Genomic DNA, 57671 nt, shown 5'->3' with positions numbered 1-57671 from the left:
TCGGCAGGATGCTGGACGGCCGGGTCCACTGCGACCGCGAGGCCGTTGACCCGGTGCTGCCGGCCCTGGCCACCATCGACCCCGATGCGTATCGCAGCTATGGCGCCGTGGAGACTGACAACGCCAAATTCCGGGCCGTGCGTGAACATACCGTCGGGCGGGGCTGGTGGAAGCTCCTGTGGATGCCGCCGTCACTCCCGTATGTGCAGCCCTCCGGGGCTTTCGCGGAGGTGGGCCCGAATGTCACCAAGCAACTGATTTTCTCGGCGTGGAACGCTGCCCCAACAGCGATCACCACGATGCTCTCTTACGAGGCCGAGCGGCAGATCCTGGAAGGGTCGCCGCTGCACGGGGAAAATTCTGCCGAGGCCCGCAAGCGCTTCCGTGGCCGACTCAGATTCCGAGTCCGCGACGGCGAGCCCCAGGCCATGTCGACGCTGGCGCTGTTCATCCCCCACGCTGCTTTGGCACTGGCAGGTGACCCGCTGGAGAGTGCCTCCCTCAGTGGTTCCGTGGTGCCCGGAGACGCCGTGCGGGATGTGGCGGCAGCTGCCGGCGCCGCTATGGTTGGCGGCGCCGTCGTCGACTCAACCAGTCGCCTTGGCGCCTGGGCGTCCTACTTCTCGGTGCCCGACGCTCTGCCGGCAGAGTGGAAGAACGATGCGAAGCTGGCCACGCGCGAGCTGCGGGACCTGGACGATTTCACCCAACGGCAGGGCAAAGCCTCGGACGGCGGGGACGCCGAGCAGGATGGTGGCTCCGAGGCAGGGCTCTATCTGGCCCACGTGGACCGGATGCTGGAGGCCTCCGCCGGCGAGCCGGCCGGCTGGGAGGAAGGCCTTGAAGACCTGGCCGTCAACTCCCCCGCCAACTGTCTCTACCGGGCCCTGAAGCGGGTTGTTCCCGACGACTTCGACGGCGCCGAAACGTGGAAGGCTGCCGTGTTCGCGGCAACGGGAATGCGCACACTGTTCAATCGCCTCGATGTCACCGAGCTGCTGGACAAGCTCTACCCCGAAGGCGGCTACTGGCAGAAGGTCCTGCGCTACTGCGAAGAAGGGAATCTCCAGGCTGTTCTAGACGAGTACGTCTTCCAGCTCCGCAGCCAGCAGGGACCGGAACCTATCGATGGTACGAACCTCTGGGACCTAGCCAACGACATCCGGCTTTCTCTGTCCCTCAAGCCAGCGCAGATGCTCGCCAAGTATCCCGACAAATCACACGACGACCTCAGGATGGGCGTCCGCTTCGCCGTCCGATACAGCAACGCGAAGACCGACGACGGCGACAGCAACCGCATGCCGGACGTCCGTCGCGCCTTCAATAGCCCCTTCTGGCCGTTCGTGCTGGCCTCAACGTCTGTGGGTCAGGAAGGCATCGACTTCCATTGGTGGGCGCACTCGGTCATTCACTGGAACGTGCCCGGAAACCCGGTTGATTTCGAACAGCGAGAGGGCCGGGTTCACAGGTATCTGGGGCATGCAGTGCGGAAGAACGTTGCTGAAGCCCATGGTGCTGCGGTGCTGAAACCTGGGGTGACGGATCCGTGGGGGACGTTGTTCTCGGTGGCCGCCTCTGAGATCGCTGCACGGCCAGAGGATTCCAGTACGGAGTTCGCCCCGCACTGGATTCACCCGGGAGTGCACAAGATCGAGCGGCGGCTACTGGACCATCCGCTGAGCCGTGATGTGCCGCGAACCAAGCACATGTTGGCCGGGCTGGCGAAGTACCGGCTGACGCTGGGCCAGGCTCGGCAGGATGACTTGCTGGGGCTGATCAAGGATGGGACGGAAAGTAAGCCACTGAATCTGCGGCCGTGAATTGAGCTCGGATGCTAACGCCGAAGGAACACATCAGCAGTTCCGTGACTCGATCCCCAGGGCAGCCGATCGAAAAAGCCCGGCCCACGACCGAATGGCGATTTGACGGCTGTGTGTTTGATATGTCGGCGTGCCGTCATACCATGCAGTGTCATGAAAGAAGTCAGAATCTGTGCCCTGCCAAAGTGTAACAAGCCCATCCCCGTCGGTCGTCGAAGCGATGCCAAGTACTGCTCAAAACAGTGCAATGCCAACTCTCACTATTTCCGGCATGGTGACCGGATCAGGGCTCAGTATGCCGAGGAACACCCGCCAGTCGCGGAGGTCCGCCAATGCGATTGGGAGCCATGCGGCAAGGACTTCGTGAGGGGCCGCTCCGATCAAGTCTATTGCTCCCCCAGCTGCGTCAAAAAAGCCTCAGCGGCCCGGCACGCCGATGAGATCGCTGCCAAGAACGCCGCAAAGAAAGAGGAACGCCGGCGGCTACGATTGGCTCGTATGGCACGCCCCCGGCCCGTCAAACCTTGCACCTTTGAGGGCTGTGGCATTACCAGTGAAACTGACCCCACGGGCCAGTTCCGAGGCGACATGTGCTTCCGGCACTACCAGCAGGAGTACCGCGCCTCTAAGCGCGCTGCAGAGTTCCCTCGCATCTGTTTAGGCCCGTTCTGCGCAGTGGACATCTCCCGCACACGGATCAACAGGTACTTCTGTAGCCCCTCGTGCCGGACGGCCGCTCATGTACTGCGGACCGACCGGGAGACCTACTTGACTCGGAAGTCCCTTGTGCAGGGCAAGCGCCGGGCGCTGAAGTACGACAACCCGGGCTACGAGGCATTCACCTACGAGCAGTGGCTGGATGTCCTGGTCGCCTGCGACTTTCGCTGCACTTACTGCAACTCGCAGCCACACCGCCTGCAGATGGACCATGTCTTTCCGCTCGCCAAGGGTGGTCCCCACTGCCTTTCCAATGTGACCCCCGCCTGCGCCCGCTGCAATCAGTCGAAGCATGACAGCACGCTCGAAGAGTGGGAAGCGCGCAAAGTGCGCAGGGCCTTGAAGAAAAGGAGGAGCTATCTCTTCGCAGATTAGAGCGGGCGAACGTGAAGCAATACGGCCGCAGAACTTGGCGCACGACGCCAGCGGGCCACGGCTCTTCGTCTTAGATCAGCCGAACGGGGCGCGTCGTGGCATCAACTTTGACTGGCCTGGTGTTTGCTCGTGCCTTCAGTCGGAGCACCGTGGACCACCCGGAATAGACGCGGGTCCCGGGCCCGCGAACGTCCTTGAACTGGAGCGGCGATGTGTTTAGAGGCATTCTCAGCGAACTACTGTGCCACCGCAGCGGCCGTGGCATACACATCAGCCGGCATCGGCCGGTGCAGCTTCCAGGTAATCGCAATCGGTTTCTCGCCAGCGTGCTGCACGTAGTCCACCTGGCCCAGGCACGTGTAGGGAACGGTCAGTCCGGTCTCGTCGTCCGCAGTATCCCGCGTAAAGATTAGGATCTTCGAGCCGTGCGAGGCCCGATCCAGATACCGCCTCCCTGTCGGGCTTCCGGGCGAGGTCGCGTTCTGCGACTCCCAATGGAACAGTTCCGGGCTGATGGCGTAGTCCTTGTACATAGTCGTCGCTGAGTGCTTCTTGTCATCCTTGTTGAGGGTCACAAAGAAGGCGTCGGTAGACGTAGCCGGGCACCAGGCCACACCCTCACGGTGCTGCACGTTCTTGCCGAGCTCCAGCGAGCCGTATTGCAGGGCCGCCAGGACCTCTTCACGGCGGTACGTCGCATGCGAAAGTAGCGGAACATGTTGCAGGCCGGCACCGAGACCCTTGGCAGCATGCTTGGAGGCAGCAACTCCCAGCTTCACAATCTGGCGGATCTCGCTGCACACAAACTGGTAGCCGCGCAGGTAGTCCAGGCCGGCGTCGTACGTCTGAAAACCGCCGCCGTCATCCCACAGCGTGTAGAACAGCATCCGGGCGAAAGTCTGCTCGCGCATTCCGAGCTCCGCGTAGCGGGGCGCACCGGGGCCGACCAGCATCGAGTACGCCTCGGCGCGTTCCAGGTCGTCCACATGGATAAGCGCAGCCATGCGACCCAGGAGCCTCTTCTCATCGGCATCCGAGAGCTCCTCGATCCTCCCGCTGAGGGCCGCCTCCAACGGCGAGAACCCTTCGATCAGCCCCGCCTGTCGAAGATAACCGGTCCAGGAATCCCTGGTCGAACGGTAGATCGACTTCACGTCGTTCCCGGACTGCTCCAGATAAGCCTCCAGTTCGGTCTCGGCATACGAGGCGATGTCCCGGACCAGCTGTGCCCTGTTGAACCGCAGCTGGGCCTTGATGTTGTCCAGCACCACCTTCTGCGCCACCCGGTCCAGCACAATTTGGGAGCCCGAGGGCAGGTATGGGAACTCGTCCTCGACGGCCTTCTCCAGCTCCTTGCGCCCGTAGCCGGTGAGCGCCCGGTAGCGCAGATCGAAGCGGAACTCACGCCGTTGCTGGCCGATGAAGTCCATAACGGTCAGCACGGCCTTGCCCTCGGCACGGCGCAGCCCACGCCCCAGCTGCTGGAGGAAGATCGTGGCGCTCTGCGTGGGCCGGAGCAGCAGGATGGTGTCCACCTGCGGCAGGTCCAGGCCTTCGTTGAAGAGGTCGACGGCGAAGATGCAGGTGATCTCCCGCCGCCGGAGGCGCTCCAGCGCCGCTGCGCGGTCGGCCTCGTCGGTGCTGCCGTCGACCGCAACGGAAGCGATACCTGCCCGGTTGAACACTTCGGCCATGTAATGGGCGTGCTGGACCGAGACGCAGAAGCCGATGGCCCGCATCTGGTCCGTGCTGGTGACTTTGTCGCGGAGTTCGCGGATCACCTTGGCGGCGCGGGCATCGTTGCCCGTGTAGAGGTTGTTCAGCTGAGTGGTGTCGTAGTTGCCGCGCTTCCATTCCAATTGGCTGAGGTCGACGTCGTCCGACACACCGAAGTAGTGGAACGGCACCAGCAGGTCAGCGTCCAGGGCGTCCCACAGCCTAAGCTCACTGGCGGTGCGGCCGTCGAAGAACTGCTTAGCGACGTCGACGCCGTCGCCGCGTTCCGGCGTCGCGGTGAGCCCGAGGAGCTGCTGCGGCTGCAGGTGGTCCAGCAGACGCCGGTACGTGGGTGCCATGGCGTGGTGGAATTCGTCAATCACGACTACATCGAAGAAGTCTGGCTCCAGCTGTTCGATGCCGAGCGAGGACAGCGACTGGACGGAGGCGAAGATGTGCTTCCACTGTCCGGGTTTGTGCTCCCCCACGTAGAGCTCGCCGAAGGCGCCGTCCTGCATGACGTCACGATAGGTGCGCATGGCCTGTTTCAGGATTTCCTGCCGGTGGGCGACGAAGAGCATCTTCAGATCGCGGCCGGCCGATTCGCACAGGCGCTTATAGTCCAGGGCAGCAATGACGGTTTTGCCGGTACCAGTGGCAGCGACCACGAGGTTGTGGTTGAAGCCCTTGAGACGCTCGGCTTCCAGATCCTCGAGCATTTCCTCCTGGTGGAGGAACGGCTGGACTTCGAGCCCGGTGGCCGCGCCTGGGACTGCCGTGCGCCGGCCGCCGTTGCGTTCCAGGGCGGCGTCCAGCTTTTCGCCGTCGCGTTCCGGATCGTAGCTTTGGAAGGCGCGCTGCTCCCAGTAGCTGTCAAAGGTGACCTCGAACTTCTGCAGCAGTGTTGGTGTGCCGACTGAGCTGAGCCTGACGTTCCACTCGAGGCCGTCAAGGAGGGCAGCCTGGCTGAGATTGGAGCTGCCGACGTAGGCAGTGTCGAAGCCGGAGTCCCGGCGGAACAACCAGGCCTTGGCGTGCAGGCGGGTGGCCTGGGTTTCGTAGTTGATCTTCACTTCGGCGCCGTACCGCGTGACGAGCTCGTCGATGGCGCGGCGTTCTGTGGCGCCCATGTAGGTGGTGGTAATGACTCGGAGTTTGGCGCCGCGCTCCTTGAGCTCTTCGAGCGCCGGCTGGAGGAGGCGGAGGCCTGTCCATCGGACGAAGGCGCAGAGAAGATCGACGGTGTTGGCGGATTCAATTTCCGTACGGAGCTCGGCTGCAAGGTTCGGATCGTCCTTGCTGTTGGTCAGTAGCGCGGATTCGCTCAGCTTGGTGGTGGGGCGGCGGAGTTGTCTGCGTTTTAGGGTGTCCCGGCGGTGGAGGGAGTGGAGCTGGGTGGGCCCGGCGGCGATTCGGTCCGTGGTGTTCAGCTCTTGGAGGAGGCGGTTTGCCAGTGCGACTCGGTCCCCTGGCTTGGCCGCTGTGAGGGCCCGGCGGACGGCTTCGGCAACGTTGCGTGCGAGGATCTCTGGAGCGTCATCGTCTTCCACCTGCGCGAACGTGGGCTGTAGCTCCGGTTCGTTGTTTAGTACGCTACCCAGCGCGTCCGTACTGAGAAGTTCATACAATCCCTCGGGCAGCCGCTTCGTCGCCCGTCCCCCAATGAAGTTAGTCACCTCGCCAGGGTATTGTCCGGCGTCCGGACTACCAAACGTCCAGTGTCCGTGTCTATCGCGACATGGTCTTTGGCTGGGACCGGCTAACCCAATTATATGGAGTGGCGCGGCGACTCGAAAACACAAGGCTTCTTGCGCCATACGATCCTGGACTTCAAATCATTGCAGCAACGACTACGTCGTCTGCGGGGCGGGATGGCAAAAGTTCCCGGTAGCCGTCCAAATGCTTCCCATTGCGGAAGTAAAATAGACTGTACCCAGACTGGAGGAATAAACGTGGGGGAAAACCCTGATTATTGGACGACAATAGCTACAGTCATACCGGTTCTGGCTTTGACATTAGCGACAGTCTATAAGAACAACAAGTGGCACAGTCTCAGCACGTTTGATCGTCGCTGGTCGGCAGCTTACGGAATTGTCCTTGTCATCCTGCTTGCCTATGTGGAGTATCTTTCCCTCGCACATCTGCAAGAGCGCTCATCGAATGCGCTTGCAGAACGTCTCGCCTTGATTGTCGTTTCAGTCATCGCATTCCAAGTAATCGCGTTGCCGCTGTTGCCGCTTGGATTGATCGCCCTCCATGATCTCCATCCCCAGGTACGCAGGGCTAAGCGCTCACTGCGTGTGTCTGAAAAGGAATTCAAGGTGCTTCAAAAGCGATACCGTCGCGAAATGAAGGCTTTGAGCAGGATGGAACTGGAGATGCAAATTGAAGCCAGCGAACAGATCATAGGCGAGCACGATCTAGTGTTCTCTGCAGATGGGACAGTGCGCCCGGACGTTCTCACGAGAGTCCCAAGACTTCATGAGGCTCGCGAATCCCGAAAGTTAATCAACCAAAGTCGGTTGAAGTTCGACAGGAAGATAGACAAACACGCAAAGAAGCTGCGACGGGCGCGCCGAAGGCAAGAGGAAGCCCTGGCCCGAAGAACCAAGAGTGCGGCTCGCGTCGGTCACTCGAGGCTGCTATAGCGTGTGCCGGCATGCGTTGAGTCTGCTCACGCATGTCCACCAGCTTCTCCGCGTTGCTGTTCAACTGGCAGAGCAGGTAGGCGCAGATGACGGCTCCAACTACAGAGACCACCGCATAAGACATCCGGTTCAGCTGGTGCCCGGAACGGCGATGGCGCACTCAATGAAGCACTGCCGACGCGTTCACCAAAGTGGAAGCGGTGAAGGCGCCGAAGACTGCCTTGGGCAGGACGGAGTCCGGCCCGGCGCGTACGGCAGGCGGGACGCATTGGCCTGCTCCACGAGGCCGGAACTGCGCCACCACCAGGCTGGCCGGCACACGTCTCCGAACAGCTGCCCCCCTGTGAAAGACGGTTGCGGGCTGGCCGGCCCGCCGGCACCAGAGGTGCGCATCACAGTGCCGCTGGTCAACGCCAAAAGATGCGGTGACCCAGCAGCTTGATATCAGCACATAGCCGGCCTTGTCTTAACTGCAGGTCTCAAGAGCCGTGGAAGGGGTATCCGGCACCGGGCATGCATTTTTGACCGCTGCCCATAATGGCGCACAATGTCACCCGCACCGGTCTTGCAAGAGATACTTAGGGAATGATCACCGTCGTCATTGACACAAATATTCTAAAAATGTCCCCCTACCTTACCCGCCCAGAGTGGTTTTCACTGTCGGCGCATAACGCTAACGGGAAGGTCAGGCTATTGGTTCCCGAAGTGGTGGTCATGGAAGCCGTCAATGTCGTTCCTAGGGATAGGGTTACCCAAAGAGACGATTTCTCCAAGGCGAAAGTCGGTGAGTTTGGCCTACAGGATAATGTCAACGAGATAGTCCAAACCATCCAGGATCGCATTGATAGTTATGAAAGTGCATTGAGTAAAAAACTCACAGAACTGGGAGTTGAGGTGGTGCCCGTACCGGAAGTACCCCATCTGGAGGTAGCAAGGCGCGCCTCCCGGACAATAGCTCCCTACAAGGCCAAAGCCACCAAGGACAACTACAGGGATACTCTCATTTGGCTCACGTTAATCGACGTGGCGACAAGACACTCGACCGATGAAGTGTGGTTCGTCAGCGACAACACTAGTGATTTTGGGGATCCGGCAGTATCAAGGCAGAAGATTGCTGAGGGCGATGGAGCGGCAGAGGAAATATCAACGCCTTGGAATCAGCAGCTGCAGGAGGAACTGTCCAGCCATGGCTTGCAGGATCGGGTTAAGTACGTCAGAAGCCTCGCCTCTCTAGCCCAACACGTATCCGCCTTGTACGGTCCCGTTGCAGCTGAAGAACTTGATCTACTTACCAAGGCAATCAACCTCGACTTACTGGCCAACATGCTCAACAAAGAGATCATGACGTTGACGGTCCCCGCTAGAGACGTCGCGCTGGAGCCAACTGTGTCTGTTGCCGAAGTTAACGAGGTTCTGTCCACCGACTTGGAGTGGAAGTTTTCGGATGCAGCCAACAGCGGCGAAAAGGACTGGACGGCAAACTACGTTGTGGATCTAGAAGCAGTGGTGCTCGGATTCTCCAGTGATCTTTCGGAAATGCTGTCAATCGACACCAAAGTACTCCGCGTCTCAGGAACGGTGAAGTTCAGCAACGTAGGGCGTCTGCAGGAGTTTGAAATCGCCAGAATTGAAGCACTTCCCGACGATCCGAACCGCGGGTTGTGGGATTTGTTCGACCAAGCTGGTTTTGGTGAGTCCAGCGGCGTTGGCACATATCTGGCCACCCAGTTCCGCAGCGGTGTAACCCTGCCACCTCACATTATCGACAGCATCACGAAACTCGGCGGACTCTCCAACATCACCATGCCACCCCACATCATCGACAGCATGACCAAACTCGGCGGACTCTCCAACATCACCATGCCACCCCACATCATCGACAGCATGACCAAACTCGGCGGACTCTCCAACATCACCATGCCACCCCACATCATCGACAGCATGACCAAACTCGGGGAGCAAGCGCTTGTTGACGAGGATGATCCAGACGTACAGGGGCATAGGGAAGATACGAACCCATAGCGCACGGCGGTTTTTCGCGGGCGTCTGCCACCCCCTCGGCCGGTGGCCACGTATTTCGCCTTGGCCACGACAGCGTCGTTGGCCATCGCGCACAGCGACGAGACCGGAGGAGAACTGCACCACCAGGCCGCCGAGGAACGCAGCGCAAAACAGCTGCTCGCCAATCTGCAGGGCGACGGAGAAGGTCAGCGCGGAAAAGGGCGCGCCCGGCCACAGCCGGGCGCCCCTAGTGTGCCCGAATCAGCGAAGTGGTTCACGGCGTTGATTCAGTCGACGAGCACCGGCTCCTTGTCACGCTCCGAAGTCTCGACAACCGGCGCAACCTTCCCGTTCCGGTGGTGCAGCCAGTTCGCCACCGCCAGAAGCGCCACGAGTGCGAAAGTGCTCAGGAGCTGGGGACGGGAATCCTCGCCGATGAAGCCCACCGTGAAGATCGCGGCGAGGATGACCAGGCCAAATACCGTGAGCCACGGGAAGCCGGGCATCCGCAGGGGAAGCTCCGTCCCGTCGCGGTCGGCGCGGAGGCGCAGGGCGAGCTGGGCCAGGAGCGCGGAGGTCCACACCAGCAGGCAGGTCGAGCCCACGATGTTGAGCAGGACCGGAAGGACCTTCTCGGGGAATGCCAACTCCAGCACAACCGTGACAACACCGAAGGCGACGCTGGCCAGGACCGCGACAACCGGGACCCGGGCCTTGGACACCGAGGCAAGCAGGCGTGGTGCTTCACCCCGCTCCGCCAGGGAGTACGCCATCCGTGAAGCACCGTAAAGGTTGGCGTTGAGTGCGGAGAGCAGAGCCGCCACAGCCACCAGGGTGATGGCGGTGGCCGCGCCGGGCATGCCGGCCGCATCCAGCACCGCGGCGAACGGGCTCTTCAGCCCCGCCGAACCCACGGGAACAACAGCGGCGATAACGAAGATCGCACCGATGTAGAACACCAGGATGCGCCACAGCACCGTCCGGACTGCCTTCTTCACGCTGCGGGCAGGCTCGGCGGTTTCAGCTGCCGCCACGGAGACGATCTCTGTGCCGCCGAACGCGAATGCCACCACGAACAGGGCTGTGGCAATCCCGGCGAAACCGCTGGGTGCGAAGCCTGCTCCGGTGAAGTTGGACAGGCCCGGCGACTGCACGCCCGGCAGCCAGCCGAAGAGCAGGGCTGCGCCCACCAGGAGGAACCCGACGATTGCCGCCACCTTGAGCAGCGCAAACCAGAACTCGAACTCGCCGAAGTTCTTCACACTGGTGAGGTTCACAGCAGTGAGCACCACGATGAACACGAAAGCCATCAGCCATACCGGCAGGGCCGGGAAGATGGTGGCCAGCAGGCCTGCCGCACCGAGCGCTTCCGCGGCGATGACCACCACCAGCTGCAGCCACCAGAGCCAGCCCACCGTTGCGCCGGCCACCGGCCCGTAGGCCTTGGCGGTGTAGACGGAGAACGCGCCGCTGTCCGGGTTGGCGGCGGCCATCTCGCCGAGCGCCCACATCACCAGGATGATGAGCGTGCCGGCCACGAGGTAGGAGATCAGCACCGCCGGGCCGGCAGCCTGGATGCCCGCGCCGGAGCCGATGAACAGGCCGGCACCGATGGCGCTTCCCAGGCCCATCATTGTGAGCTGGCGGGGTTTAAGGGCCGCGCCGAGGGCGCGGGCAGACGTCTTTGTCTGTTGTTCCATGGGAATTCCTCTGGTTGTAGGTGGAACGGGTTGGTAAAGGGTCAGTCGATTGTCGAGGCTGCGTGGGCTTCCAAAATCCGGAGCACGCGGTCGTTGGAGGCGGGATCGGCAACGGTGATCCGCACGCCGTCGCCCTGGTACGCCCGGACCATGACGCCGGCGGCGTCAAACGCGTCCACCAGTCTGGCCCGGAGGCTCTCATCCGCACGGATCCACAGGAAATTGCCCTGGCTCGGCTGCAGTTTCCAGCCCTGGGCTTCGAGCTGCGCGCCCATCCGGGCGCGCTCCTGCTTGACGGCGGCCACGCGTGCTTCCATCTCCTCCCCCGCGTCCAGCGAAACGATGGCTGCCTTCTGGGCCAGCGCGCTCACGGAGAAGGGAAGGGCGGTCCGGCGCAGCCCTTCAGCAATTGCCGGCGCCGCGACGGCGTATCCCACGCGCAGGCCGGCGAGCCCGTAGGCCTTCGAGAAGGTGCGCAGGATGCAGACGTTCGGGTACCGGCGGTAGAGCGCCAGTGAATCGGGGCCGCTGCCCGCTTCGGCGTATTCCACATAGGCCTCGTCGATCACCACGAGGATGTCCGAGCGGACCGCCTGCAGGAAGGCCTCGATGCGTTCATGGCTGATCGGCACGCCGGTGGGATTGTTGGGGGTGCAGAGCAGGATCACCTTCGTGCGGGCGGTGACGGCCGCGGCCATGGCCTCGAGGTCGTGGCCCTCGGCGTCGTCCAGCGGGATGCGGACCGGCCGGGCGCCTGCCAGCTCAACCAGGATGGGGTATGCCTCGAACGAGCGCCACGCGAAGATCACTTCATCCCCGGCGTCGCACAGTCCGGTGATGATCTGCTGAAGGACGCCCACGCTGCCGGGTCCCACCGCCACCTCTTCGGCGGTGACGCCCAGGTGCCCGGCGAGCCGTTCGCGGAGTTCGACGGCGGCACTGTCAGGGTAGCGGTTCATCGTGCCGGCCGCCGCGGCCACCGCAGCGGCGGCAGCGGGCAGTGGCTCATAGTGGCTTTCGTTGCTGGCGAGGGCGGCAATGTCCACGCCGGCGCTGCGCCGGCCCGGGACGTAGGGCGGAAGTCCGGCCACCGCGCCACGCAGGGTGGGAAGCGCGGTTTCGGGTTCGGCCAGGAGCTGATCAGGGGTCATGAGGATCGATCATGTTGTGACCCGGCCCACAATGCAAGATACCCTCAACCCATTGGGACTTCTGCTCAACTTCTACTGTGTGTGGTGAAAATATGACCATCGCGAACTCTCGCACCCTCGATTCCCTCGACGGCCGGATCATCCTGGCCCTGGACAAGGATCCCGAAGCCAGCGCCCTGGCACTCTCGCGGACGCTCGGCGTCGCACGCAACACCGTCCACGCCCGGCTGGCCCGGCTCGAGCACAGCGGCGCGCTCCGCTCCTTCAGCCGGAGGCTGGACCCAGCCGCGCTTGGCTACGAACTCATGGCGTTCCTCTCACTGTCCATCAGCCAGACCCGGACCGGCGCGGTGGAAGACGGACTCGCCGCGATCCCGGAGGTCATCGAGGTGCACGCCACCACCGGCGACGCGGACCTCATGGCCAAGGTGGTGGCACGCGGTACGGCCGACCTCTACCGCATCACCAACGAGATCCTGGAAATCGAGGGGATCCAGCGGACCAGCACCGCCATTTCCGTACTGGAACTCATGCCGCCGCGCTACGACGGCCTCCTGGCCCGGCTCTCAGAGCAGGAATCCCGCGCAGCGGACTAAGCACATCCGGCGGCGTACTTCTTCGTGAGTTCCCGACCTGCGGGTGAGCCATGTCTCTCGCCTCCGCGTGCCGGTGAGCGCATACTGAACACATGCCAATGCACCGGCTGTCCACGTTTGTCGCAGCGCTTCCTGAGCGGGTTTTCGCAACTTGGACTGATCCCGACCGGTTCCATGAATGGATCGGCGGAGTCAGCGGCGTGACCGACCGCGTCGGCCCTATCGATGAGGCCGGCAGCCGCTACACGGTGCAGTTCGGGCGGATGGCGAGCCCCACCGAGGTCCTCGCGGTCGAGCGGCCTCGTCACATCCGCACCCGCTTCGGCAACGCCATCCTGAAGGGCGAGTCCGATGTGACGTTCACCGCCGATGGCACGGGCACCCGCATTGACCAGGTGATCGTGACCCGCGGGTTCGTGTCCGCGATTTTCGGCCGGATCTTCGCGACGGGCTCTTATCGGGGCAGCTTTCAGGGCGAGCTGGAGACGTTCCGGGAACTCGTTGAGCGAGAGACACGGGCGCCCGGGGAACACTAGCTGCTTGCAGCGTGCGGGTGCAGTGACACGGCAAGCCGGCCGGTCGGCGCTGCAGAGCCTGGGACGTTAATGGAGTGATGCGTGCCACAAGTGCGCATATTTTCAGTTGCATCGGCTATTGGCTGCCAAATATCCCAACCAAAACACACTCTCTTGCCGATCCGTGACTTAGCCCACAAGATTCCTGCATGACTACTCTTACCGTCTCCGGCCGCGTGGCGCAGGTCCTCAGCAGCTACCTCACCGATCTCTTCGGCGTCATGGGCAACGGAAACGTCTACTTCCTGGACGCCGCGGAGAAGCTGGGTCTCCGCTTCTCCCCCGTCCGGCACGAGGGCGCCGCCATCGCCGCGGCCGACGCCTACTATCGGGCGTCGGGACGCCTCGCAGCGGGCACCACCACCTACGGCCCCGGCTACACCAATGCACTCACCGCCCTGGCCGAGGCGGTCCAGGCGCAGATCCCCGTGGTGCTGGTCACCGGTGACGCACCGAGCAGCGGCGCCCGGCCCCAGGACGTGGACCAGGCGGCCATCGCGGCGGGCCTCGGCGCGGCCACCTTCACCGTCACCCGCGACGCCGCGGGCTCCATCACCCGGCAGGCGGTGGAATACGCGCTCACCAAGCGCACCGCCGTCGTGATTGCCATTCCCTACGACCTCGCGGCCCTCGAGGCTGCGGACGAGGAGCTTCCCGCGCCGCTGGCACCCCAGGTAACGGACGACGACGGTGCCAGCCTGTCGCAGGTAGCCCGCCTGCTCGCCGGGGCCAAGCGGCCGCTGATCCTCGCCGGCCGCGGTGCGCACCTCACCGGCGCCGGCCCGGAACTCCGCGAACTCGCCGACCGGATCGGCGCACTGACCGCCGGAACCGCCCTGGCGCTCAACCTCCTCAATGGCGAGGGGTACCTGGGCGTGGCCGGCGGTTTCGGCACCGACACCGCGGCCGGGCTCATGGGCGAGGCCGATGTGGTCCTCGTGGCCGGGGCCAGCCTGAGCCCCTTCACCATGCGGTTCGGGCACTTGCTCGGCCCGGACTGCACCGTCATCCAGATCGACACCGCCCTGCAGCCGACGAACCCCCGGGTGGATACGTTCGTCAGTGCGGACGTGAAGTCCGCTGCGGGACGCATCCTCGGCATGCTGAATGACGGAGCTCCGGGCAGCGCATGGCGCGCGGAAGCCCGCAAACGCCTGGCCGAAGGACCGGCCCACCACCCGGGCTCCGACGAGACCGCGGATGGCCGGCTGGACCCGCGCGCCCTGGCCATCGCGTTGGACGCCGTGCTGCCCGAGCGACGCACCGTGGTCCAGGACGGCGGGCACTTCCTCGGCTGGGCCCCCATGTACTGGAACATCCCGCGGCCGCAGGACCTGGTCATGGTGGGCACCGCCTTCCAGACCATCGGGCTGGGCCTTGCCAGCGCCGTCGGGGCAGCCCGTGCAGTGGAGGACGGCCGCACCCTGGTGCTGGCCTCCGGCGACGGCGGTTTCCTGATGGGCCTGTCCGACCTCGAATCGTTGGTCGGCGCGGCCAGCAGCGCCGTCGTCGTGATCTACAACGACGCTGCTTACGGAGCCGAAATCCACCAGTACGGCTCCCAGGGACTGACCGAAAAGCCCATGCTGATCCCCGAGGTGGACTTCAGCGGCGTCGCCCGCGCTTTGGGGGCTCAGTCCGCGATCATCCGTTCACTGGCGGACCTTTCAGCCGTTCAGGACTGGATTGTCGCCGGCGCCAAGGGAACCTTCGTGGCGGACTGCCGGATCACGTCGAGCGTGCGTGCCCCGTGGATGAGCGAGTGGATGAATGCCAAGCAGGCCGCGAAGGCGGCGGTGGCGGGCTAGCTAAACCCGGTGGCCGCGGGACCTTGCAGGCCACGCCGTACCCCCTGACCGGCCGCTGACCAGAACGGGGCGGGGAAGGATTAGGGCAATATTGCCTCAAGCACGTGTCGTCCAATCCCGTGAACACGTAGCCCGTTAGCCGCACTAACGTAAGCATTCGGTAGTGCTCCCCGGATATTGCACGTAACTGAATACCGTCCACTTGGGTGTGACTGCGGCGGAACCTGATTGGTGTTTAGCGGCAAAAGTGGGAGTCTCGTGCCAGAGGGTGACCGGAAGAATGCAGGGCCTCCGCATCCCAGGCATGTCAAGCCATTACGTTTGATCTGAATTCAAGCGGCGTCCAGTCTGTCCAGCTCTGAAGCGTTCAGTCGAAGCCGTCCACTGGGCTCTTTGCCCATTTCGGAGCTCGCCTACCCTGATTTCGGACCAGAAAGGGGAAGATGGTGCGTAGGTTGTCCAATGTAGGAGAAATGATATGGTCGCTGTGCAGTGCACCCGCTCGTGCTGTCCCCGCCGCCTCCGGCTGGCGTACCCGGTTCTCGGGCACCCCGTAAGGAACGATCGTGACTAGTTCTTTCGCTGAAAACTGGATGCACACGGCTATCGTCATAGCGCTGCCCCCCATGGGTATGACACGACACATTCTCAGCTCCATTGAGGACGCTGCGAATGAGGTGCTGGCCTCACCTGAGTTCGATGAGGTCAGCGTCCACGTCGTTCTCTCCACACCGGGAAACAATTTGCACACATCGCCCTCACTAGATGCTGTGCTGCTCAAAGTGCTCGCCAGCACCGAGGCATCGACGATTTCCCTCGTATGGTGCAAGGACGAGGGAGTTGAGGATGAACCTTTCTCTCGGGATCTTGATGCCCTGCATGCGATTCACGCCGATTGTCCGCTCCACAGCGCCCTTAAACACGAGTCGCCCCCGGACATCCCCGCCGCGATACGTGACACAGTGCTCGAAGCGCTTCTGGCGTCGGATGGTGCTGCAGGAGCTCCGCGCGCCCTCATCGAGGCGGCCATCGCCGGATTTCATCGGCCACTTCAGCACATCCAGGGGAACACCGCCGACGCAGTCAATGGCGACCACACGCAACCGACGCCTCCTTCCGTTCTCGGGGCCCCCACTGAGTCCTTTCCTGTGTTATCCGCGACAACGTACGCTGGGCCCACTCTCGAGCTCCCCTTCCACGAGACACCAGCTGATCCGCGTGCCCTCGATGCACGAATGGGGCAGCAGGCTACGTTCGCGGGAGGCAGGCCCGACTCGGATCTGGACGGCGACGATGCTCGCCAAAGCGGGCCGCTCACGTCGGAGGAACTCGACCTTTTCCACCCTCAGCCTCGTATTCCAGCTGATATCGCCAACTGGAGTACTGCGGACAGTTTCCGGCCGCTCTATCATGTTGGAGCACATGTTGCCGCTGAAGATGTGGAAGCTAGTACGCTTCCGTCGGTCTGGGATTCCTCGCTTGGCGATGGCTACGAGGCAGAAAACAACAAGGTGCTGCTGCGACCCGTCTCCGCACCTAATGAACAGCCCGATGCCGAGAGCTCCAGGTGGATCCCTCCCGTCGTTCACAATATCGTCAGCTCGGTCAGTTCCCAGATTGACCAGTGGCGTGCCCGCCGCACGAAGGTGGGGCGTGCCGAGGAGCAGATTGGGGTCTCTGCGCTGGAGCACCTGCCCGTTTATCGGGGAGCTCGCCGCCCTATGATCTACTTTGTGCTGGCTGCGTCGACCGAATGGGATAAACAAGCCGTCCGCACGCGCGACGCAGCGCTGACCCTTCTCTCCGACGCGCTGGATCAGCACTGGATTGCCGTCGCCATCAACCTTGGCAGCACTTTGACGCGCGTTGCCGGACCCGCTTCGCCCAAACGCGTCGCGCATGACTGGCGGCGTATTGAGCGCAACAATGACTTCGACCTTGGCGACGCAGCCGCGGAACTTTCGGTGCAACTTTCCCGCGACAACGCCTCATTGCGGCTTCGCGGGCACGAGGTCGACGCACCTCATATCGTGGTCTTTGCAACCGAACCGCCCTACTTGGACTCGGCAGCGCACAGCGCGTACCTCACGCTGTTACCCAGCGTGCAGTCCGTGACCTGGCTGCTGGTCGGGGATTCCGATTGGATGGAATTTCCCCCGGAACTGGACGAGCGCCCCTCTCGGGTCCTATATGCGGAGCAGGACGGCGTGGCGGTACTCCTCAACGAGGTGCTAGCCCCGCCCGCGGTCATTCCGCCCGAGCCGGCTGACGGATAGCCCGCCCGCCTAGCGTCAGGGCGCCAGATCGATCACCAGAGGTGCAGGGCTGACGGATCGCATATGCACGACTGCGCCTCGCTTCGTCATCGGCAGGTGCATGATCTCACCGGTGCCCAACATCGGCTGCATCTGGTGCGACACCGTAGGCTGCCACACGCCGTTGGGTCCGGCTGACTGCGAGAGGACCGGGGCCGACACCCTCCCGAGACGATCCCCCAGCATATTCGCTGTGGTTGGGGAGACGCCCTTGAGGGCTATCACCGTATCGCAGCTCGCCAGAGTTGCCGCGGCTTTGCCTGGGTCGCCAAGGTGCTGCACGTCCTGGATCGCGATGCAGATCGAGGAACCTGCCCCGCGCATAACGTCAAGCATCTCCTGGAGGTTGATTCGCTCTCCGTACCGGCCAGCCTCGTCGAGCGTCCAGAGAATAGGAACGGACAGCTGCCCGAAGCGTTCCATGACGCGGAGCTTCAGCAGCGACAGGAGCATCGAAGAGGAAGCCCATGCAAGTTCTCCGAGAGCCATGCGTGCGCCAATGACGAAGATTCCGCCGCTGGTGAGTATCTCGTCGACGGTGATCGCGTTCGGTCCAGTCCCCGCAAGCATCTTCTCGAAGGTCGGGTCCGCCAACCATGACAGGCGGTTCGTGAGCCCCGCCGTGACGGCACAGTAGTCGGCTGCGGGGAGCTGCGCCAGGTCGAGTACGTCATTCGTCTGGCCCCCTGCCGCCGCGACGTACTGCTTAAGATACTGCTGGCTCACCGCCATCCGGTAAAGCTCCCTGGGGTGCGGCGGAGTGCCAGGCTGAGCAGCAAGAATGCGCAGCAGGCCGCGCAGCCACCTGTGGTCCCGCTCCTCGAAGAAACGGTGGGTGCCGCCGGGGTCGACCGGCCCGAGAAGGGCCTGTGCGACCTGTGCGGCGTCCTGTACGGAGCGCACCTCGCGGATCGGGTTCCATGACCGGGATTTTTCGGGAGCGCCGATGTCCCAGCGTCTGACCCGGAGCGTCCCTTGCGCCCCGAGCGCTCTCTTCGCGTCTCGTATCGTCTCCGATAGATCACCCTTGATGTCCACATTGATTGTGGTCAGGCCGTGGATGGTCGCTTGCACAATCCATGGAGCGATGATGAATCGCGACTTTCCGGACCCTGGCGGGCCGATGATTGCCGTGTGCTTCTCGAAGTTGCCCCACTCCAAGTAGATCGGGAACTCAGTCCCGCGCCGCTGCGGGTGGACGACCGTCCCAAGCGGAAACGTCCCCTGGGCTAGTGCACGGACATGCTTGGGGAGGAGCACGTACCGGAAGTCCCAATAAGTGCTCCGAGCCCCTGAGGGTGGCGGGTCGTCGGGGCCGAGCACGCCGCTACGACGAGCGTGACGCCCAGGCCGGACTGCATTCGACGCGGCCGCGGCAGCGATTGCACCGCTCACACGATCCACGCCATGCCCGATCGCTTCGGCGGCGCGCCACGCCCCGGTTCCCCAGCCCCCCAAAGCTGCTAACGCCCTCGTTCGCGAGGGCGTTCCTCGCGGGAGTCGGGCTCGCGAAGCGCGAGCGAATCCTCGAAAGCCTTGCGACGCCGCTCATCTTGAAGCCGCTCGTCGTGGTCGGCGAAATTCTGCGCCTGCTGCTGAATGCTCGGGGGATTATCGATCTGCCACGAGATTGCAGCTTCTCGCGTCTGGTCAAGACTAGGCTGCTGCGGGACCGGCACCGGCGAGCCGAGGGTTGTCCACGCGAGTTCCGCAGCAACGGCGCCGTCGCGCACGGCGTGTCCGGCTCTCTTATATTGCTCTACGAGCTTCGCTCGGGCGTCATCGAAGTTCATCGTCACCTGTCCCCACCACCCCATTCTCCGATAATGATACTGTGCGGGCCGCCGATCACGGCTTCCCGGCCTCAAGCTGTACTACGCGCTCGGTGAGCCCTTGGATGAGGCGCGTGTATGCGAGCGTTTGGGCGTTGGGGAGCACATTTGCCCCAACGGAGGCAGCGAAGTGCTGCTCCAGGATCGTGATAAGGGCGGGACCAAGCGAGAGCATATCGGGCTGCGGGAGGGAGCCAACGAGGTCGGCCCCAATCGAGGAGATGCCGGACACACGCAGCGCGTCCACCACGGCTGTACTGAATACCTCCGATGACGGGGCCATGTCTCCGAGAGTCGGGAATCCGTCGGTAAGTTGTTGCATCGACACCGGCCATGCGGGGAGCGGCACTTCAATGTCGCGACGAAGAATACCCGGGACGTTGACGGCGGGGAGCTTCGGGATCTGCGGCACCGGGAGCATTCCGATCTGCACATTGAACGGGGGCAGCTCGTAGCAGTCTATTTCGCCGACCAAGTGGGTGACGCTCGCATACTTCGTCCGTACGTGCAGGCTTACCGGGCCGGCACTCGTCACCCTGATAGCGGCGGTAGCGGCGCCTGCCGGCACCTGTGTCCTCTGGCCGCCGGGACCTGATATCTCTACCACGTACGGGCCGCCCGCACGGATCGACCAGGATGCCATGACGTCGCGCCCGCGTAGCGTCACCAGCTTGTTCAGGCTCGCCCGTGTCACCACCGGCGGGGCCACCACCAAGCGAACGGCATCCTCCGCTGCCTGACGCAGTTCCCGCGCATTCGGTCTCGCGCTGGGTTTGGGGTCGAGCGCGCGCCCGATGAGGGCCGAAAGCTGCGGCGTGACAACCGACGGCGCAGCAGATGGGAGCGCCATGCGCTGGGTCGCTCCGGGGGCTCCCACGATGTACCTTACGAACGCGAGGCCGAGCTTGTATACGTCGGTCTCGAAGTCCTGAAGCTTTTTAGGAGCAGCATCCTTGTCATTCATTTCAGGCGGCTTCCATCGGGGGAAATGCCCCTGGCGCGACGCACGTGAACCGTCAGAGATGTGCGCAACTGCGTCGCAGTCCAGGAGCAACACGCCCGCCGGCGCGAATGTGAAGACCTCATTGTTCGGGTTTAGGTCTCCAAATACCAGCCCATGCCGGTGGAGTAGCTCGATCGCCCCGGCGAGCTTAGAGAGTAGGTGCAGCCGAAGGGCATCGTCGTGGAAGTCGGAGCTGTCGTAGCCGACCTCGTTCCGCGCCTTCACCGGTGCAGCCAGATACCCCATGACGCGTTGCTCCTGCTTTGCGGGGAAGTTCCCTTTTGCAGGAATGTCCATGAAGTACCCGGGCGGTATCAGCGGCAGCAGACACCCGACCTCTGTGCCGCGGTCGGTGACCATCGCGACCGGCCACACGGCGATCTCGTCGATCTCCTGCCGGTGGCGGGGGTCGAGCGCGTCACGGAACCGAACCGCCTGCCGCATCCCCTCCAGCACCGCCGGGATAGCCGCCGGGTCAAGCCCGGGCTTCGGGCGCTTGAGCACCATCGGCCGCGGATCGCCAGCCACAGGCGACCCGATAACCCGGTGCACAACACCGAACCCGCCCTGCCCGAGCTCCTTGTCCACAGTGAGACCGGATAGTTCTACGTTCATCGGGCATCGTTCGAAGCGGCGACTATATCCCCTTTCTCGGTCCGCTCGTCGGGCCCAACTACGGCGCTCATCATCTGGTCCGCTCGAAGTGCGGGTTCCTGGGCTGCCGCGGCCTTCGCAGCCGGCCAGACCCCGACGACAGTTCGGTCGTCGACGAAGCTCTTCCGTGCGAACTCGACCTGCGCGCCGAACGCATAGATCCCCGGAGGATCCGCCCACCATTCGGCCAATGCGGCCCGAGCCTCGGCAGAGTTGCGTATGGCGTTGCCCACACCATCCGTCATGACGAAAAGGGCTCCGCCGTTGGCAGGAGCGACTGCCCGCTGGACCTGCAGCCTTGTTGACGGAAGGGCAGAGATCGGCGCGGCAAAGCCGTCTCCTGCGTCGTCCTGGGGCGTCATCTCCGACCACAGGCCGTCAGAGAAGAGCCACACCGGAGTGTCCCCGACCCATGCGATCTCTGCCACGCCGAGCCCCTCGCCATGCACAGGTAGCTCAAGCAGCGTGAGCGTTGTCGCCCCGACGCGGAAGCCATCCTCGTTGCACGGAATGACCCTCAGCAGATACCTGTTCACGCCAGTCACGATGTCGGTGAGGTCGCTGGCCCCCGCCGACCACGCTTCTGCTGCGACTCTGACCGCTGCAGTGCTGGCCTCACGAGAGCGCGCTTTGGAACCTACGCCATCGGCCACCGCGATGAAAAGGCTACTCCGGTCCGCGTCCCAGGCACACAAGAACGCATCCTGTCGTTCCGTGCCCCTCTGCCGGTGCGAGAGCCCGCGCGCCGACGCGGCACGGACGGCCACTCCGCCGATGTCGTGCTCGGCGAGCTCGATGTCGGGCCCGCCAGACGGCCCGAGCGGGGCCCCAATGCGAACCTCAGCAGCGAGGCGTCCCGGGTCTCCGATGACGAACGGAACGTCTCTCAGTCGCCCCACGTCCGCTCCGCTCAGTCGTCCTCGATCAACTCATCAACCGACCCGTGGACGATATTCGCAGTCGCTGTCGGTTGAGCGGCCTGGAGGTCGCGCTGGCCCAGAGCGTTCGTGCTGGTCGCCTGGACAATGGTCTGGTTGATGAGGGTCTTGACCTGCTCAATGACAGCTTTCGCATCGTTGTCCTTCAGCAGGAACCACTGCCCAAGCTTCTCGCCGAAGTCAGGGTAGGCGATGTCCTTGAGCACGTCCGCCGGTGCCTCGCGGAAGCCGTAGGCGACCACGTACGGCCACCCCTTCGTGGCATTCTTGCCCTGCGTAGTCAGAAACACGTCGCGGAACTGGTGCCGATCGCCTGGCGCACCGTCGGTGAGGAAGAACACGCACGGACGATGGATTTGCCCATTCTTGGCACGGATCGCCTTCTTGTCAGCACGGAACACTTCGTCATACTTGTTCCACGCCGCGCTGAAGTTTGTGCCGCCAAGGCTCGTGAGCTGCGGGACCGTCCCGATGCTCGACAGTCGCGACAGGGGGATCGTCACCTGCGCCGAGCTCCCAAAGCTGATGACCCCAAGCAGCGCAGTGTCGTCCGTCTCAGGGTCCGAGCGCAACTCGGCAATGAGCAGCTCCACGGCTTGCCGCAGCGTTCCAAGGTCCTCGTTCATCGAATACGACTGGTCAAGGATCAAATAGAAGGGCATCACCTCCTGCCCCTCGGCTATCTCTATCCCGGCCCCGCCCTCGACGTTGTATTCGACTTCGGTGTAATCGCTCATGCACTCTCCCCCAACGGTGTCCAGATGGCGCTTTTGGGCCATGCTAATCGGACGGGACGGCGCGATGCAATGCGACGCGTTGATTCATCAAATATGACCGCGTGGCGGTATTCGAAGAATCATTTGAGAATGCTCGGAATTAATCAATCGGGAGCTGCTCCACGGGGTGCGAGCAACGGCATCTGAATTTCGCCCGATCACGGTCCGGGAACAAGAATAACGTGCCTATGTCGAACAGCAGAACTGGCACATCTTCCGCCAAACCGTCGGCTCTCACACTCTGCGAGGGTCAGCGACTGTCGCCTGTAGGAAGGTTAAACTTCTTGAGTATGTTAAGTGGCTTTTTATTAGCCCCGTTTGAAGCAGACGGAGCACCATTCGGAGCACCCGGAGGCAGAGTCGGGGCACCCGGAGGCAGAGTCGGGGCACCCGGAGCCTGGCTCGGGGCAGCCGGAGCACCATTCGGAGTACCCGGAGCCTGACTCGGGGCAGCCGGAGCACCATTCGGAGCACCCGGAGCCTGACTCGGGGCAGCCGGAGCACCATTCGGAGCACCCGGAGCCTGACTCGGGGCAGCCGGAGCACCATTCGGAGCACCCGGAGCCTGACTCGGGGCAGCCGGAGCACCATTCGGAGCACCCGGAGCCTGACTCGGGGCAGCCGGAGGCAGACTCGGGGCAGCCGGAGGCAGACTCGGGGCACCCGGAGCACCATTCGGAGCACCCGGAGCCTGACTCGGGGCAGCCGGAGCACCATTCGGAGCACCCGGAGCCTGACTCGGGGCAGCCGGAGCACCATTCGGAGCACCCGGAGCCTGACTCGGGGCAGCCGGAGCACCATTCGGAGCACCCGGAGCCTGACTCGGGGCAGCCGGAGCACCATTCGGAGCGGTACCAGTTGACGAAGCCGCGCGGTGCAACGTGGACGCAACATGACTGCTCCATTGTTGCAACGCAGCATCCAGATGTTTCTCCATCTCGCCTGCGACGTAAACGTTCGATTTGATACCTAGGCGCTTTTCTCGCGTTCGCATATCGTCTTCGATGTCGCGGCGCTTCTTCGACTCTTCCTCAATTCGCCGGCGGTCTGCGTTACGGCGAACCTTTGCCTCATCTACCAATGAGTCCCCGTCTAGTTTCTTTACTTGCTCGTACAGCGAAGGAGAACCGGAATTGAGCAATAGCTTCACGATCACGGGCAGCAGTTCGATCATGAAGAATAGGGCTCCAATTGCCCAGTGCGCTGCGCCCATAAGTGGGTTAGTCTCCCCCAGCGAAAACAGAGCGCGCAACTGAGCGAGGATACCTTGATCATTAAGTGTTCCCGCGCTCACCTGGTTCTGAATCTGAGCTAGCTGGTCTCTTGCGGAGGCTAACTGGGACTCCGCAACTGGCAGCTGCTGCGAGGCCGCTGCTTGAGCGGTCTTGAGGGACTCGGCCTGCTGGGCAGTTGCTGTTTTGGTATCTTCAACCAACTTGTCCCGCGCTTGCTGAAGCTGGCCTTCAAGGTCACGCAAGATTTGTTGCTGATTCTTGAAGTTGGCATCAATTTCAGGAAATGGGCCGTACTCCCCGGGCGTAGGACTACACTTGCTCGGATCTTTGAGAGACTCCCTCCCCTTTCCGTAAAGCTCGCAGATGTATAACTTCTGGGCTTCATCCGCGATCGGACGCTGTTGGTTTACCGAGTTGATGAGGTCCTCAATGCGTTTGTTATCCGCTTCTATGGTCGGATCTATCACCGCACCATTGTTGCCTGCCTGTACCTGCTGAAGACGCGCAACTTCGGCTTGTAAACTGTCCACATTTTTCTGGAAGGCCGAGGCCTCCAAAGGCGAGCGGTTATTTTGTGATTGCTGCAGATTGTAATATGCCATCTGCGCATTGATGTCGGATTCAAACACCTTCAGGACTAGCGGAGTCGAGACGACCACGCCAATCAATGCAGCCATAAGGACTCGGGGGATGGTCATCCATAGCGCCTGTTTAAAAGAAGACGTTGACTGCATGCTCGTAGTGAGGTAGCGGTCTAGATTTAGGATCAAAAGGCCCCAAAGAGCCGCAAACGGGACAGCTAGGAGCGGATTGACTTTTAAGCCCTGTACCATCGCAAACCACATTGAAACGGCTGCCATAAGCGCAGTACCCAAGAGCACTAAGGCAAACTGGACGAACTGACCAAGAGCAGTCGGTACTAGTCTCAGGAGTGCCAACTCGGCGCCACCAAGAACGGCTAACTTATCGATAAAGCGCAATGCTCCCCCAATTCACCATGTCCGTACGCTCATTGGGCTCTATGGCTTATAGCGTGCCGCTGTGCAGCGATTCTACGTCACGTGAATTGATTGGTTCGACACGTACTGGTTAGACGAGTAATGCTGGATAAAGCCCGCGTCTGCAAAGCAGGGAAAATCTCTCATGTCGGCCTCGTCAAGGGCTGTGAGTCTCTAGTTCTTCACCGGTCTCAGTCTGCGACAGGGTTGGCCGTTGCCACCAATGAATCTCGCCGGATGGGCAGTCACGGCAGCGCACCGCTGACGCTATGACCCAGGCAGATGAGGCGCTCATGGCTACTTCCCGGATCTGGGCGCCGAGCTCGCCGCCGCGCTCCGGGGCCAACATCGTTTCGCTGGCCCAATACTCCACAGATCCCGAAAGTGGCCATTTTTCCAAGGCACCGAGTTTCACATGCCGAGCCTCGGAGCAAGGAGCGACGGGCCGCGCCTGGCATTAGCTTCTCAGGCGCTCATCTTGTCCACGTCAACCGCTCTCCCGGATCTTCCTGGGTTTCTGGCTTAAGCTAGGGTCCGATTCTTCGATAGAGAACCCGTCCGCGCAAAGACAGATACCGAACACTCGTGCGAGGGTTGGTCTCCCTCAGTAGCCCTCTTTTCCCGCGCCACTGTGACCGTCGGTGAACGGTGGAAGCTACCTGACGACACGTGCCGTCGTTGACGATCCTGCTGCAGATGCTGTCGACCTCGCGGATCGGCCGGAAAATGCGGCAATTGCTTTCACCGGACTGGCTAAACCGGCTAAGACCGCGAGGAATCTCGCATTTCTGGCCGAACTGACGGAATCGGGCACGTAGATCCCGGTCATCGGAGCAACACATCCTATCCAGCAAGCCGCTGCAGCACCAGACTCGTTGAGACCGGGCATAAAACCGGCAGCGCCGTCATCACCATCAGTGCCCTACCAAGCCAGCCACCGCACTGACCAAGTATCCCGGCGCGGATTTCAACGCGAGGCAAGTGACGCCATCGCAGACCGTCATCGGGCAGGTCGGTCTCAGCACAATACTGCACGTACTGCCCTGCCGACGCAGCACCGCGCGCACATCGAGCCTGGAACGCGCTCGGTGAAAGATTCGCCGTATCAGCCCATCACGCCTCTGCAGCACCCGTTGGATCGTGCTCGAGTGCTGCAGTGACGGCAGCCGGGGACGGCAAAGCTGCCTGCTCGTCGGTCGGAAGTGCGTCGTACATGTAGGACGTCACGTCAAGGGCTGGGCGCAACCATCCAGCGGGTACCGCACAGTGCGCTCGTTCCTGGATCCGCGCACCCGGATCCCGAGTGGCTGGAGGCCTCGCAGGCGGCAAAGGCGGGGTAGCTAGTCCTGGCGAGCCGCGGGACCTGGCAGACTACGCCGTCCCAACCCTTTTCCGGCTGCTGACCCGGACGGGGTGGAGAAGGATTAGCGCAAAATTGCCTCAAGAACGGCTCTTTCAATCCCCTGAAGAACTAGCATCACGGCATTGGCTGCACAAAACAGTGGGGGAAAAGATGAGTGGAAATGGTCTTGCACTTGACGAAGTCCGGAGCCGGGAGCCGCACTCCCCCGAGATGCGGGTCTTCGATAGTACATTCGACTACAAAACCGACAGGCCTGCCAAGACCAGGCCCGACCCCGACAGGGACAGTCCCCGTCTCCGGGCGCTCCATCAGCGACTGTGGACCAAGGAGTTGTGCTCCGGCGTCCGTTTCGCCCCGACCGCTCCATCAGTTCGGGGGGAAGGCTACCTCATCTTCACTGATGCCTCCGGAGCGAGGCACTGGTACGGCAGCGACGCCATCACCCCCTCCTACTCCCGCTGGCTACGTCCGAGGCCTCTGGTCGCGGCCATCGCCGGCCTATCCGAAGAGCAGCGGGCCCGCTACCTCAACCCGCCGTACACCATCGGCAGTGCGATGATTTGGCCCGTCAGGAAGGCGGACCGACCCATCATCAACCAGGCACGGGGGTTCAGTCGGCTGGTCAGCGATCGCATGGATCTCACCCTTGAGTGCATCCGGCGTCATTACGCAGGAGAGCCCGAGAGCCCCCTTGCCGGTGTACTCAACGCCTACGCGGACTTCTTCGCGCTCTTCGGGCGGCAGGAGCAAGGGTTCAGGTGTTTCGTGGACTTCTTCCACTTCCAAGACCTCGTGACTCCCGACCACGACGACGTGCGGTTCTTCCTGCCGTTCAATAGCTTCAAACGTCCCGGGACACCTGCCACAACGGAGGAGTACGTGACGTACCGCGAGGCCACGCTGGACTTCATCGAAAAGCGGGGGCGGCGGATGGCCGAGTGGCTTAGGGAGCGGTACCCCGATATTGATGGTGGCGAATAGCGCCTCGGATGTATCTCCCGCGATAGGAAACCCACAGGTCCGCGGCCTACCATGTCCCACATGAAGGCTGCCCGGGACGCCCGCTCTGCCGCCGTCGTCATCAACGCCGGATCACGCCGGGGGGCGGCTGGCGAACTTGCGGTGGACGCGATGAAAAAGGCAGGCGTGCCCATCACCGCCGTGCACCACATCCTGTCCGGGGCAGACCTGGCCGCGACGCTTGACCGGGTGCTTGCGGACGGGCACGACCTGGTGGTTGTGGGCGGCGGCGACGGGACCGTGTCCTACGCCGCCGGCCGGGTTGCCGGCACCAACGTTACGCTCGGCGTTCTTCCGCTGGGCACCGCCAACGACTTCGCCCGCACGCTGGAGATACCGAACAACCTTGCCGAGGCGTGCGCCACCGTCGCCGACGGGAAGGTGGTGGACGTCGACCTCGGCCGGGCCAACGGTAAGCCATTCCTCAACGTCGCGTCCGTGGGCCTGTCGGTGGCTGTGACGGAGGCTCTGAGCCCCCGACTGAAGCGTTACCTCGGGCCATTGGCGTACAGCATCGCCACGCTGCGGGCTTACGCACGGCACAAGCCGTTCCGGGCCCGCCTCGAGTTCCCGGAAGGGGACCACGAGCCGATGGAGCTCGACAACCTGCTTCAGGTGGCGGTCGGCAATGGCCGCCACTACGGCGGCGGCAACACGGTCTCCCCCACCGCAGGGATCGATGACCACCTCCTTGACATCTACGCCATTCTGGCCGGCCCGCTCCGGGAGCACGTGAGTATCGCACGTTTGCTCAAAGACGGAAGCTTCATCGAACACGACAAGGTGCACCACCTGACCACCCGACGTGTCCGGCTGGTCACCGAGCAGCCGCTGCCGGTGAACCTCGACGGCGAGATCGACACCACCACGCCCGCCGACTTCACCGTCCAGCGCAACGCCGTCCACGTCGTCGTACCCCAGGGCAGCACCAGCGCGGTATTCGACGGACCGAGCGCCGCGAACTGGCCGCCGTCGTGATTCCCGACGGCGGAACGTTGTGATTATTGGGGAACAAGCCGCCACAGCGACGTGACCTCGGCCGCGCGCGCCTCGAACAGAGGATCGTCCCGGTCCGATGCCTTCGGATGCGTTGGCTTGGTGTCGAGCCGCTCCAGCACCTTCAGCCCGGCCGCCCCGATGGCGGCCAGCAGATCCTCACGCGACCGCAGGCCAAGGTGCTCGGCCAGGTCGGAGAGGACCAGCCAGCCCTCCCCGCCCGGCTCAAGATGGTCGGAGAGTTCGTTCAGGAAGCGGAACAGCATTCTGCTTCCGGGGTCGTAGACCGCGCTGTCCAGGCTGGAATGCGGAGTGGCCGGAATCCAGGGCGGGTTGCACACGATGAGCGGTGCCCGCCCGGGCGGGAACATGTCGGTCAGGACGGCCTCAGCACGGTCCTGGACACCGAGGTTCCGGAAATTCTCAGCGGCGCAGGCGATTGCACGCGGTTCATTGTCGGTCGCCACCACGCGGCGGACGCCACGGCGCGCGAGGACGGCTGCGAGCACCCCGGTGCCGGTCCCGACGTCGAACGCCAGCGTGTCAGAGGGCAGCGCAGCGGCCGCGACGAGACCCACATACTCACTCCGGGTGGGGAAGAATGTGCCATAGTGCGGGTGGATGCGGCCCTGCAGGGCATCGACGTAGACGCCGTTACGCCGCCACTCGTGGGCGCCAATGGCCCCGACAAGCTCATGCAGGGACACAACTGAGGGTTCGCCGATATCACCGTAGGCTTCAGCGGCGGCCTGCCGGAGGTCCGGTGCGCGGCGCAGCGGCACCACCGGGCCCGGCTCAAGAGGAATCAGCAGCAGGCCGAGAATGCGCGCACGGTGCGAGGCGGACTGGCGATGCCGATAGAACTTTTCGGCCGGAGTTGCTGCGGTCTCTTTCCTTCCGGCGCCCATCCGCCGGTCCATGGCGTTGAGGATCTGCCGTGCATTGTGGAAGTCACCGTGCCAGAGCATCGCGATCCCCTGCGACGCCATCCGGTTCGCATCATCGGCCGTGAGGGAGTCGGAGACCACTTCGACGCGCGTCGGCGCCGGTCTGCCGTTCGCCGAACGCCACCGCGCGGTCATGCTCTCACCAGCCTCAACCCAGGTCACGACGGCGGGCTCATACACCGCAACTCCGCGTGAGGGGTTGAGGACAGGCGTCGGGATTCCCACGGGAGCTGGCGTGTCGGTAGTGATAAAGATCCGTTCCAGGCGTCAGAGGAGCCGATCGGCGACTGACGATTGCGGCGGTGATCCACGACGTGGAAGGCGACGGCCCAGGATTCCGGACCGTCATCCGGCCGCGAACCGAGCTCGGTTGATGGCCGCTGTAGCCATTCAACCTGCATTGTCAGGATACAGGGGCGCCGTGGCGGCTACCCGCCCACAGTCCTCCACGCCAAGATCTTCCTCTGTCTTGTGTTCGCCCGGCACCCACGAGGCGCAGACCAGCAGGACCTGCGCGCCGGCGTCGGCCGGTGATCTGGCCAGCTCCGGGAACCGCAGGTCGTATTAGGTCATCAGGCCGACTCGCGCTCCCCCGTGCTCGAACACCACCGGACTGGTGGACGGACCCGGCTTGATGAACGTCGACTCCCCTAAGATCGCTCTAGGCGCCGACCGTCGGGAACCTCCGGCCCTCACTGCATGGCTCGCCTTCGACGCGCAGAAAAGCGGCGGCCGCCCCATTCCGGGGCGGCCGCCGTCGTTATTAATTCAGCAGTCAGTTCAGCTCGAGAAGCTCGCGCGGCGCGCCTCGGCGTCCGCACGGTTTCCCGCCACATATCCGGGCTTCGGAAAGCCCACAGACTCGGGTAGGCCGGGAAGCTCCTCGCCGCGCAGGGTCGCCTGAGCGGTTTCCCGCATGTACAGCACGCTGACCAGGCCGATCACGCCGGCGATGGCCATGTACCAGCCGGGCACCAACTGGTTTCCGGTGGACTCGATCAGCTGGTTGGCCACCGTCTGCGACGGTCCGGCGAAGAACGCCGTGGAGAAGTTGTAGGCGATCGCGAAGCCCGTGTACCGGACCGCAGTGGGAAACAGCGCCGGCAGAGTCGACGAGACGGACGAAACCAGGATCACCAGCAGCAGTCCGAGCACCGCCAGGCCGAGGAACTGCAGGACAAGATTCGGCATGCCCAGCAGCATTACGGCCGGCACGGACAATACTGCGTAGCCGGCGGCGGCCACGAGCAACAACGGCTTGCGGCCCACGCGGTCGGACAGCGCACCGACGGGCGGTATCGCCACCAGCATCAGCCCCATGATGGCCACCAGCATCCAGTTTCCCTGTGCCGTGCTGTGGCCCAGCTGCCCGCTCAGGTACGTCGGCATGTAGCCGAGGATCAGGTAGAACGCCACGTTCAGCAGCACCACGAAGCCGGCCAGGACCAGGAGCTGCCGCCAGTTGTGCTTCAGCACATGCCGGAGCGGCGATTTGGTGGTCTCCTGGTGCCGTGAGGCCTCGGAGAAGACCGGCGCCTCCACCAGCCGTGTCCTGATCCACAGCGCGGTGAGGCCAAGGGGGATAGTCAGCAGGAACGGCAGGCGCCACCAGCCGTCCTCCATGCCCTGGTCCCCCACGATAGCGATCAGCGACGTGCAGACCACCGCCGCCAGCATGAAGCCCACCGTAGTGCCGAACTCCAGGAAGGAACCGAGGAACCCCCGGCGCCGGTCTGGGGCGGACTCGGCCATGTAGACGGCCGCGCCGCCGTATTCGCCGCCCGCGGAAAAGCCCTGCACCAGACGGCAGAGGAGCAACAGCGCGGGCGCGAGCAGGCCCACCGTGTCCAGTGTGGGCAAAAGGCCGATGGCGCCGGTAGCCAGCGTCATCAGCGTCACGGTGAGCACCATGACCTTCTGCCTGCCTACCCGGTCACCCAACGGTCCCAGGATGAGGCCCCCCAACGGCCTCACCAGGAAGGAGAGCGCCAGGGTGGCGAGGGTCAGCGTCACGCCGAGGCCGCCATCGCCTTCCTCGGAGCCAAAGAAGTTCGTGGCCATGTAAATGGTGAGGTAGCCGTACACGCCGTAGTCGAACCACTCAACAGCGTTGCCCAGGGCGGAACCAAGGATGGACCGGTGGAGGGAACGCTTGCCCTCCACCGTGCGGGGCTCCGCCCCGGGCGCGGCTAAGGGTTCCGGGTGCATGTCATGCACGGGCTGGGGACTGGTCATCATCGGTTCGTCCTTCAGGGAATTATTTTTCGTTAGCAAAATCGGCCGCCTTGGGGTTTAGCTGCGCAGGTCTTAACCGCGCGGTACGGCCATGTACTTGGTCTCGAGGAATTCCTCGATGCCAACGCGTCCGCCCTCGCGGCCCAGTCCGGAGGCCTTGATGCCGCCGAAGGGCGCCGCAGGGTTGGACACGATGCCGGTATTGAGCCCCACCATGCCCACTTCCAGCGCGTCCCCCATGCGGAAGCCGCGATCCACGTCCTGTGTGAACAGGTAGCCCACCAGGCCCCACGGGGTGTCGTTGGCGAGCCGGGTGACTTCCTCTTCGGTGTCGAAGGGAACCACCGGAGCCACCGGCCCGAAGATCTCCTGGCTCATCAGGTCGGATTCCGGGCTGACGCCGGACAGCACTGTGGGCGTGTAGAAGTAGCCGGGGCGCTCCGGACGGGAGCCGCCGCAGACCACGGTGGCACCCTTGGACACGGCGTCGTCCACCAGCTCCTGCACTTTGGTGAGCGCCTTCTCTTCAACGAGGGGCCCGACGTCGGTGCCGGACTCCGCGCCGTCGCCCACCGACAGCGCGCTCAAGCGGGCCGCCAACCGGCGGGCGAACTCGTCGGCAATGGGGCGCTGGACAAAGAGCCGGTTGGCAGCCGTGCAGGCCTCGCCCATGTTGCGCATCTTCGCAGCCACGGCGCCTTCCACGGCGCGGTCCAGGTCCGCGTCCTCGAACACGATGAACGGCGCATTGCCGCCGAGCTCCATCGAGGAGCGCATCACGTGCTGCGACGCCTGCTGGAGCAGCCGCACACCCACCTCGGTGGAGCCGGTGAAGCTGACTTTGCGGGCAATTCCGCTGGCCATCCAGGGCGACACCACATCCGAGGCCTTGGTGGTGCAGACAACGTTGAGGACGCCCTTGGGCAGGCCGGCCTCGATGAGGATGTCCACCAGCGCCAGGGAGGACAGCGGCGTGAGGTTTGCCGGCTTGAACACCATGGTGCAGCCGGCAGCGATCGCGGGGCCGATCTTGCGCGTCCCCATGGCCAGCGGGAAATTCCATGGCGTGACCAGCACGCACGGGCCCACAGGCTCCTTGGACACGAGGATCCGGTTCTTGCCGTCACCCGTGGTGGTGAGGTCGCCGCCGATGCGCACGGCTTCCTCGGAGAACCAGCGGAAGAACTCGGCCGCGTAGGCCACCTCGCCCTTGGCTTCCGCGAAGGGCTTCCCCATCTCGGTGGTCATAATGAGGGCCAGTTCGTCCTGCCGGGCCATGACCAGGTCATAGGCGCGGCGCAGGATTTCACTGCGCTCCCTCGGCGAGGTTTTAGCCCACTGCTTCTGCACGCGGCCGGCAGTTTCGATGGCCCGCTGCGCGTCTTCCGGACCGCCGTCGGCCACCGTGGCGATGACCTCTTCGGTGGCGGGATTGACGACGTCGAACCGGTTGCCGGAGGCGGCTTCCGCCCACTCGCCGTCGATGAACAGGCCGGTGCTGACCTTGGCGATCGCGTCGAGCGCCTTCTGCGAGGTCCGGGCAGTGCTGGTGGTCTGGGTTGTCATGTCAGGAATCCTTTTCGTTGGTGTTCGGAAAGTTCGGGGCCGCCGCGGGGCGGGTCAGAATGGTCTGGTTTGAGCCGGAATCGCCGGTGCCCGGATCGAGGAGTTGGGCGATGTGCCGGCCGGGCCGCTCGGCGTCGAGCTGCTTGACCTGCATGGCGCAGGAGAAGCCGTCGGTGAGCACCACGGACTCCGGGCCGGTGCTGCGCAGCGCCGGAGCCAGTGCCTGCTCCGCCACCTGCATGCTCACCTCGTAGTGCTCCTTTTCGAAGCCGAAGTTCCCTGCCACGCCGCAGCAGCCCGTGGCGTCCACCACCTCAGTAACGCCGGTCGCGGCCAGCGCGGCCTTCTGCGTGCCGGCGCCGAAGACGGAGTACTCGTGGCAGTGCGTCTGCAGCACCACCTGTTCCGGAAGCGGCTCCGCCGGGGCAGGCGTCCAGCCGGAGCGTGCCAGCTGGTCCACGTGCGACGCGAAGCTGCGCACCCGCGCCGCCACCCGCCGTGCCTGCTCCGTGTGGACCAACTCGGGCAGGTCCTTCCGGAGCGCGGCCGCGCAGCTGGGCTCCACCACCACGATGGGGCGGTCGGTTCCGTCGTCGAGCACGTCGGCGGCGTTGCCCAGCAGCTTCTTGGCGGTGTCCAGCTGGCCGGTGGAGATCCAGGTCAGCCCGCAGCACGCATCCGCCGAGCATTCGGTGCGCTCCCCCGCACCGGTGAGCACGCGGGCAGCGGCACCCGCCACCTCGGGCCGGAAGCCCTTGGTGAACGTGTCCACGAACAGCACCACGCCGTCTGCGGCATTCGCATCAGCAGCGCCGCCGGCACCCGGCATCACTACGCCCGCCGCCGCAACCTCCCTTTGCCACTCGTTGCCGCCGGCGAACCGGGGCAGGGAGCGCTCCGTGGTGAGGCCGCCCAGCATCGCGGCCGCCTTGCCGAGCGGCGTTGCCAGCACGGCGTTGACCAGCGGCGCGACGCGGCCGGTGATCTTCAGCCACCGCGGCAGCCAGCCCAGGGAGAAGTGCGAGAGCGGCCGCAGCCGGCCCCGGTAGTAGTGATCAAAGAATTCGGATTTGTAGCTGGCCATATCCACGCCCGTGGGGCAGTCGCTGGAGCAGGCCTTGCAGGACAGGCAGAGGTCCAGGGCCTCGCGGACCTCCTCGGACTTCCAGCCTTCCTCCACCGTGCGGGCACCGCGGACCATGTCCTGCAGCACGCGGGAACGGCCGCGGGTGGAGTCCTTCTCGTCGCGGGTGGCCCTGTAGCTGGGGCACATCACGCCGCCGGAATCTGTGCGGCAGCGGCCCACGCCGATGCAGCCCTGGACGGCATGGACCCACGGATCGATGCCGCTTCCGCCCGCGTCTGCCGGGTTGTCCGTCTCCGCGGAGGACCCGCCGCCGGAGTGCAGGGGGCGGAGGTCGAAGCTGGTCCGCCATTCCCGCTGCGGCACGCCGTCCAGCGCCAGGTTCTCATCCAGCGGGTCCGGATCCGTGAGCGAACCCGGATTCAGGATGCCGGCGGGATCCCACAGTCGGCGGTAGGCGGCGAACGCCTCCAGCATGCTGGGCGAGTACATCAGGGGCAGCAGCTGGGACCGGGCCCGGCCGTCGCCGTGTTCGCCGGAGAGCGAGCCGCCGTGCCGGACCACCAGCCGGGCTGCGTCGCTCGAGAACCGCCGGAAGACGTCCCGGCCTTCCTCGGTGCGCAGATCGTAGGTGATGCGGATGTGCATGCAGCCGGCGCCGAAGTGCCCGTACATGACGCCCTGGAGGCCGTAGCGGTCCAGCAGTTCCCGGAAATCGGAGAGGTAGTCCGCCAGGTTTTCGGGCGCGACGGCGGAATCCTCCCATCCGGGCCACGACTCGCCGCCCGTGGACAGCCGGGACGAGAGCCCGGCGCCGTCCTCGCGGACGCGCCAGAGGGAAGCCCTCTCCACCGCGTCCGGAACCTGCCGGCCTTCGACGAGGCGGCCATTTTCCCGGAGGCGGGCCAGCAGGCGGCCGGCCTGCGCCTTCACCTCGGTGGGGTCGTCCCCGTCGAGGTCCACGTACAGCCAGGCTTTGCCTTCCGGCAGCCCGAGCACTGCGCCCTCGCCGCGGCGGAAGCGCATGGTGTCCACGATCGCCTCGTCGATGCCCTCCACGGCGGCCGGGGAGAACTCGAGGATGGTTTCGATGTCCCGCGCGGCGTCCACCACGTCCGCGTAGCCGAGGCAGACCAGCAGCGCGCTGGCAGGTTTGGGCACCAGCTTCATGCGGGCACCCGTGACGATCACGCAGGTGCCTTCGGAGCCCACCAGGGCGCGGGCCACGTTGAAGCCCTTTTCCGGCAGCAGGTTGGCCAGGTGGTAACCCGAGACCTGTCGCTGGATCCGGCCCAGCTCAGTGCGGAAGCCGGCCAGGTTGTTGTGGGCCAACTCCTTGAGCGAGGTGGTGAGGGCCATGGCGCGGGCCGCGGCGGCGCTGTCCTCCGGGTGTGTGGCGCGCAGCCCGGTGGCAGTGGCGGTGAGCCGGGCGCCGTCGGAGGTGACGACGTCGAGTTCCACCACGTGGTCCGAGGTTCGGCCGTAGCGGACGGAGTGGTTGCCGCAGGCGTCGTTGCCCAGCGCGCCGCCCACGGTGGCGCGGTTCTTGGACGACGGGTCCGGGGCGAACGTGAACCGGTTGCCGGTTGCCTTCTCCACCTCCCGGGAAAGGACGGCAAGCACCACGCCCGGGTCCACGTCCACGGTGCCGCCTCCCTCATCGAGCCCGTGGATCCTGTTCATGTGCCGGGAGAAGTCCAGCACCACGCCGGGCCCGATCGCGTTGCCCGCCATGGACGTACCCCCGCCGCGGCTGATCAGCGGGGTCCCGGTTTCCCGGCACACCGCCAGCGCGGCCACCACGTCCTCCGCTGACCGCGGAAACACCACGGCAAGCGGAGGCACCCGGTAGTTGGAAGCGTCGTAGGAGTATTCGGCCAGCCGCCGCGCCGAGCTGTCGGCGCTGATCCCGATCGCTGACAGCCGGTCCAGCACCGCCCGCTGCGCCGGATTGGGCGCAGCAGAAGGTACGACGGCGACGGAAGCGTCAGGCGGGGAAGATACAGTCATCGCTTGGCTCAGGCTCCGGCGGTGGCGGGGACGGCGCCGACGACGGCACCCACGGCAGCCTCGAAACGCTCCAGGCCGGTGGAGATTTCCTCGGCGGTGACCACCAGGGCCGGGATCAGGCGGACCACGTTGCCGGCGGGGCCGCACGTCAGGGTCAGCAGGCCCTGGTCCGTGGTGGCCTGCTGGACCGCGGCGGCCGTTGCGGCGTCCGGCTTGCCGTCCTCGCCGGTGAATTCGATGCCCTGCATGAGGCCGCGGCCGCGGACGTCCCCGATCACCGGGAAGCGCTCTTGGATTTCCTTAAGCCCGGCTTGCAGCTGCTCGCCGCGGATCCGGGAGTTCTCCACGAGGCCCTCTTCCTTGACCACCTCGAGCGTGGCCACGCCGGCCGCGGCAGAGACCGCGTTGCCGCCGTAGGTGCCGCCCTGGGATCCGGGCCAGGCCTTGGACATGGTCTCGGTGGAGGCGGCGATGGCGGAAATCGGGAAGCCGGAGGCGATGCCCTTCGCGGTGACGATGATGTCCGGTGTCGCCGCGGAGTACTGGTGGCCCCAGAACTTGCCGGTGCGGCCGACGCCGGCCTGGACCTCATCGAAGATCAGCTGGATGCCGTATTTGTCTGCACGTTCGCGCAGTCCCTCCATGAAGGCCGGCGGGGTGGGCAGGTAGCCGCCGTCGCCCAGCGCGGGTTCGATGAGGAACGCTGCGGTGTCGTTGGGCGCGGTGCGCGTCTGCAGAAGGTAGTCGAGCTCCTGAAGGGCAAACTCCACGGCCAGTGCCTCGTCCCAGCCGTAGCGGTAGGCATAGGGGAACGCGGACATGTGGACGCCGGCCATCAGCGGGGCGAAACCGGCGGAAAACTTGGTGCCCGCGGTGGTCAGGGAGGCGGCGGCGACGGTGCGGCCGTGGAAGCCGCCCTGGAAAACCACGATGTTGGGGCGGCCGGTGGCCATACGGGCCAGGCGGACGGCGGCCTCCACCGCCTCGGAACCGGAGTTTGCATAGAAAACGGAGTCAAGGCCTGCCGGGAGGACCTCGCCGAGCTTTTCGGTCAGTTCCAGGAGGGGTTTGTGCATCACCGTGGTGTACTGGGCATGGATGATCTTGCCCACCTGCTCGCGAGCGGCTGCCACCACTTTGGGGTGGCAATGGCCGGTGCTGGTCACACCGATGCCGGTGGTGAAGTCCAGGTAGTCCTTGCCATCGGTCCCGTGGATCCAGCTGCCAAGAGCGTGGTCCACAACGACGGGGGTTGCTTGCTTGAGTGCGGGGCTAAGGGAAGTCATGCATTCCATGATGCAGGTCACATCTGTTTATTGTCAACAATCCTGCGATCCCGTACGGTTGTGGTGTGAGTAACACTGAAAATACCCGAGCGCCCCGCGTCGTCATACTCGCCGCTGAAGGGCAGCCCCTCCCCTGCAACCTCAACGAGATCGAAGCCCGGGCCGACGTCACCGTGACCGACGCCGCCGGCCTCGCGGAAGCCTCGCAGGGAGCCGACGTACTGTTCCTTTGGGACTTCTTTTCCGCCGCACTGCGTGACGCATGGCCGCACGCGGATTCGCTAAAATGGGTGCATGTGGCCGCCGCCGGCGTGGATGCCATGATGTTCGACGAACTGCGTTCCTCCGACGTGGTGGTGACCAATGCCCACGGCACTTTCGATCAGCCCATCGCGGAGTTCGTCCTGGCCTCCATCCTGGCCCACGACAAGCAACTGCACCTGAGCAAGAGCCTCCAGCAGCGAGCCGCCTGGCAGCACCGCGAACTCACCCGCACCGCGGGCTCGCACGCCCTGGTGGTGGGTACCGGAGGAATCGGCCGCGCCACCGCCCGCCTCTTGCGCGCCATGGGACTGGAGGTCCGCGGCGTGGGACGCGCGGCCCGCGAGGACGATCCCGACTTCGGCACGGTTCACCCGAGCGCGGACCTGGCCGAGCACGCCGGCTGGGCGGACCACGTGGTGCTGATCGCCCCGCTCACCGAACAGACCCGCAACATGGTGGACGCCCGCGCCCTGGCAGCCATGAAACCCTCCGCGCACCTCGTTAACGTTGGCCGCGGCGCACTAGTGGACGAGCCGGCTCTTATTGAAGCCCTACGCGAAGGCCGGATTGCAGCTGCCTCGCTGGACGTGTTCAGCGAAGAGCCCGTCCCGGCATCCCACCCCTTCTGGGCCATGGACAACGTCCACATGTCAGCCCACATGTGCGGCGATGTCGTCGGCTGGCGCGACGCGCTGGCAAGGCAGTTCCTGGACAACCTTGAGCACTGGACGGCAGGCGGGAGACTTGCCAACGTGGTGGACAAGGAACGCGGCTACGTCAGCAGCAGCTAACACCCAAAACTACAAAACCCGGCGGTTTGTGTGAGCCGCACCACATGGTCTAGATTGTAAACAATCTACCAATTAACTCGGAGGTGTCTTTTGCTGTTCAGCCAAGAGGAGTACGACGCCCGGCTCGCCGGTGTCCGCGTGCGCATGGCCAAACAAGGTCTTTCGGCTTTGCTTGTCACCGACCCGGCCAACATCTACTACTTGACCGGCTACAACGCGTGGTCCTTCTACACCCCGCAGTTGGTCTTCGTTCCCGCGGACGGCCCCATGCTGCTCTTCACCCGGGCCATGGACGCCGGCGGCGCCTCCCGCACCACCTGGCTGCCTGAGGACTGCATCGTGGGATACCCGGAGCAGTACGTCCACCGCCCGCACGTGCACCCCTTCGACTGGGTGGCCTTTGCCCTGCGCGAGCGCTACCTCATTGCCCCGGCGGCCAAGGGCTGCGTGGGCTTGGAAATGGACTCGCACTTCTTCTCCCCCAAGGCCTACCGCTCGCTGGTCAACGCCATCCCGGAATGGACACTCGTGGACAGCTTCGAGCTGGTCAACTGGGTCCGCTCCATCAAGTCCCCCGCGGAGATCCAGCTGATGCGCGGCGCGGCGCAGGTCTGCATGGCGGCCATGGAGGCGGCCGTCGAAACGATCGACGTCGGCGTCCGACAGTGCGATGCCGCGGCGGCCATCAGCCAGGCGCAGATTAAGGGCGCCAACGGCATCGGCGGGGACTACCCCGCCATCGTGCCGATGCTGCCCACGGGCGAGGCCGCGGACACCCCGCACCTGACCTGGAGCGAGGACCGCTTCGAGGCCGGCCAGGCCGTCGTCATCGAACTGGCCGGCGCCCACCAGCGGTACCACACTCCGCTGGCCCGCACCCTGACCCTGGGGAAGAAACCGGAGCGTCTCGCGAAGCTGGCTGACGCCGTCGCCGACGGCCTGAACGCCGTGCTGACCGAGGTGCAGCCCGGCGTCCCCGTCCGCGAACTCGCCCGCGCCTGGAACTGGACACTGGCCAAATACGGCCTGGAAAAGCCGTCGCGCATCGGTTACTCGATCGGCGTCGGCTACCCGCCCGACTGGGGCGAGCGCACCATCTCCATCCGCTCCGAGGAAGAATCCGTCCTAGCGGAGAACATGACCTTCCACGTGATCGGCGGGATGTGGATGGACAACTACGGTTACGAACTCTCCGAATCGATCCGCGTCACCGCCGACGGCGTCGAGACATTCACCAGCTTCCCCCGCGAACTCATCCAGAAAGGCGGCTAGGCCATGACTGTTGACCACATTGCCACCCGATCCCGCACCGCCCTGCCTTTGGCCGACCGCGCAGCCGACCTCGTCGGCTCGGTCATTGACTCCAGCACGTCACTGCTGGCCGCGCAGACGCACGACATTGTCCGCTTCGCCATGGGTTCCCCCGCGGACGAGGCCGTGCCGTTGGCCGAATTCCGGGATATCGCGGATCAGGTCATCGACCACAGCTCCATGACTTACGGCGCCACCGAGGGCGAGCCAGTACTGCTTAAGGCCCTCGTCGAGTACCTTGCCGGAACATCGGACCCCACCGCCGAGGAACGCGTCACCATCACCGCCGGCGGCATGCAGGGACTGGACCTAGCCTGCAAGATCTTCATCAACCCCGGCGACCTGGTCATCGTGGAAAGCCCCACCTACACCAACGGCAGCGCCACCGCCTTGAGCTACGGCGCCGAACTCCTCGAGGCACCCACCGACGAGAACGGCCTCATCGTGGAGGCCCTGCCCGAACTGGTTGCCGCCGCGGGCCGCACGCCCAAGGCCATCTACACGATCCCGAACTTCCAGAACCCGTCCGGCACCACTCTTTCGCTGCCGCGCCGCCACCAGCTGCTGGAACTGGCGCACGAGTGGAACTCCGTGATCATCGACGACGACCCCTACGGCCTGCTCCGCTTCCAGGGCGACGACCTGCCGTCCCTGCAGGCCCTGAGCCCCGGGGATCCGCTGTTGTTCTCCGTCCGCACTTTCTCCAAGATCCTGGCCCCGGGCCTGCGCGTGGGCTGGGTGGACACGGACCCCGCGCTGCGCCAGCTGGTCATCAATGCCAAGCAGGCCATGGACACCTGCACCAACGTTCCCGCCCAGCACATCGTGGCCGAGTTCATCCGCCGCGGCGGCCTGGACAACCACCTCGCAGGCCTGCGCACGGAGTACAAGCGCCGCAAGGACGCGATGCAGGACAGCCTGCGCCGCCACCTCGGCGACCGCGTCACCACCACTGATCCCGAAGGCGGCTTCTTCCTCTGGCTCACGCTCCAGGGCGAAGACGCGCGGATCTCCACGCGGAAGCTCTTCGAGACGGCACTCGCCGAAGGCGTCGCCTTCATCCCCGGGCCGGCGCTGTCAGCCAGCGGAAAGTTCGACGACGCGCTCCGACTCTGCTTCGCGTCCACCACTCCCGAACGGGCCGAGGAAGGCATCATCCGCCTGCGCCGGGCAATCGACCTTGAGCTCGCGGCAGTGAAGGGCGGCGACAACGCTTGAGCACTGCTTCTGGACACCAGGCCATGGAACAGCGGGTTCTGGAACAACTGGCCCTTGAGCAGAAGGTCATCGACCTGATCACCGAGGCCCACCTCGTTTCACTCACCACGGCCCTCGTGGCCGCCGGCGGCGAGAATCCCGGCGGCACTGAGGGAGCCACGGTGGAGGTCCTGAAGAACTTCTGCGTGGCTGCGGGCCTCGAGGTAACAACGGAAACAGTTGCTCCGGGACGGCCGAACTTCACGGCCGTCCTGCCGGGCGGCGTCGTGCCCGGGGCCAGCCAGCCCGCCGCCGTCCAGCCTGGCATCCTGTTTCTCGGCCACTCGGACGTCGTTCCCGCCGGGCCCGGCTGGGAGCGGCCGCCGTTCGAACCCTATGTCCGGGACGGCCGGCTTTTCGGCCGCGGTTCCACGGACATGAAAGGCGGCTTGGCCGCCGTCGTCATTGCCCTCAAGGCACTCAAGGACGCCGGCGCGCAGCTGCCCTTCAACGCTGCACTGGCGTGCACGGTGGACGAGGAGGACCTGGGCATCGGCATCCGGGCCTACACCGCCGCTGCCCTCGCCGATCCCGCCTTTTCCTACTCGGCGTGTGTCGTAGCGGAGCCCACCGACCTCGAGACGGTGATCGGCTGCCGCGGGGACAGCTACATCGAGCTGAAGGTCACGGGCAAGTCGGCCCACTCCGGCCGCCCGGCGGACGGCCGGAACGCCATCGACGCCGCGGCGAAGATCCTGGATCTGGTCCGCGAAGACCACGCCCGGCTGCAGGCCGGGCAGGACCCGCTGCTCGGCGCCGGAAGCTGGAACATCGGGCTCATCAGCGGCGGCACCGGAACCTCCATGGTGGCGGCAGAATGCACAGTGTCCTTGGACCGGCGGCTCATGCCCGATGACGACGCGCAGCAGATCCTGGACAAGCTCATGGCCCGGATCAGCGAGGCCGGCATTGATTCGGACGGCATCTCCGTGGGGTCTTCCGTGACCATGGAAATGCCCGGGTTCCGCACGCCGGAGTCCCATCCGCTCGTGGCAAACTCCGTGTCCGCGCTGGCGGACGCCGGCGTGGACAGCGCCATCAGCGGTTGGACAGCGGCCTGCGACGGCGGCTTCGTGGCCCGCGACCTCGGCGTGCCCGCTATCGTCATGGGCCCAGGCGGCCTGAACGACCAGGCCCACCAGGTGAACGAGTCCGTCAGCATCGCCGAGATCGTCGCGGCCGCCCGCGCGTACGCCCTCATGTGCTTGCGCCACGGCAACGGCTAACGGGTTTCCCCTGCAATAAGGAAAGGCTGGCTGCAGTTGCAGCCAGCCTTTCCTATTGCCTTGAGGTCTAAACGTTGGCGCCCATGCCTACGCCGATGCCACGTGGGCTTCGCTGCTGGCGCCGGTGAGCCGGTCCAGGGCGTCGTCCATGTGGCTGATCAGGAGCTTGCCCACCAGTTCCTCGTTACCGGCAGCCAAGGCATCGGCGATGGCGTGGTGCTCGGCAACGCGGGTGTGCGGGTCCGGGTATTTTTTCTCCAGCGCTGTCAGGCACATCCGGGTCTCGGTCAGCAGGGTGTTGTGCATCCGGGTGAGCCGGGTGCTTCCCGCAGCCGCCACGAGCGTGGCGTGGTACTCCATGTCGGCCTCGGACATGGCGTCCAGGTCCCCCTTGTCCGCCGCCTTCTTCATGGCCTTTACGACGTTCAGCAGCCGGGCCGCCACGTCCTGGGCCCCCTTCTGCAGGATGAGCTCGGACGCAGCACGCTCGACGGCGGTCCGCGCCACATACATGTCCCGCACCTCTTCGTCGGTCATCGTGATGACAAACAAGCCGCGGTTGCGGATGCTGATGAGGAGGCCCTCCTGGGTGAGCCGCTGCATGGCTTCGCGGAGCGGCCCGCGGCTTACGCCGAGTTCCTTGGCCAGCTCCGCCTCGCCGAGCTGGGCTCCCGGCGGAATGTGGCCCAGGCCTATCGCCGTGCGCAATTTCCCGGCGATAATTGATGGCGTGGATTCGCGCACCACGGGCTCAAATCTTTGCATCGGTAACCACTCTTCCGCTCGGGGGTCCGGCTGCGGCCCAGGGGCACGCAGTCAGACCCGTCCTTGTGTCCGCCCGGAGGGATCAGACTGGACTAGAAACTGTCTACAATCCTACAGGATTAAGATCCGGCGGTTGGAGAAACCACGAATCCTCGGCGGGCCATGCCCGCTGCCGGGCCCGGGCGTGACCTTCAGGGCTTGGTTTCCACCGCCCGCGAATACGTCAGGGTTTCGTCCCGCGCCCCGCCCATCCAGATGTCCTGGCAGGCTGCCGCCATCTCGTCCAGGCCCTCCACAATGGTGGCGAACACGTTGCCGGGCACCCATCCGGTGTCTCCGTTGAGCAACAGGTTGTTGCGGCCGTAGAAGACAGCCAGGTCAACGATTGTCTGCACGGAGTCAGTCCCCGAGTCCTGCTCGTAGCCGTGGGAGGGCGTCTTGAGGTCATTCGACGTGAACGTGAAATAGCAGACGTCGCCCGGAATCGGGGTCACGGTGGTGTTCTCCGCGCCGGGCTCGGCCGGAGCGAAGGCGGGCACCAGGTTGTAGATCTCGTTGCGGGCGTACTTTCCGTGGAAGACCTGGCCGCTGAGCGGCAGGGCATCCCAGACCGCGTTGCTGGTGCGGGGTGCGGCCTCATCATGCAGGAGGGCCTTGCAGGTCACTCCGCGCTTTTCGAGGGTGATGTTGATGTACCGGGCCATATTCTTTCCTTTACTTCCGGGTGGGGATGGAGAGCTGTGAGGTGCTGCGCGGGCGGCTGTGGTGCCAGCCCGTCGCGTTCTGGTAGGCGGCAGCGGCCGAAAGCACGCGCGCATCGCCGTGCCGGGGGCCAGCCAACTGCAGCCCGACGGGCAGCCCTTCCGCGGTGAACCCGCAGGGGACGCTGATGGCCGGCTGCTGGGTCAGGTTGAACGGATAGGTGTAGGGCGTCCAGGAGGTCCAGTCCGCCGAGGCGGATCCGGCCGGAACATCGCGTCCGGCTTCGAACGCGGGAATGGGCAGGGTGGGCGTCACCACGAGGTCGTAGCGCTCATGGAGCTGGCCCATTTCCCGTCCCAGCTTCATCCGGACCGCGGTGGCGTCCAGGAAATCGCCGGCACTGAAGCCTGCGTGCCGCTGCAGTGCAGCGGCCAGCAGCGGATCGACCTGGTCGATGGCACCGGGGCCATAGCCTTCCACCACCTTGGCCGCCCCGCTGAACCACAGCACATGGTAGGCGTCCACAGGGTCCGTCCAGCCGAGGTCGATTTCCTCGACCTCCGCTCCGAGTTCGCTCAGAACCTGGACCGCGTCGCGGACTGCCTTTTCGACGTCGGGATCGTTGCGGCCGTAGCCGAGATCCGGGCTGAAGGCGATTTTTCGGCCGCGCAGCCCTTCGCCGAGTGTTTCCAGGAAGGACCGCATAGGCGCAGGGCCGGCGGACCAGTCCCGGGCGTCGGGCTGCGAAAGGATATCCATCATCAGGGCCGCGTCCTCCACGGTCCGCGTGATGGGGCCGGCATGCGCGAGCGTCCCGAAGGGGCTGGCCGGGTACAGCGGCACCGTTCCGTAGGTGGGTTTGAAACCGACGACGCCGGTAAAGCCGGCGGGGATGCGGATGGAGCCGCCGCCGTCGGTCCCTACCGACCAAGGACCCATGCCTTGGGCGACCGCGGCAGCGCTGCCGCCGCTGGATCCGCCGGAGGTGCGTGAAGTGTCCCAGGGATTGCGGGTGATGCCGCAACGGGGACTGTCCGTCACGCCCTTCCAGCCGAATTCGGGGCTGGTGACCTTGCCGATCAGGACAGCTCCGTTCTCGCGCAGCCTCGCGACGGCGGGGGCATCCTCGCTCCAATCGCCATCAGATGAGGTCAGCCGGGAGCCGCGCAGCGTGGGCCACCCCTTGGTCAGCATCAGGTCCTTGATCGAGGTGGGAACGCCGTCGGCTTGGCCGCGCGGCTCATTCCGGAGCCAGCGCGCCTCCGATTCGCGCGCCGCCGCCAAGGCAGACTCCTCCTCCACCAGGCAGAAGGCGTTGATGTCCGCATCGTGCCGGTCGATCGAATCCAAGGCCGCACGCGTGGCCTCCACCGGCGAAACCTCGCCGGAACGATAAGCGGTGAGAAGTTCCGTGGCAGTGGCCCATTCCAGCGAATCAATCACTCTTTGCAGCTCCTTGTCCGTCCAAACAATATGCAGTCCCAACAATCTGTGATCCCGATAACACTCCCGTCAGGCTATGTGGCCCGCGTCACGATTGTCAACAATCCTACTTCCCTATCTTTTGCTCCCTCCATTTTGTACGATTGTGCACAATCCGGGAGGTCCCCGGTCCATTCAGAGGAGAATTTATGGGCGTCACCATTGGCATGCTTTACCCGGGCTACGGAGCCGAGGACGATTACCCCTACATGGAGGAACTGCTGGGTGATGGCGTCCGCCTTCCCCTGGTCCATACTTCCGTGGGCGTGGATGCGCATGAGGTCCAGGCCCTGCTGGACCTCGGCAAGAGCGAGCGACTCCTCGAAGGCGCCGAAGCCCTGCGCGCCGCCAAGCCCGACGCCGTGATGTGGGCCTGCACGTCCGGCAGCTTCGTGTTCGGCTGGGACGGCGCGCGACAGCAGGCCTTGGAGGTCCAGGAGGCGCTTGAGGTTCCCGCCTCCTCCACCTCGCTGGCATTCGTGGATGCCGCGCGGGCTTTGGGCCTGGACAGGGTGGCCGTGGCCGCCACCTATCCGGAGGACGTTTCCCGGCACTTCGCGGAGCTGCTCAGCCGCGGCGGAATAGAAGTGACCCAGCTGGTCAGCCACGACATTCCCACGGCCGCTCTCGCCGGCGAACTGGACCGGGAAGGCGTCCTGGACCTGGCCCGCAGCAACGACAGCCCGGAGGCGCAGGCCATCCTGATCCCGGACACCGCCCTGCACAGCGCCCGCTGGATCAACGAACTTGAGGCGGCCCTCGGCAAGCCGATTCTGACGGCAAACCAAGTGACCGTGTGGCAAGGCCTTCGTCTCGCCGGAGCCCTGCGCCCGTGCGACGCCCTGGGCTATCTCTTCAAGCACACAGCGGATGTATCTGTGGGGGCCTAACCCGCACGCAGCAAAGCGAGAAAGGCGTCCCGGCGAGCAGGCAGTAACGGATACTGCCGGCAGCCGGGGCGCCTTCTTGCTTGCTAGGAAAGGAGCCGCTGGCCGGGGCCCACCGCCGCCTTGCCAACGCGCTGCAGCGCCGCCCAGGCCGTGACCTGGTTGGCCGACAGTACCGGCTTGCCCAGCTCGCGCTCGAGGGGCGCAATGATGTCGTAGGTGGGCAGATTGGTGCAGCTGATGAAAATGACATCCGCCTCAGGCACATCGGCCCCGCGGATCAGCTCGCACGTGGTCCGGTACGGAACCTCCCAGATGCCCCCTTCGAGCCCAAGACCGGCCTGGGCCACCACAGAGTGGCCTGCCTCCTCCAGGAAGTCACCCAGCCGAAGGGTCAGTTCCGCCACGTAAGGCGTCACCACCACCACATTGGAGGCGCCCAGATGGTCCAGCGCTTCGAGCAGCGCTTCGGAGGTACTGACGCCCTGCGCGCCGCCTGCGGCCTCCATAATCTTCGAAATGTGGCGTGCGCCCGCAACCCCGCTGACGAAGCTGCCCGAAGTACAGGCGTAGGCCATGACGCTGGGGCGCACAACGCTCAGATTCTTTGCGGCAGTGAGGATATCGCCGTCGTCACTGACATCCTCTGCCATCTCCAGGCCGACGGGTTCATCGACGAACGGTGTACGCGTAAAGAACAGGGACACGTCCTGTGGCATCCAACGCCACAGCTCCCGGTCCAGCGCCATGTCGAACGGGCACACCACGCCAATTCCGGTCTGCGCCGCCGGGCCGGCCAACACCACTTCACTAGTCCGCATAATTCTCCTCAAATAGTAGATTGTTGACAACATTTGCTGGCTTGCCTAGTGTCCGTTATGACCCCATCCCCCTCGAAGGAGCACCATGAACATCCAAGAAGACCCGATCCACGCCGTCGAGCTCGAGCTGCCCTCTCCCCCGGTTCCGGTGGCCAATTACGTGCCGGTCCGGCAGGTGGGGAACCTGGTCTTCACGTCCGGCCAGACGCCCACGCGCGACGGCATCCTCACCGTCAGCGGCAAGCTCGGACGCGAGCTCACCGTCGAAGAAGGCCAGCAGGCTAGCGCCACAGCCGTGCTTAACTGCCTGTCGGCCCTGCGCCAGCACCTGGGTTCGCTGGACAGGATCGTCTCGGTGGTCAGCCTGACCGGTTACGTTGCCTCCGCCGAAGGGTTCGCTGACCAGCCGGCTGTTATCAACGGCGCCTCCCTGATCCTGGAGAGGGCCTTCGGCGACAAGGGGCGCCATGCCCGGGCAGCCGTGGGTGTTGCGGAGCTGCCCGGGCAGGCGCCCGTTGAAATTTCGCTGATCGTGGAGGTCTAGCGGCCGATCAGTGCCGCAGGATCAGTGCTGTAGGACGGCCCGAAGGAAGGTCCGGGTCCGTTCCTGCTGCGGGTCCTTGAAAATCTGGGCCGGCGGTCCGCTCTCCACGGCGGCGCCGTTATCGAACATCACCACACGGTCCGAAATCTCCTCAGCGAACCGCATCTCGTGCGTCACCATCAACATAGTCATGTCCGTGGTGTGCGCCAGGTTCCGGATCACGTTCAGCACCTCGCCGATCAGTTCCGGGTCCAGGGCTGACGTGGGCTCATCGAAGAGCAGCACCTTGGGGCGCATGGCCAGCGCCCGGGCGATCGCCACCCGCTGCTGCTGGCCGCCGGACATCTGGGGCGGTGTGTGGTTCATGTGCTTTCCGAGACCCACCAGGTTAAGCAGGTCGGCGGCACGCTCCTTTGCCTCGGCCTTGCCCATGCCCAGCACATGGATCGGCGCCTCGATGATGTTCTCCATGGCGGTCATGTGCGGGAAGAGGTTGAACTGTTGGAACACCATGCCGATCTTGCGGCGCGTTTCCCGCAGTTGCTTTGTCTCCCGGACCTTCTGCCCGGCAGTGACATCCCACAGAGTGTCACCGTCGACCGTCACGAGACCTTCCGTGGGCGTCTCCAGCGTCATCAGGATGCGCAGGATGGTGGTCTTGCCGGAACCGGACGGGCCGATGATGGACACTTTCTCGCCCGGTGCCACCTCGAAGTTGAGTGACTTCAGGACCTGGTTGGACCCCCAGTTCTTACTGACATTCTGAAACCTGATGATCGGGTCCGGGGCGAGGGCCACGTCCGCGGACAGTGGCTGGGGTTCAGTGCTGGGGCGCATAGCGCCGCTCCAATCTGTTGACGAGCCGTGAGGCCGGGTAGCTGATGGCCAGGAACAGCATGGCGGCCATAGTGAGGGGTTCCAGATAACGGAAATTCGAGCTGCCGATGGCCTGTGCCGTGGCCATCAGTTCCACCACGGTGATGGCGGACAAGACTGCCGAGTCCTTGAACATCTGGATAAGGTAGTTGCCGAGCATGGGCACCACGGTGCGCACTGCCTGCGGGAGGATGATCCTGCCCCACGTGCGGACGCCGGGGAGGCTCAGCGCCGTTGCCGCCTCCCACTGGCCGCTGGGGACCCCCTGGATTCCGCTCCGGTAAACCTCTGCCATGTACGCGCTGTAGTTGACACCGATCACCACCACACCGGTGGTGAAGGCGTCAAAGCTGACACCGTAGGCAGGCAACACGAAGAAGGCGCAGTAGGCCTGGACCAGCAACGGCGTGCCGCGGACAAACACGACGAAGAAGGACACCACAGGAGACAGGACCGGGATGGCAAGCCTTCTCAGAACGGCGAAGAACAGCCCGAGCACTGCCGCGAGCAGGGTGCCCAGGAGGGTGATCTGGATGGTTACCCAGAGGCCTTCCAGGAGCAGCGGGAAAACTGACACGGCAAAATTGCTATCCCAGATCATGCTGCACCTACCTTCATGAGACGGCTTTCCTTGCGCTGGGCAGCGAGCGCCCGCCGGTCAAGGGCGAAACGACGTTCGAGCCAGCCCGTCAGCAGGGTCAGCAGATAGGAGAGGGCAAAGTACGCCACCAAGATAGTGAGGAATATCGCCGTCGTCTGCCCCGTGGTGCTGCGGATCATCTGAGCCCGGAAGGTCAGGTCCGCCACGGTGACCAGCGAAACGAGCGAGGTGTTCTTCAGCAGGTCCACCATGACGTTGCCGAACGGGGGCAGCATGGCCGGAATGGACTGCGGGATGATGATCCTGCGCAGCCGCAGTGCCGGTTCCATCCCGAGCGCAATGCAGGCTTCGGTCTGGCCCTTGGCGCGGCTGGCGATGGCGCCTCGCACCACTTCCGCGGCGTACGCGCCCTCGTTCAGGCCGAGCGCCAGGACGGCGGCGGTCAGCGGGTGGAGCTGGATGCCGAAGAACGGCAGTGCGAAAAACAGCCAGAACATCTGCACCAGCAGCGACGTGCCGCGGAAAACCTCAATGAAGATGCCCGCCGGCCAGCTGATGAGCCGGTGGCTGGACAAACGCGCCAGTCCGGCCGCGAACGCGACCACCAGGCAGAGAGCGCCGCTGAGCACCGCCACCAGGATGGTGGTCAGCAGACCCTGCCAAAGCAGTGGTGCGTAGTCGATTACTGCGGACATACGCTGCCCTCCTTCCGTGCCGGCAAGATCAGCCCGCGGTCTTGCATAGCTCCGCGGCGGTTACGCCCTCCACCACAGAAGGATCAAAACCCCATTTTTTGAGGATTTCGGCGAACTCAGGCGTTTTCTTGAAGGCCGCAAGTTCCTTGTTGTAGGCCTCGTGGAAGGCAGTGTCTGACTTACGGAACGCCGCACCGGAACCCGTGCGCGGTGCGTCCTTCAGGGGCTCGCTAATGTCAAAGCTCGCATCGTCTTTCGCCAGCGCCTGTAGCGAGAGGGTAGGAAGCATGAAGGCGTCCGCCCGGTTGGCCTTGAGTGCCTCGAGGCCGCTGCGGCCATCATTGATCTTGATCTGCTGCGAGGCCGGCACATTGGCCGATTTCAGGACGCCTTCTTCGAAACCGCCCGGCAGCACCGCGATCCGCAGCGACTTGTCGGCCAGGATGTCGGCCACGGACATTATGCCTTTCGGGTTTCCCTTGGGCGTGGCGTAGGACTCTGTGGAAACGATGACCGGCTCCGAGTACAGGACCTGCCCGCAGCGGGATTCCTTCATGAAAAGGCCCGCCGCAATGACATCCCAGCGGTTGGCGTTGAGGCCGGGAATCATGGATTCATACGGGGTGATGATGCCCTGGACCTCGTCGATGCCGAGCCGTTTGCAGACGGCTCGAAGCACGTCGGGTTCGCAACCAGTCACCTTCCCGTCAGCACTGACCTGCGTGTAGGGCGGTTCGTTGGCAATGCCCACCCGGAGGAAGCCCTGGGACTTTGCTGTCTCCAGCAGATTGCTGGCGGCACCGGATGCGGGGCCGCCAACGGCGACGCTGGAACAGCCTGTGGCCCAGCCGGCTACGGTGGCGCCAAGAACGGCGACTCCAGCGCCTCGCAGGACGTTCCTACGTGAAATGTTGCCCGTCATATGTACTCCTTCGCCCGGACCTGCCGGGGCTACTCAGGATGATCACATCGTGTGATGTGTGTTACATAAAACCTAGGAGTCAGGTGTACTATTGTCAACAATCCGAATGTAAAATCCTGCTTTCCGGGGATTCACTTCGGCTTCCGGTAGGGAGGTCCCGCTTTGGCGGGCACCACTTCAGACAGCGCCGCACAAAGGAGTGAGCATGAAGAAGCGCATGCAGTTGCATAACACCGCCCTCATCCAGGGCGACCGGCTTCTGTTTTCGCGGACGGGCGAGCATTGCCCGGCAAGCGGATGGTGGACGCCGCTCAATGATGAAACAGACGCCCACTTCCTGTCAGAGGGAAGCGTCATGCCCTCCGCGGGAGGGAGCCCTGCAACCTGGAAGCGGGTCCCGCATCTCCAGCGAGCCCAAAGGCCGACGCACGAATATCCGCCCAAGGGATTCGCTCTGGACAGCATCTGATTCAGTAAAAATGCCGGACCGCCGTGGGAATGAACCTGTCTCAGCCCACGAAAAGCTACATCTCCCTGATCACGGGGGTGGCTCCTCCAAGCCCTAGCCAGTGTCCCGCCATCACCCGAACACAGCCACCGTCCGTATCAATGGTTCGTAGACGCCGTACCTCAAGGCGTCCCCCAAGCACCTGCAGGCCAAGGCCGTTCGGCCCTATCAAACCTGCGGCAACCGGGCCAAAGCTTAAAGACGGAGGCGCTGGGACGAACGCCCGCGGGCCCTGCACCGAGCCTTTGCCAGACCGCGAGCTCTGAGGACATCCGGACATGTCACTCGATAAGCGCCGGCTCCCGTTGCGCAGGCGGGCCGCGACGCACGGAACTCAGCGCCATGAATCCGCCCGAAAGGCCCTGCTCGCGGCAGGAGCGCTGTCTTCGCTGCTCTACGTGATTGCCACAGATGGCGTGGCTGCGTCCATGTGGGACGGGTACCGCCGCACCGAACAGATGGTGAGCGAGCTGTTCGCCGTCGGCTCCCCCGGCCGGGACGTCCTGCTGCCCTTCACATGGCTCTATACGGTGCTGTTCACTGCGTTCGGGGTGGGCGTCTGGAACTCCGTGCGCGGCAACCGCGCCCTGCGCATCGGCGGCGGCCTGCTTATCGGGTACGGGCTGTGGAACATCTTGGGCGCCCTCTACCCGCTGACGCTGGAGGACGATGCTTCCGTTCCCATGCATATCCTCGTCACCAACATTCAGCTCGCCCTTATGGTCGCGGCAATGTGTTTCGTGGCTGCAGGGTTCCACGGCCGGATGCGCGCGTATTCGATCGTCTCACTCGCGGCTTCCGCGGTGATGGGCATGGTGGCGTTCATGGCCGCCCCGGGGCCCAACCTCGTGCTGGGCATCGGCGAAAGAATCAGTATAGGGGCGTTCCTGCTCTGGGTGGCTGTCCTCACGGTGGCGCTGTGGAGGCGGCTGCCGGCAGTCATGGCAGCTCCGGCGGGTTCGGGGCCGGCCCCCGCCGCGCAGTAGCGGGCCTCTCACCGCCGACGGCGGACGCAGTTCATAATGACCAAGTGATCACACTCATCAAGGTCCTGCACAGCATCATCTACGCTGGCGGCTACCTGGCCATCGTTGTGCTTGCCTCAGTGATCAGCCGCAACGGCAAGCCGGCGGTAGGTCTCGGCATCATGCTGACCCTCGCCGCCGTCTCGGCGACACTCCTCATCGCTTCCGCCGTGGTCAACCGCCGATACAAGCGGGCGGTGCATTCCGCCCCGAACGCGGAGACCGCTGCCGCGGCCGGACCCACCAAGACCTACAGTGCGCACATCTCGGAATCCTACGAACACGACGCCCACACTGTTTGGTCGCTGATCCGGCCGGCCGAGAGCGCCGTGTTGCTCACTGATGTACAAAGGGCCTTCACCGTGCCGGGGACACCTGTTGGCGTCGGGGAACAGCAATGCTTCATCCGCCGCAACGGTTCGGTTTCCATCATCGAGGTCATCGGTGAAGAGAGCCCGTGGTGGGCAACAACGAGGCCCGTATCGCCGGACGAGATGAATAGTCGCTCGACCTACCGCCTTGAACCGACCTCAGCTGGATGCACTCTCACTCTTGGAACCGTCATTGAACTCCCTGCAAACGAAGTGCTTGCAGAGGACCCCGACCAATGGTGGGAAACCCAAATGAGGCCCTACCTGACTCGGATCAAGGAAGTCCTGGCCGCGGGTCAAACGTAGCGTGGGCGGACCGAGGCAACGGCACCGCCCACCCGGGGTGCCGCCGTCGTCGCAACGATTCAGCCGGGACCCGCCAGCTACCCGTGGGTGACTGCAGCGCCCAAGAGGCCAAACAGCGTCCCGGCCGCCGCGGCAACGATGGCACGTGTCCGGGTGGGATACAGCCAGCGCACCGCGAACACGGCCACTGCCAGGATGACGCCGTTGACTGTGCTCAGGATGACCGCGATCCACTCGCTCCCGGTGGACACCCCGAAACCTCCGCCGCTGCACCCGCTAATCCCGCACCAGGCAAAGCTCGCCACCATCCACTGCGGCAGGCTCAGCAGAACCGACAGGGGCACGGCCCACCAAAGCTTACTGATGTCCGGGGTTATCCCGCGCAGCGTCAACCGCGGATACTCAGGTGAGGCGCCCGACCCTCCGCCGACCCGAACCAGTACACGCCTCCGGACGCTGAGGACAATCCATCGGAAGACACCTGCGTTGACCAGCGCAAGGAGGAGGTATCCGAGATAGTAGAGAACCGTAGTCAGGCCCAATCCACCCCCGGAGTCAAAAGTCCCGACGACGAAATACGCAAACGAAACGGGCAGTGTCAGAACCACCAGGGCGAGCAGCAAGCCCTCCTTGAACCCCGGATCCAGGTCCAGCACGAAGCTTCGACTGAGCAGCGCAGCCACAACGACGGCAGCCGTCACCGAGAGGTAGACAACGACGGCGGTTCTGGCCCAGCCCGGCAGGGCCCTTGCAGTCGGCGGTAGTGCACTGCCCACAACGCTCCCCCGTGACGTCGGTCCGGCCTAACCCCTCACCCGAACAGCGCCGCGACGCCGGTCAGCGTGACAAGAACTCCGTAGAGCAGCGGTATCCCCACCAGGGCCCACGCGAGGACGAGCATGCCGGTGGCGGGTTTGACGGGCGCCTGTGCGCCGCCGGTGTTTTGGGTGTTCATCTCAGGCCTCCAAGGCAGGTTCGGGCCGACGGCGGTCGGGGCGGAGTTCGTGGAACCGTGCATCCACCGGTTTGACCAGCAGGTTGGCGACGAAGCCGACCACCAGCAACGCCACCATGGTCAGCAGCGCCGGCTGGTAGGACGCCGCGTTCAGCTGTCCGGGCTTGCCCTGCGCATCCAGGAACGCGTTGACAATCAGCGGCCCGGCCACCCCGGCGGCGGACCAGGCGGTCAGCAGCCGGCCGTGGATGGCGCCCACCTGGAAGGTTCCGAAGAGGTCCCGCAGGTAGGCCGGCGCCGTGGCGAAACCGCCGCCGTAGAACGAAATGATGAAGAACGCCAGCGCCACATACAGGAAGGTGGTGCTGGAGCCGGCCAGCGCCAGCACCGTGTACAGCACCGCCCCCACGCCGAGGTACACCATGTAGATGCGCTTGCGGCCGGTGACATCCGAGGTGGCGGACCAGGCGAAGCGCCCGGCCATGTTGCCGATCGAAAGCAGCCCCACAAAACCGGCGGCGACGCCGGCACTGACCAGGGACACGCCGTCGGACTTTCGGAAGAAGTCCTGGATCATGGGCGCTGCCTGTTCCAGGATGCCGATGCCCGCGGTGACGTTGCAGAACAGCGCCACCCACACGAGCCAGAACTGCGGGGTCTTGATCGCGTTCCTGGCCGAGACATTCTCGGTGGTGACCAGCTTGGCGGCCTTGACCTTGGCGGGGTCGAATCCCGCCGGTCGCCAGCCTTCGGCAGGGACCCGGATGGTGAGGGCGCCGAAGAGCATGTAGGCGAGGTAGACAACCGCGAGGGTCAGGAAGAGCTTGCCCACCGAATCGCCGCTGGCCACCCAGCCTTTGGCGCCGGAGTTGGGATCGTACATCTTCAGCAGCGCGGTGGAGACGGGGCTGGCGATCAGCGCGCCGCCGCCGAAGCCCATGATGGCCATGCCGGTGGCCAGGCCCGGCCGGTCCGGGAACCACTTGATCAGGGTGGACACGGGCGAGATGTAGCCGATGCCCAGGCCGATTCCGCCCACTACGCCGTAGCCGACGTACACGAGCCACAGCTGGTGGGTGAAGATGCCCAGCGAGCCGATCAGGAATCCGCTGGCCCAGAACATGGCCGAGGTGAACATCGCCTTGCGGGGGCCGTTCCTGTCCACCCACGTGCCCATGACCGCGGCCGAGAGGCCCAGCATCACGATGGCGATGGAGAAGATCACGCCGATCTCCGTCAGGCTGGCCCCGAAATGCTTCACCAGCGCCGTCTTGTAGACGCTGGTGGCATAGGCCTGGCCGATGCAGAGGTGGACGGCGAGCGCCGCGGGCGGCACCAGCCAGCGGTTGAATCCCGGCGGGGCGATGGTGCGGTCACGGTCAAGCCAACCCATGTTTGCTTCCCTTGCGTGTCGAAGACGTCGATGTCAGATCGATCCAGAGGCTAAAGACCCCTACATGGCCCGTTGCCTCCAGCAATCATGTGCCCGGATGATCAGTAAACGTACCTTTGGCGCGCCAAGCGGTAGGGACTTTACGACGAACGGTCCGGCAGGTTGAAAAAACGCTCCTGGCTGCAGGAGCGCGGCGTAAGCACCGCCTCTAAGATGAGGCATGGACTTCGAGGACACGCTCTGGACGGTTTTGGGCGCCGGGCTGGTTCTGCTGATGCTCGTCGACGTCTTCCGTACACTCCTGTACCCGCACGGTTCCGGTCCCCTGGGCCGGGCAATCATGCGCGGATTCTGGCTGGTGTCCAGGAAACTGCGGGGCCGGGGCTCCTTCATCGCAGCACCCCTGGCGATGGCCGCCGTCATTGGCGCCTGGGCAGGCCTGGCCGCCATCGGCTGGGCCCTGCTCTACCTGCCCCACCTGACGGACGGCTTTATCTACGGAGCCGGGGTACCGCTGCGGGCCGACTTTGCCGAAGCCCTCTACATCTCCCTGGTCACCCTTTCCACCGTGGGGTTCGGCGACATCGTGGCAGCCCATCCGGTGCTCAGGCTGGTTGTTGCCCTCCAGGCCGTCACCGGTTTCGGCTTGCTGACGGCAACGGTCACCTGGATCCTGCAGACGTTCCCGGCCCTGAACCGCCGCCGGGCACTTGCCCATCAGCTCACCCTGTTCGGGGAGGCTGCAGGCCCGGCAGGTGTCCTGGCGCTGGACCCCAGGCACGCTGCCGGGCTGTTGGAGTCAATTGCCGCAAACGTGGCATCGGTGAGCATAGACCTGCTCGCGTTCCATGAAACCTACTACTTCCGTGAAATCGAACAGCGAGGCTCCTTGCCCGCAACGGTGGCGTACGCCCAGGAGCTGGCATCCCAGGCCCAGCGCAGCGAAAGCCCTGAACTCCAGTTCGCCGGGCGCATGCTCCACGCGGCACTGGATGGACTCGCGGACGTCCTTCGCGGCAAATTCGGCCACGCAGGAGCCACGTCCGCCGATGTATTCGACAGCTACGAGCTGCACCACCGACACCGGCGGCCGGGAAACCCGGACACAAACTAGCCTCACGGCAGCTGCCGCGCCGTGAAGCCTCGCTCCCGCCGTCGTGGCTACCGCCCGACGAAGCCTGCTCCTGTACGTTGATCCTGAACTCTCACTTACCTTCAACCAGGGCGGTTATCTGATGGACGCGGACGTCATCATCATCGGCGGCGGGCTGGCCGGGCTGGTAGCCAGCAACGAGCTGGTCAGGGCCGGCAAACGGGTGGCGATCCTGGATCAGGAGAACGCAGCCAACCTGGGCGGCCAGGCCTTCTGGTCCCTCGGCGGGCTGTTCCTGGTGGACACTCCCATGCAGCGCCGCCTGGGCGTGAAGGATTCCTTCGAGCTGGCCTGGCAGGACTGGCAGGGCTCGGCCCAGTGGGACCGGCTGGACGGCCCGCTTCCTGAGGACGAGTGGGCGCAGCAGTGGGGCCGCGCGTACGTCGAGTTCGCCGCCGGCGAGAAACGCTCCTGGCTGCAGGAACACGGCATCAAGTTCACTCCTCTGGTGGGCCGGGCCGAACGCGGGGACGGCAGGGCCGGCGGCCACGGCAACTCGGTCCCCCGCTTCCACGTCCCGTGGGGAACGGGCACCGGGGTCTCCGAACCTTTTGCGGACAGGGCACGGGAGGCCGCTTCCGCGGGAAGCGTCACGTTCCATTTCCGGCACCGGGTGGACGGGTTAACGTTCGACGGCGGCACGGTCACCGGGGTGCGCGGCACCGTGCTGGCACCGGACGCTTCGCCGCGCGGCGTTGCCTCGAACCGGGACGCTGCCGGGGAGTTTGAGCTGCGTGCGCAGGCCGTGGTGATCGCGAGCGGTGGGATCGGCGGCGACCACGGGCTGGTGCGCCGGTGGTGGCCCCGGCGGCTGGGGACGCCGCCCGCGAAGATGATTTCCGGGGTGCCCCGGCACGTGGACGGGCGCATGCTGGACATCGCCGACCAGGCGGGCGTGCGGCTGGTGAACCGTGACCGCATGTGGCACTACACCGAGGGCATCCAGAACTGGAACCCCGTCTGGCCGGACCATGCCATCCGGATCCTGCCGGGGCCGTCGTCACTGTGGTTCGACGCGCTGGGCCGGCGGCTCCCCGCCCCCGGGCTGCCCGGCTACGACACTTTGGGAACCCTGCGGCTGCTGCGGACCACCCCGGACATCCAGCAGCACAGCCACTCCTGGTTCATCCTGAACCAGCGGATCATCGAAAAAGAGTTCGCCCTCTCCGGCTCCGAGCAGAACCCGGACATCACCAACCGGGACCTGAAGCTGTTGCTTCGCTCGCGGTTGGGCCGCGGCGCCATGGCCCCCATCGAAGCGTTCAAAGAGCACGGCGCCGACTTCGTGGTGGCGGACACCCTGGAGAACCTGGTCCGCGGGATGAACGGCTTAACCTCGGAGCCGCTGCTGGACTACTCCGGGCTGCGCCGGCAGATCGATGAACGGGAGGCCGAGATCCGCAACCCCTACTCCAAGGACACGCAGATCCAGGGCATCCGCAACAGCCGCC

Annotated in this window: 47 protein-coding genes (2 of these 47 cut by a window edge); 21 read left to right on the top strand and 26 right to left on the bottom strand. The window is 64.7% G+C overall.

Features of this window, described 5'->3' with window-relative positions; genetic code table 11:
• Both ACSQ12_RS05280 and ACSQ12_RS05275 read left to right on the top strand, forming a co-directional pair.
• Positions 1–1820: the 3' portion of a helicase C-terminal domain-containing protein gene (locus ACSQ12_RS05280; protein WP_436064608.1), read on the top strand. It extends 1333 nt beyond the left edge of the window; the window shows 1820 of its 3153 coding nt (coding positions 1334–3153); its start codon lies off the left edge, out of view; the stop codon is at positions 1818–1820.
• Between the two features lie 768 nt (positions 1821–2588).
• Positions 2589–2912, top strand: a complete 324-nt coding sequence (locus ACSQ12_RS05275; RefSeq protein ID WP_436064607.1) for an HNH endonuclease — start codon at positions 2589–2591, stop codon at positions 2910–2912.
• Positions 2913–3148: 236 nt separating this feature from the next.
• Here ACSQ12_RS05275 and ACSQ12_RS05270 read toward each other — a convergent pair whose 3' ends face one another.
• Positions 3149–6304 (bottom strand): DUF3427 domain-containing protein, encoded by a 3156-nt coding sequence (locus tag ACSQ12_RS05270; RefSeq protein WP_436064606.1) that lies wholly within the window; start codon positions 6302–6304, stop codon positions 3149–3151.
• A 276-nt stretch (positions 6305–6580) separates the two neighbouring features.
• Between ACSQ12_RS05270 and ACSQ12_RS05265 the strand changes: the two genes are divergently transcribed.
• Positions 6581–7276 (top strand): hypothetical protein, encoded by a 696-nt coding sequence (locus ACSQ12_RS05265; protein ID WP_436064605.1) that lies wholly within the window; start codon positions 6581–6583, stop codon positions 7274–7276.
• A 585-nt stretch (positions 7277–7861) separates the two neighbouring features.
• On the top strand, positions 7862–9298 hold the full coding sequence (locus tag ACSQ12_RS05260; RefSeq protein WP_436064604.1) for a PIN domain-containing protein: 1437 nt from the start codon (positions 7862–7864) through the stop codon (positions 9296–9298).
• Positions 9299–9564: 266 nt separating this feature from the next.
• On the opposite strand, the gene ACSQ12_RS05255 is transcribed toward ACSQ12_RS05260, so the two are convergent.
• Both ACSQ12_RS05255 and hisC read right to left on the bottom strand, forming a co-directional pair.
• Complete coding sequence (locus tag ACSQ12_RS05255; RefSeq protein WP_436064603.1) at positions 9565–10977, bottom strand: amino acid permease; 1413 nt, start codon at positions 10975–10977, stop codon at positions 9565–9567.
• A 41-nt stretch (positions 10978–11018) separates the two neighbouring features.
• On the bottom strand, positions 11019–12128 hold the full coding sequence (hisC, locus tag ACSQ12_RS05250) for a histidinol-phosphate transaminase (RefSeq protein WP_436064602.1): 1110 nt from the start codon (positions 12126–12128) through the stop codon (positions 11019–11021).
• Positions 12129–12220: 92 nt separating this feature from the next.
• Here hisC and ACSQ12_RS05245 point away from each other — a divergent pair, with 92 nt between their 5' ends.
• From ACSQ12_RS05245 to ACSQ12_RS05230, 4 genes are all read left to right on the top strand, one after another.
• A complete protein-coding gene (locus ACSQ12_RS05245; RefSeq protein WP_436064601.1) occupies positions 12221–12724 on the top strand; it encodes an Lrp/AsnC family transcriptional regulator in 504 nt (167 codons plus the stop codon).
• Between the two features lie 92 nt (positions 12725–12816).
• Positions 12817–13260 (top strand): SRPBCC family protein, encoded by a 444-nt coding sequence (locus ACSQ12_RS05240; RefSeq protein ID WP_436064600.1) that lies wholly within the window; start codon positions 12817–12819, stop codon positions 13258–13260.
• A 188-nt stretch (positions 13261–13448) separates the two neighbouring features.
• A complete protein-coding gene (locus ACSQ12_RS05235) occupies positions 13449–15107 on the top strand; it encodes a thiamine pyrophosphate-binding protein (RefSeq protein WP_436064599.1) in 1659 nt (552 codons plus the stop codon).
• 566 nt (positions 15108–15673) lie between these two features.
• Entirely contained in the window at positions 15674–17383 is a 1710-nt protein-coding gene (locus tag ACSQ12_RS05230) for a hypothetical protein (protein ID WP_436064598.1), read from the top strand.
• Positions 17384–17398: 15 nt separating this feature from the next.
• On the opposite strand, the gene ACSQ12_RS05225 is transcribed toward ACSQ12_RS05230, so the two are convergent.
• The 7 genes from ACSQ12_RS05225 to ACSQ12_RS05195 form a co-directional block, all read right to left on the bottom strand.
• Positions 17399–18682: a type IV secretory system conjugative DNA transfer family protein gene (locus tag ACSQ12_RS05225; RefSeq protein WP_436064597.1), complete on the bottom strand. Its 1284-nt coding sequence runs from the start codon at positions 18680–18682 to the stop codon at positions 17399–17401.
• Positions 18683–18885: 203 nt separating this feature from the next.
• The gene (locus tag ACSQ12_RS05220) at positions 18886–19215 is read right to left on the bottom strand and encodes a hypothetical protein (protein ID WP_436064596.1); all 330 of its coding nucleotides are present in this window, start codon (positions 19213–19215) and stop codon (positions 18886–18888) included.
• Between the two features lie 55 nt (positions 19216–19270).
• Positions 19271–20872 carry a hypothetical protein gene (locus ACSQ12_RS05215; RefSeq protein ID WP_436064595.1) on the bottom strand — a complete coding sequence of 534 codons (1602 nt, stop codon included), beginning with the start codon at positions 20870–20872 and terminating at the stop codon, positions 19271–19273.
• Positions 20869–21678: a protein phosphatase 2C domain-containing protein gene (locus ACSQ12_RS05210; RefSeq protein WP_436066938.1), complete on the bottom strand. Its 810-nt coding sequence runs from the start codon at positions 21676–21678 to the stop codon at positions 20869–20871. Before ACSQ12_RS05210 ends, ACSQ12_RS05215 begins: the two co-directional genes overlap by 4 nt.
• A 143-nt stretch (positions 21679–21821) precedes the next feature.
• The gene (locus ACSQ12_RS05205) at positions 21822–22586 is read right to left on the bottom strand and encodes a vWA domain-containing protein (protein ID WP_436064594.1); all 765 of its coding nucleotides are present in this window, start codon (positions 22584–22586) and stop codon (positions 21822–21824) included.
• Between the two features lie 289 nt (positions 22587–22875).
• Positions 22876–24798 (bottom strand): DUF4407 domain-containing protein, encoded by a 1923-nt coding sequence (locus ACSQ12_RS05200; protein WP_436066937.1) that lies wholly within the window; start codon positions 24796–24798, stop codon positions 22876–22878.
• A gap of 1173 nt (positions 24799–25971) precedes the next feature.
• Positions 25972–26103, bottom strand: a complete 132-nt coding sequence (locus ACSQ12_RS05195) for a hypothetical protein (RefSeq protein ID WP_436064593.1) — start codon at positions 26101–26103, stop codon at positions 25972–25974.
• 268 nt (positions 26104–26371) lie between these two features.
• Here ACSQ12_RS05195 and ACSQ12_RS05190 point away from each other — a divergent pair, with 268 nt between their 5' ends.
• Positions 26372–27202, top strand: coding sequence for a DUF6994 family protein (locus tag ACSQ12_RS05190; protein WP_436064592.1), 831 nt, complete (start codon positions 26372–26374; stop codon positions 27200–27202).
• Positions 27203–27253: 51 nt separating this feature from the next.
• On the top strand, positions 27254–28219 hold the full coding sequence (locus tag ACSQ12_RS05185; RefSeq protein WP_436064591.1) for a lipid kinase: 966 nt from the start codon (positions 27254–27256) through the stop codon (positions 28217–28219).
• Positions 28220–28242: 23 nt separating this feature from the next.
• On the opposite strand, the gene ACSQ12_RS05180 is transcribed toward ACSQ12_RS05185, so the two are convergent.
• The 5 genes from ACSQ12_RS05180 to ACSQ12_RS05160 form a co-directional block, all read right to left on the bottom strand.
• Entirely contained in the window at positions 28243–29319 is a 1077-nt protein-coding gene (locus ACSQ12_RS05180) for a methyltransferase (protein WP_436066936.1), read from the bottom strand.
• A gap of 645 nt (positions 29320–29964) precedes the next feature.
• Entirely contained in the window at positions 29965–31422 is a 1458-nt protein-coding gene (locus ACSQ12_RS05175) for an MFS transporter (RefSeq protein ID WP_436064590.1), read from the bottom strand.
• Between the two features lie 69 nt (positions 31423–31491).
• A complete protein-coding gene (locus ACSQ12_RS05170) occupies positions 31492–32985 on the bottom strand; it encodes an NAD-dependent succinate-semialdehyde dehydrogenase (RefSeq protein ID WP_043478953.1) in 1494 nt (497 codons plus the stop codon).
• Position 32986: 1 nt separating this feature from the next.
• A complete protein-coding gene (locus ACSQ12_RS05165; RefSeq protein ID WP_436064589.1) occupies positions 32987–36079 on the bottom strand; it encodes an FAD-binding and (Fe-S)-binding domain-containing protein in 3093 nt (1030 codons plus the stop codon).
• 8 nt (positions 36080–36087) lie between these two features.
• Positions 36088–37365 (bottom strand): aspartate aminotransferase family protein, encoded by a 1278-nt coding sequence (locus ACSQ12_RS05160; RefSeq protein ID WP_436064588.1) that lies wholly within the window; start codon positions 37363–37365, stop codon positions 36088–36090.
• A gap of 65 nt (positions 37366–37430) precedes the next feature.
• Here ACSQ12_RS05160 and ACSQ12_RS05155 point away from each other — a divergent pair, with 65 nt between their 5' ends.
• The 4 genes from ACSQ12_RS05155 (at position 37431) to ACSQ12_RS05140 (ending at position 42214) form a co-directional block, all read left to right on the top strand.
• A complete protein-coding gene (locus tag ACSQ12_RS05155; RefSeq protein ID WP_436064587.1) occupies positions 37431–38420 on the top strand; it encodes a D-2-hydroxyacid dehydrogenase in 990 nt (329 codons plus the stop codon).
• A 90-nt stretch (positions 38421–38510) separates the two neighbouring features.
• Positions 38511–39692, top strand: coding sequence for a M24 family metallopeptidase (locus tag ACSQ12_RS05150; RefSeq protein ID WP_043478950.1), 1182 nt, complete (start codon positions 38511–38513; stop codon positions 39690–39692).
• 3 nt (positions 39693–39695) lie between these two features.
• Entirely contained in the window at positions 39696–40949 is a 1254-nt protein-coding gene (locus ACSQ12_RS05145; RefSeq protein WP_436064586.1) for a PLP-dependent aminotransferase family protein, read from the top strand.
• 23 nt (positions 40950–40972) lie between these two features.
• The gene (locus tag ACSQ12_RS05140; protein ID WP_043478945.1) at positions 40973–42214 is read left to right on the top strand and encodes a M20 family metallopeptidase; all 1242 of its coding nucleotides are present in this window, start codon (positions 40973–40975) and stop codon (positions 42212–42214) included.
• Between the two features lie 87 nt (positions 42215–42301).
• Here ACSQ12_RS05140 and ACSQ12_RS05135 read toward each other — a convergent pair whose 3' ends face one another.
• The 3 genes from ACSQ12_RS05135 to ACSQ12_RS05125 form a co-directional block, all read right to left on the bottom strand.
• Positions 42302–42979 (bottom strand): GntR family transcriptional regulator, encoded by a 678-nt coding sequence (locus ACSQ12_RS05135; protein ID WP_043478942.1) that lies wholly within the window; start codon positions 42977–42979, stop codon positions 42302–42304.
• Positions 42980–43170: 191 nt separating this feature from the next.
• Positions 43171–43683, bottom strand: a complete 513-nt coding sequence (locus ACSQ12_RS05130) for a DUF3830 family protein (protein ID WP_043478939.1) — start codon at positions 43681–43683, stop codon at positions 43171–43173.
• Positions 43684–43693: 10 nt separating this feature from the next.
• Entirely contained in the window at positions 43694–45124 is a 1431-nt protein-coding gene (locus ACSQ12_RS05125) for an amidase (RefSeq protein WP_436064585.1), read from the bottom strand.
• A 188-nt stretch (positions 45125–45312) separates the two neighbouring features.
• On the opposite strand from ACSQ12_RS05125, the gene ACSQ12_RS05120 reads away from it, so the two are divergent.
• Positions 45313–46053: a maleate cis-trans isomerase family protein gene (locus ACSQ12_RS05120; protein ID WP_043478933.1), complete on the top strand. Its 741-nt coding sequence runs from the start codon at positions 45313–45315 to the stop codon at positions 46051–46053.
• A gap of 83 nt (positions 46054–46136) precedes the next feature.
• On the opposite strand, the gene ACSQ12_RS05115 is transcribed toward ACSQ12_RS05120, so the two are convergent.
• Entirely contained in the window at positions 46137–46871 is a 735-nt protein-coding gene (locus ACSQ12_RS05115) for a maleate cis-trans isomerase family protein (RefSeq protein WP_043478930.1), read from the bottom strand.
• An 85-nt stretch (positions 46872–46956) separates the two neighbouring features.
• Between ACSQ12_RS05115 and ACSQ12_RS05110 the strand changes: the two genes are divergently transcribed.
• Positions 46957–47415, top strand: a complete 459-nt coding sequence (locus ACSQ12_RS05110) for a RidA family protein (RefSeq protein WP_436064584.1) — start codon at positions 46957–46959, stop codon at positions 47413–47415.
• A gap of 21 nt (positions 47416–47436) precedes the next feature.
• On the opposite strand, the gene ehuA is transcribed toward ACSQ12_RS05110, so the two are convergent.
• The 4 genes from ehuA to ehuB are packed head-to-tail and all read right to left on the bottom strand — an operon-like array spanning position 47437 to position 50509.
• A complete protein-coding gene (gene ehuA, locus ACSQ12_RS05105) occupies positions 47437–48252 on the bottom strand; it encodes an ectoine/hydroxyectoine ABC transporter ATP-binding protein EhuA (RefSeq protein ID WP_326941669.1) in 816 nt (271 codons plus the stop codon).
• Positions 48236–48868, bottom strand: coding sequence for an ectoine/hydroxyectoine ABC transporter permease subunit EhuD (gene ehuD, locus ACSQ12_RS05100; RefSeq protein ID WP_326941667.1), 633 nt, complete (start codon positions 48866–48868; stop codon positions 48236–48238). The genes ehuA and ehuD overlap by 17 nt, the downstream gene beginning before the upstream one ends.
• A gap of 20 nt (positions 48869–48888) precedes the next feature.
• Complete coding sequence (gene ehuC, locus ACSQ12_RS05095) at positions 48889–49587, bottom strand: ectoine/hydroxyectoine ABC transporter permease subunit EhuC (RefSeq protein ID WP_043478921.1); 699 nt, start codon at positions 49585–49587, stop codon at positions 48889–48891.
• 28 nt (positions 49588–49615) lie between these two features.
• Positions 49616–50509, bottom strand: a complete 894-nt coding sequence (ehuB, locus tag ACSQ12_RS05090; RefSeq protein WP_436064583.1) for an ectoine/hydroxyectoine ABC transporter substrate-binding protein EhuB — start codon at positions 50507–50509, stop codon at positions 49616–49618.
• A 205-nt stretch (positions 50510–50714) separates the two neighbouring features.
• Between ehuB and ACSQ12_RS05085 the strand changes: the two genes are divergently transcribed.
• The 3 genes from ACSQ12_RS05085 to ACSQ12_RS05075 all read left to right on the top strand — a co-directional run bounded on the left by ACSQ12_RS05085 (position 50715) and on the right by ACSQ12_RS05075 (position 52719).
• Complete coding sequence (locus tag ACSQ12_RS05085; protein ID WP_043478915.1) at positions 50715–50978, top strand: hypothetical protein; 264 nt, start codon at positions 50715–50717, stop codon at positions 50976–50978.
• Positions 50979–51295: 317 nt separating this feature from the next.
• The gene (locus ACSQ12_RS05080; RefSeq protein ID WP_436064582.1) at positions 51296–52003 is read left to right on the top strand and encodes a DUF998 domain-containing protein; all 708 of its coding nucleotides are present in this window, start codon (positions 51296–51298) and stop codon (positions 52001–52003) included.
• A gap of 44 nt (positions 52004–52047) precedes the next feature.
• Entirely contained in the window at positions 52048–52719 is a 672-nt protein-coding gene (locus tag ACSQ12_RS05075) for a hypothetical protein (RefSeq protein WP_436064581.1), read from the top strand.
• A gap of 77 nt (positions 52720–52796) precedes the next feature.
• On the opposite strand, the gene ACSQ12_RS05070 is transcribed toward ACSQ12_RS05075, so the two are convergent.
• From ACSQ12_RS05070 to ACSQ12_RS05060, 3 genes are read right to left on the bottom strand one after another with little or no spacing between them, the layout of a single operon-like run.
• Complete coding sequence (locus ACSQ12_RS05070) at positions 52797–53495, bottom strand: hypothetical protein (RefSeq protein ID WP_436064580.1); 699 nt, start codon at positions 53493–53495, stop codon at positions 52797–52799.
• A 35-nt stretch (positions 53496–53530) separates the two neighbouring features.
• Positions 53531–53674, bottom strand: a complete 144-nt coding sequence (locus ACSQ12_RS05065) for an MFS transporter small subunit (protein WP_436064579.1) — start codon at positions 53672–53674, stop codon at positions 53531–53533.
• Position 53675: 1 nt separating this feature from the next.
• Positions 53676–55067 (bottom strand): OFA family MFS transporter, encoded by a 1392-nt coding sequence (locus ACSQ12_RS05060; RefSeq protein WP_436064578.1) that lies wholly within the window; start codon positions 55065–55067, stop codon positions 53676–53678.
• Between the two features lie 220 nt (positions 55068–55287).
• Here ACSQ12_RS05060 and ACSQ12_RS05055 point away from each other — a divergent pair, with 220 nt between their 5' ends.
• Both ACSQ12_RS05055 and ACSQ12_RS05050 read left to right on the top strand, forming a co-directional pair.
• Positions 55288–56181: a potassium channel family protein gene (locus tag ACSQ12_RS05055; protein WP_436064577.1), complete on the top strand. Its 894-nt coding sequence runs from the start codon at positions 55288–55290 to the stop codon at positions 56179–56181.
• A 121-nt stretch (positions 56182–56302) separates the two neighbouring features.
• Positions 56303–57671, top strand: the 5' portion of a protein-coding gene (locus ACSQ12_RS05050; RefSeq protein ID WP_436066935.1) for an FAD-binding dehydrogenase. 308 nt of this gene lie beyond the right edge of the window; 1369 of the gene's 1677 nt are visible here — the first part of the coding sequence; the start codon lies at positions 56303–56305; its stop codon lies beyond the right edge, outside the window.

Origin of the sequence: Arthrobacter sp. LjRoot14, from assembly GCF_964253905.1 — a bacterium.
Classification (GTDB): Bacteria; Actinomycetota; Actinomycetes; order Actinomycetales; family Micrococcaceae; genus Arthrobacter.
The sequence above is the reverse complement of the archived record's forward strand: the minus strand, read 5'-3'. Positions and strand labels throughout refer to the sequence as shown.

Coding starts and splice junctions, on each gene's coding strand:
- ACSQ12_RS05260 (WP_436064604.1), top strand. CDS start 7,862: ATGATCACCGTCGTCATTGACACAAATATTCTAAAAATGTCCCCCTAC.
- ACSQ12_RS05255 (WP_436064603.1), bottom strand. CDS start 10,977: ATGGAACAACAGACAAAGACGTCTGCCCGCGCCCTCGGCGCGGCCCTT.
- hisC (WP_436064602.1), bottom strand. CDS start 12,128: ATGACCCCTGATCAGCTCCTGGCCGAACCCGAAACCGCGCTTCCCACC.
- ACSQ12_RS05245 (WP_436064601.1), top strand. CDS start 12,221: ATGACCATCGCGAACTCTCGCACCCTCGATTCCCTCGACGGCCGGATC.
- ACSQ12_RS05240 (WP_436064600.1), top strand. CDS start 12,817: ATGCCAATGCACCGGCTGTCCACGTTTGTCGCAGCGCTTCCTGAGCGG.
- ACSQ12_RS05235 (WP_436064599.1), top strand. CDS start 13,449: ATGACTACTCTTACCGTCTCCGGCCGCGTGGCGCAGGTCCTCAGCAGC.
- ACSQ12_RS05220 (WP_436064596.1), bottom strand. CDS start 19,215: ATGAACTTCGATGACGCCCGAGCGAAGCTCGTAGAGCAATATAAGAGA.
- ACSQ12_RS05215 (WP_436064595.1), bottom strand. CDS start 20,872: ATGAACGTAGAACTATCCGGTCTCACTGTGGACAAGGAGCTCGGGCAG.
- ACSQ12_RS05205 (WP_436064594.1), bottom strand. CDS start 22,586: ATGAGCGATTACACCGAAGTCGAATACAACGTCGAGGGCGGGGCCGGG.
- ACSQ12_RS05190 (WP_436064592.1), top strand. CDS start 26,372: ATGAGTGGAAATGGTCTTGCACTTGACGAAGTCCGGAGCCGGGAGCCG.
- ACSQ12_RS05185 (WP_436064591.1), top strand. CDS start 27,254: ATGTCCCACATGAAGGCTGCCCGGGACGCCCGCTCTGCCGCCGTCGTC.
- ACSQ12_RS05180 (WP_436066936.1), bottom strand. CDS start 29,319: ATGACCGCGCGGTGGCGTTCGGCGAACGGCAGACCGGCGCCGACGCGC.
- ACSQ12_RS05175 (WP_436064590.1), bottom strand. CDS start 31,422: ATGATGACCAGTCCCCAGCCCGTGCATGACATGCACCCGGAACCCTTA.
- ACSQ12_RS05170 (WP_043478953.1), bottom strand. CDS start 32,985: ATGACAACCCAGACCACCAGCACTGCCCGGACCTCGCAGAAGGCGCTC.
- ACSQ12_RS05165 (WP_436064589.1), bottom strand. CDS start 36,079: ATGACTGTATCTTCCCCGCCTGACGCTTCCGTCGCCGTCGTACCTTCT.
- ACSQ12_RS05160 (WP_436064588.1), bottom strand. CDS start 37,365: ATGACTTCCCTTAGCCCCGCACTCAAGCAAGCAACCCCCGTCGTTGTG.
- ACSQ12_RS05145 (WP_436064586.1), top strand. CDS start 39,696: ATGACTGTTGACCACATTGCCACCCGATCCCGCACCGCCCTGCCTTTG.
- ACSQ12_RS05140 (WP_043478945.1), top strand. CDS start 40,973: ATGGAACAGCGGGTTCTGGAACAACTGGCCCTTGAGCAGAAGGTCATC.
- ACSQ12_RS05135 (WP_043478942.1), bottom strand. CDS start 42,979: ATGCAAAGATTTGAGCCCGTGGTGCGCGAATCCACGCCATCAATTATC.
- ACSQ12_RS05130 (WP_043478939.1), bottom strand. CDS start 43,683: ATGGCCCGGTACATCAACATCACCCTCGAAAAGCGCGGAGTGACCTGC.
- ACSQ12_RS05120 (WP_043478933.1), top strand. CDS start 45,313: ATGGGCGTCACCATTGGCATGCTTTACCCGGGCTACGGAGCCGAGGAC.
- ACSQ12_RS05115 (WP_043478930.1), bottom strand. CDS start 46,871: ATGCGGACTAGTGAAGTGGTGTTGGCCGGCCCGGCGGCGCAGACCGGA.
- ACSQ12_RS05110 (WP_436064584.1), top strand. CDS start 46,957: ATGAACATCCAAGAAGACCCGATCCACGCCGTCGAGCTCGAGCTGCCC.
- ehuA (WP_326941669.1), bottom strand. CDS start 48,252: ATGCGCCCCAGCACTGAACCCCAGCCACTGTCCGCGGACGTGGCCCTC.
- ehuC (WP_043478921.1), bottom strand. CDS start 49,587: ATGTCCGCAGTAATCGACTACGCACCACTGCTTTGGCAGGGTCTGCTG.
- ehuB (WP_436064583.1), bottom strand. CDS start 50,509: ATGACGGGCAACATTTCACGTAGGAACGTCCTGCGAGGCGCTGGAGTC.
- ACSQ12_RS05085 (WP_043478915.1), top strand. CDS start 50,715: ATGAAGAAGCGCATGCAGTTGCATAACACCGCCCTCATCCAGGGCGAC.
- ACSQ12_RS05080 (WP_436064582.1), top strand. CDS start 51,296: ATGTCACTCGATAAGCGCCGGCTCCCGTTGCGCAGGCGGGCCGCGACG.
- ACSQ12_RS05065 (WP_436064579.1), bottom strand. CDS start 53,674: ATGAACACCCAAAACACCGGCGGCGCACAGGCGCCCGTCAAACCCGCC.
- ACSQ12_RS05060 (WP_436064578.1), bottom strand. CDS start 55,067: ATGGGTTGGCTTGACCGTGACCGCACCATCGCCCCGCCGGGATTCAAC.
- ACSQ12_RS05055 (WP_436064577.1), top strand. CDS start 55,288: ATGGACTTCGAGGACACGCTCTGGACGGTTTTGGGCGCCGGGCTGGTT.